The organism is Massilia arenae, from assembly GCF_008014745.1.
Classification (GTDB): domain Bacteria; phylum Pseudomonadota; class Gammaproteobacteria; order Burkholderiales; family Burkholderiaceae_D; genus Telluria; species Telluria arenae.
Window position 1 is genome coordinate 56766 of record NZ_VPFD01000015.1, and the last position, 56156, is coordinate 112921.

The 56156-nt window shown below is 65.7% G+C and carries 55 protein-coding genes (2 of these 55 cut by a window edge); 20 read left to right on the forward strand and 35 right to left on the reverse strand.

All coding sequences use genetic code 11. The features are described 5' to 3' along the window. Together FVD38_RS14160 and FVD38_RS14165 are read left to right on the forward strand one after the other, a co-directional pair. Positions 1 to 108 carry the end of an NAD-dependent protein deacetylase gene (locus FVD38_RS14160; protein ID WP_147935402.1) on the forward strand. 762 nt of this gene lie to the left of the window's left edge, so the window shows 108 of its 870 coding nt (coding positions 763–870); the start codon falls outside the window, past its left edge; its stop codon occupies positions 106 to 108. Beyond that, positions 105 to 1145, forward strand: coding sequence for an alpha/beta fold hydrolase (locus tag FVD38_RS14165; protein ID WP_229493664.1), 1041 nt, complete (start codon positions 105 to 107; stop codon positions 1143 to 1145). Before FVD38_RS14160 ends, FVD38_RS14165 begins: the two co-directional genes overlap by 4 nt. Positions 1146 to 1151: 6 nt before the next feature. Here the strand turns inward: FVD38_RS14165 and FVD38_RS14170 are convergent, their stop codons facing one another. The 9 genes from FVD38_RS14170 to queE all read right to left on the reverse strand — a co-directional run bounded on the left by FVD38_RS14170 (position 1152) and on the right by queE (position 8884). Beyond that, the gene (locus FVD38_RS14170; protein ID WP_147935403.1) at positions 1152 to 1472 is read right to left on the reverse strand and encodes a hypothetical protein; all 321 of its coding nucleotides are present in this window, start codon (positions 1470 to 1472) and stop codon (positions 1152 to 1154) included. A 23-nt stretch (positions 1473 to 1495) separates the two neighbouring features. Next, positions 1496 to 2371, reverse strand: coding sequence for a carboxylating nicotinate-nucleotide diphosphorylase (nadC, locus tag FVD38_RS14175; protein WP_370660640.1), 876 nt, complete (start codon positions 2369 to 2371; stop codon positions 1496 to 1498). Next, a complete protein-coding gene (nadA, locus tag FVD38_RS14180) occupies positions 2368 to 3507 on the reverse strand; it encodes a quinolinate synthase NadA (protein ID WP_147935404.1) in 1140 nt (379 codons plus the stop codon). Before nadA ends, nadC begins: the two co-directional genes overlap by 4 nt. 69 nt (positions 3508 to 3576) lie before the next feature. Then, positions 3577 to 5175, reverse strand: coding sequence for an ABC-F family ATPase (locus tag FVD38_RS14185; RefSeq protein ID WP_147935405.1), 1599 nt, complete (start codon positions 5173 to 5175; stop codon positions 3577 to 3579). Positions 5176 to 5272: 97 nt separating this feature from the next. Then, on the reverse strand, positions 5273 to 6190 hold the full coding sequence (gene ldcA, locus FVD38_RS14190; protein WP_147935406.1) for a muramoyltetrapeptide carboxypeptidase: 918 nt from the start codon (positions 6188 to 6190) through the stop codon (positions 5273 to 5275). Further along, positions 6187 to 7116: an alpha/beta hydrolase gene (locus FVD38_RS14195; RefSeq protein WP_147935407.1), complete on the reverse strand. Its 930-nt coding sequence runs from the start codon at positions 7114 to 7116 to the stop codon at positions 6187 to 6189. Before FVD38_RS14195 ends, ldcA begins: the two co-directional genes overlap by 4 nt. Positions 7117 to 7265: 149 nt before the next feature. After that, positions 7266 to 7790, reverse strand: a complete 525-nt coding sequence (tadA, locus tag FVD38_RS14200; RefSeq protein WP_229493694.1) for a tRNA adenosine(34) deaminase TadA — start codon at positions 7788 to 7790, stop codon at positions 7266 to 7268. Beyond that, positions 7790 to 8233 carry a 6-carboxytetrahydropterin synthase QueD gene (gene queD, locus FVD38_RS14205; protein WP_147935409.1) on the reverse strand — a complete coding sequence of 148 codons (444 nt, stop codon included), beginning with the start codon at positions 8231 to 8233 and terminating at the stop codon, positions 7790 to 7792. Before queD ends, tadA begins: the two co-directional genes overlap by 1 nt. A 15-nt stretch (positions 8234 to 8248) precedes the next feature. Continuing rightward, positions 8249 to 8884, reverse strand: coding sequence for a 7-carboxy-7-deazaguanine synthase (gene queE, locus FVD38_RS14210; RefSeq protein ID WP_147935410.1), 636 nt, complete (start codon positions 8882 to 8884; stop codon positions 8249 to 8251). 171 nt (positions 8885 to 9055) lie between these two features. On the opposite strand from queE, the gene FVD38_RS14215 reads away from it, so the two are divergent. The 3 genes from FVD38_RS14215 (at position 9056) to FVD38_RS14225 (ending at position 14100) form a co-directional block, all read left to right on the forward strand. Next, the gene (locus FVD38_RS14215; protein WP_147935411.1) at positions 9056 to 10048 is read left to right on the forward strand and encodes a sensor histidine kinase; all 993 of its coding nucleotides are present in this window, start codon (positions 9056 to 9058) and stop codon (positions 10046 to 10048) included. 141 nt (positions 10049 to 10189) lie between these two features. After that, positions 10190 to 11164 (forward strand): sensor domain-containing diguanylate cyclase, encoded by a 975-nt coding sequence (locus FVD38_RS14220; protein WP_147935412.1) that lies wholly within the window; start codon positions 10190 to 10192, stop codon positions 11162 to 11164. Positions 11165 to 11241: 77 nt separating this feature from the next. Beyond that, the gene (locus tag FVD38_RS14225; protein WP_147935413.1) at positions 11242 to 14100 is read left to right on the forward strand and encodes a M16 family metallopeptidase; all 2859 of its coding nucleotides are present in this window, start codon (positions 11242 to 11244) and stop codon (positions 14098 to 14100) included. A gap of 201 nt (positions 14101 to 14301) precedes the next feature. Here FVD38_RS14225 and FVD38_RS14230 read toward each other — a convergent pair whose 3' ends face one another. The 3 genes from FVD38_RS14230 to FVD38_RS14240 form a co-directional block, all read right to left on the reverse strand. Beyond that, positions 14302 to 16395 carry a general stress protein gene (locus FVD38_RS14230; protein WP_147935414.1) on the reverse strand — a complete coding sequence of 698 codons (2094 nt, stop codon included), beginning with the start codon at positions 16393 to 16395 and terminating at the stop codon, positions 14302 to 14304. A gap of 252 nt (positions 16396 to 16647) precedes the next feature. Continuing rightward, complete coding sequence (locus tag FVD38_RS14235) at positions 16648 to 16911, reverse strand: hypothetical protein (protein WP_123069348.1); 264 nt, start codon at positions 16909 to 16911, stop codon at positions 16648 to 16650. 9 nt (positions 16912 to 16920) lie between these two features. Next, positions 16921 to 17709 carry a DNA/RNA non-specific endonuclease gene (locus FVD38_RS14240; RefSeq protein WP_147935415.1) on the reverse strand — a complete coding sequence of 263 codons (789 nt, stop codon included), beginning with the start codon at positions 17707 to 17709 and terminating at the stop codon, positions 16921 to 16923. 230 nt (positions 17710 to 17939) lie between these two features. Between FVD38_RS14240 and FVD38_RS14245 the strand changes: the two genes are divergently transcribed. The 5 genes from FVD38_RS14245 to FVD38_RS14265 all read left to right on the forward strand — a co-directional run bounded on the left by FVD38_RS14245 (position 17940) and on the right by FVD38_RS14265 (position 21721). Further along, positions 17940 to 18272, forward strand: a complete 333-nt coding sequence (locus tag FVD38_RS14245; RefSeq protein WP_229493666.1) for a hypothetical protein — start codon at positions 17940 to 17942, stop codon at positions 18270 to 18272. Positions 18273 to 18387: 115 nt separating this feature from the next. Then, complete coding sequence (locus tag FVD38_RS14250; protein WP_123069345.1) at positions 18388 to 18648, forward strand: DUF5985 family protein; 261 nt, start codon at positions 18388 to 18390, stop codon at positions 18646 to 18648. Positions 18649 to 18652: 4 nt separating this feature from the next. Next, complete coding sequence (locus FVD38_RS14255) at positions 18653 to 18922, forward strand: DUF5985 family protein (RefSeq protein ID WP_147935417.1); 270 nt, start codon at positions 18653 to 18655, stop codon at positions 18920 to 18922. 103 nt (positions 18923 to 19025) lie between these two features. Continuing rightward, on the forward strand, positions 19026 to 19286 hold the full coding sequence (locus FVD38_RS14260; RefSeq protein ID WP_147935418.1) for a hypothetical protein: 261 nt from the start codon (positions 19026 to 19028) through the stop codon (positions 19284 to 19286). A gap of 92 nt (positions 19287 to 19378) precedes the next feature. Then, positions 19379 to 21721, forward strand: a complete 2343-nt coding sequence (locus tag FVD38_RS14265; RefSeq protein WP_229493668.1) for an ATP-binding protein — start codon at positions 19379 to 19381, stop codon at positions 21719 to 21721. 189 nt (positions 21722 to 21910) lie between these two features. On the opposite strand, the gene FVD38_RS14270 is transcribed toward FVD38_RS14265, so the two are convergent. Together FVD38_RS14270 and FVD38_RS14275 are read right to left on the reverse strand one after the other, a co-directional pair. After that, positions 21911 to 23089, reverse strand: coding sequence for a glycosyltransferase (locus FVD38_RS14270; RefSeq protein WP_147935420.1), 1179 nt, complete (start codon positions 23087 to 23089; stop codon positions 21911 to 21913). Positions 23090 to 23483: 394 nt separating this feature from the next. Beyond that, positions 23484 to 24686, reverse strand: a complete 1203-nt coding sequence (locus tag FVD38_RS14275) for a hypothetical protein (protein WP_147935421.1) — start codon at positions 24684 to 24686, stop codon at positions 23484 to 23486. A gap of 130 nt (positions 24687 to 24816) precedes the next feature. On the opposite strand from FVD38_RS14275, the gene FVD38_RS14280 reads away from it, so the two are divergent. After that, a complete protein-coding gene (locus FVD38_RS14280; RefSeq protein WP_147935422.1) occupies positions 24817 to 26109 on the forward strand; it encodes an NCS2 family permease in 1293 nt (430 codons plus the stop codon). 212 nt (positions 26110 to 26321) lie between these two features. Continuing rightward, positions 26322 to 27119 (forward strand): DUF481 domain-containing protein, encoded by a 798-nt coding sequence (locus FVD38_RS14285; RefSeq protein ID WP_147935423.1) that lies wholly within the window; start codon positions 26322 to 26324, stop codon positions 27117 to 27119. Here the strand turns inward: FVD38_RS14285 and FVD38_RS14290 are convergent. From FVD38_RS14290 to FVD38_RS14305, 4 genes are all read right to left on the reverse strand, one after another. Next, positions 27107 to 28396: an MFS transporter gene (locus FVD38_RS14290; protein ID WP_147935424.1), complete on the reverse strand. Its 1290-nt coding sequence runs from the start codon at positions 28394 to 28396 to the stop codon at positions 27107 to 27109. The genes FVD38_RS14285 and FVD38_RS14290 overlap by 13 nt on opposite strands. Before the next feature lie 40 nt (positions 28397 to 28436). Beyond that, entirely contained in the window at positions 28437 to 28769 is a 333-nt protein-coding gene (locus FVD38_RS27315) for a GNAT family N-acetyltransferase (RefSeq protein ID WP_147935425.1), read from the reverse strand. 152 nt (positions 28770 to 28921) lie between these two features. After that, positions 28922 to 30211: an MFS transporter gene (locus FVD38_RS14300; protein WP_147935426.1), complete on the reverse strand. Its 1290-nt coding sequence runs from the start codon at positions 30209 to 30211 to the stop codon at positions 28922 to 28924. Further along, positions 30208 to 30528, reverse strand: a complete 321-nt coding sequence (locus FVD38_RS14305; RefSeq protein WP_147935427.1) for a thioredoxin family protein — start codon at positions 30526 to 30528, stop codon at positions 30208 to 30210. The genes FVD38_RS14300 and FVD38_RS14305 overlap by 4 nt, the downstream gene beginning before the upstream one ends. A gap of 195 nt (positions 30529 to 30723) precedes the next feature. On the opposite strand from FVD38_RS14305, the gene FVD38_RS14310 reads away from it, so the two are divergent. From FVD38_RS14310 to FVD38_RS14320, 3 genes are read left to right on the forward strand one after another with little or no spacing between them, the layout of a single operon-like run. Next, positions 30724 to 30900, forward strand: a complete 177-nt coding sequence (locus FVD38_RS14310; RefSeq protein ID WP_147935428.1) for a DUF3606 domain-containing protein — start codon at positions 30724 to 30726, stop codon at positions 30898 to 30900. A 49-nt stretch (positions 30901 to 30949) separates the two neighbouring features. Continuing rightward, entirely contained in the window at positions 30950 to 31789 is an 840-nt protein-coding gene (locus FVD38_RS14315) for a glucose 1-dehydrogenase (protein WP_147935429.1), read from the forward strand. Positions 31790 to 31800: 11 nt separating this feature from the next. Next, positions 31801 to 32406, forward strand: a complete 606-nt coding sequence (locus FVD38_RS14320; RefSeq protein ID WP_147935430.1) for a M23 family metallopeptidase — start codon at positions 31801 to 31803, stop codon at positions 32404 to 32406. Here FVD38_RS14320 and FVD38_RS14325 read toward each other — a convergent pair. Continuing rightward, positions 32363 to 34834, reverse strand: a complete 2472-nt coding sequence (locus FVD38_RS14325) for a penicillin-binding protein 1A (protein ID WP_147935431.1) — start codon at positions 34832 to 34834, stop codon at positions 32363 to 32365. The genes FVD38_RS14320 and FVD38_RS14325 overlap by 44 nt on opposite strands. A 91-nt stretch (positions 34835 to 34925) precedes the next feature. Next, complete coding sequence (locus FVD38_RS14330) at positions 34926 to 37739, reverse strand: bifunctional diguanylate cyclase/phosphodiesterase (protein WP_147935432.1); 2814 nt, start codon at positions 37737 to 37739, stop codon at positions 34926 to 34928. 105 nt (positions 37740 to 37844) lie between these two features. Between FVD38_RS14330 and FVD38_RS14335 the strand changes: the two genes are divergently transcribed. Continuing rightward, a complete protein-coding gene (locus FVD38_RS14335) occupies positions 37845 to 38345 on the forward strand; it encodes a MarR family winged helix-turn-helix transcriptional regulator (RefSeq protein ID WP_147935433.1) in 501 nt (166 codons plus the stop codon). Between the two features lie 3 nt (positions 38346 to 38348). Here FVD38_RS14335 and FVD38_RS14340 read toward each other — a convergent pair whose 3' ends face one another. Beyond that, positions 38349 to 39470, reverse strand: coding sequence for a YbdK family carboxylate-amine ligase (locus FVD38_RS14340; protein WP_147935434.1), 1122 nt, complete (start codon positions 39468 to 39470; stop codon positions 38349 to 38351). Further along, entirely contained in the window at positions 39457 to 40686 is a 1230-nt protein-coding gene (locus FVD38_RS14345) for a cation:proton antiporter (RefSeq protein ID WP_147935435.1), read from the reverse strand. Before FVD38_RS14345 ends, FVD38_RS14340 begins: the two co-directional genes overlap by 14 nt. A 391-nt stretch (positions 40687 to 41077) precedes the next feature. Here FVD38_RS14345 and FVD38_RS14350 point away from each other — a divergent pair, with 391 nt between their 5' ends. Then, a complete protein-coding gene (locus tag FVD38_RS14350) occupies positions 41078 to 41839 on the forward strand; it encodes a ZIP family metal transporter (protein WP_147935436.1) in 762 nt (253 codons plus the stop codon). Positions 41840 to 42008: 169 nt separating this feature from the next. Further along, positions 42009 to 42521, forward strand: a complete 513-nt coding sequence (locus tag FVD38_RS14355; RefSeq protein ID WP_187271596.1) for a PEP-CTERM sorting domain-containing protein — start codon at positions 42009 to 42011, stop codon at positions 42519 to 42521. Between the two features lie 20 nt (positions 42522 to 42541). Here the strand turns inward: FVD38_RS14355 and FVD38_RS14360 are convergent, their stop codons facing one another. From FVD38_RS14360 to cyoA, 8 genes are read right to left on the reverse strand one after another with little or no spacing between them, the layout of a single operon-like run. Further along, positions 42542 to 42988, reverse strand: a complete 447-nt coding sequence (locus FVD38_RS14360) for a c-type cytochrome (RefSeq protein WP_147935438.1) — start codon at positions 42986 to 42988, stop codon at positions 42542 to 42544. Further along, the gene (locus FVD38_RS14365; RefSeq protein ID WP_123071367.1) at positions 42989 to 43528 is read right to left on the reverse strand and encodes a response regulator transcription factor; all 540 of its coding nucleotides are present in this window, start codon (positions 43526 to 43528) and stop codon (positions 42989 to 42991) included. Next, on the reverse strand, positions 43515 to 44873 hold the full coding sequence (locus tag FVD38_RS14370; RefSeq protein WP_147935439.1) for an ATP-binding protein: 1359 nt from the start codon (positions 44871 to 44873) through the stop codon (positions 43515 to 43517). The genes FVD38_RS14365 and FVD38_RS14370 overlap by 14 nt, the downstream gene beginning before the upstream one ends. Positions 44874 to 44925: 52 nt before the next feature. Next, entirely contained in the window at positions 44926 to 45747 is an 822-nt protein-coding gene (locus FVD38_RS14375) for an SURF1 family protein (RefSeq protein WP_147935440.1), read from the reverse strand. Beyond that, positions 45748 to 46125: a cytochrome o ubiquinol oxidase subunit IV gene (cyoD, locus tag FVD38_RS14380; protein WP_147935441.1), complete on the reverse strand. Its 378-nt coding sequence runs from the start codon at positions 46123 to 46125 to the stop codon at positions 45748 to 45750. Further along, positions 46122 to 46760 (reverse strand): cytochrome o ubiquinol oxidase subunit III, encoded by a 639-nt coding sequence (gene cyoC, locus FVD38_RS14385; RefSeq protein ID WP_147935442.1) that lies wholly within the window; start codon positions 46758 to 46760, stop codon positions 46122 to 46124. The genes cyoD and cyoC overlap by 4 nt, the downstream gene beginning before the upstream one ends. Continuing rightward, complete coding sequence (cyoB, locus tag FVD38_RS14390; protein WP_147935443.1) at positions 46753 to 48762, reverse strand: cytochrome o ubiquinol oxidase subunit I; 2010 nt, start codon at positions 48760 to 48762, stop codon at positions 46753 to 46755. Before cyoB ends, cyoC begins: the two co-directional genes overlap by 8 nt. Positions 48763 to 48764: 2 nt before the next feature. Next, on the reverse strand, positions 48765 to 49772 hold the full coding sequence (cyoA, locus tag FVD38_RS14395; RefSeq protein WP_147935444.1) for a ubiquinol oxidase subunit II: 1008 nt from the start codon (positions 49770 to 49772) through the stop codon (positions 48765 to 48767). Between the two features lie 144 nt (positions 49773 to 49916). Between cyoA and FVD38_RS14400 the strand changes: the two genes are divergently transcribed. Continuing rightward, positions 49917 to 51260: an MFS transporter gene (locus FVD38_RS14400; RefSeq protein WP_147935445.1), complete on the forward strand. Its 1344-nt coding sequence runs from the start codon at positions 49917 to 49919 to the stop codon at positions 51258 to 51260. 55 nt (positions 51261 to 51315) lie between these two features. On the opposite strand, the gene FVD38_RS14405 is transcribed toward FVD38_RS14400, so the two are convergent. The 5 genes from FVD38_RS14405 to FVD38_RS14425 form a co-directional block, all read right to left on the reverse strand. Continuing rightward, entirely contained in the window at positions 51316 to 51996 is a 681-nt protein-coding gene (locus tag FVD38_RS14405) for a hypothetical protein (protein WP_147935446.1), read from the reverse strand. A 78-nt stretch (positions 51997 to 52074) separates the two neighbouring features. Beyond that, positions 52075 to 52788, reverse strand: a complete 714-nt coding sequence (locus FVD38_RS14410; protein ID WP_147935447.1) for an SDR family oxidoreductase — start codon at positions 52786 to 52788, stop codon at positions 52075 to 52077. Positions 52789 to 52878: 90 nt separating this feature from the next. Then, positions 52879 to 53478 carry a TetR/AcrR family transcriptional regulator gene (locus FVD38_RS14415; protein ID WP_147935448.1) on the reverse strand — a complete coding sequence of 200 codons (600 nt, stop codon included), beginning with the start codon at positions 53476 to 53478 and terminating at the stop codon, positions 52879 to 52881. Positions 53479 to 53550: 72 nt separating this feature from the next. Then, on the reverse strand, positions 53551 to 54459 hold the full coding sequence (locus tag FVD38_RS14420; protein ID WP_147935449.1) for a ZIP family metal transporter: 909 nt from the start codon (positions 54457 to 54459) through the stop codon (positions 53551 to 53553). 60 nt (positions 54460 to 54519) lie between these two features. Continuing rightward, entirely contained in the window at positions 54520 to 55521 is a 1002-nt protein-coding gene (locus tag FVD38_RS14425; protein WP_147935450.1) for a manganese catalase family protein, read from the reverse strand. Positions 55522 to 55870: 349 nt separating this feature from the next. Here FVD38_RS14425 and FVD38_RS14430 point away from each other — a divergent pair, with 349 nt between their 5' ends. Then, on the forward strand, positions 55871 to 56156 hold the 5' end (the start) of the coding sequence (locus tag FVD38_RS14430; protein WP_147935451.1) for a hemerythrin domain-containing protein. 317 nt of this gene lie beyond the right edge of the window; only the first 286 of its 603 coding nucleotides appear in the window; its start codon is at positions 55871 to 55873; its stop codon lies off the right edge, out of view.

Sequence of the window (56156 nt, forward strand, 5' to 3'; positions counted from 1 at the left end):
AAGCTCGAAGCGACGGCCGAACAGATCTTGCCGCAGGTGGCGCAACTGCTGGGGGCGAACCGGCCCGCGCCGCCATCCGACCTTATCGACCATAGGGGGACCATGTGATCAGCACCTATCGAAGCACAAACGCAAGCAGCACGCGGCGCCTGTCGGCCGGCGTCGCCATCGCCGGCCTCGGCCTGCTGGCGTCCTGGCTATTGGTGCGCGCCAAATCCCGGCGCGCCGAACGTGAACACCCGCCGACGGGCAGCTTCATCACGGTCGACGGCGTCAAGCTCCATTACCTGGAGCGCGGCCAGGGCCCGGTGCTGGTGCTCTTGCATGGCAACGGCGTCGATGCCACCGACTGGGAACATAGCGGCCTGCTGGACGCCGCTGCCGAGCATTACCGCGTGATCGCCTTTGACCGCCCCGGCTTCGGCTACAGCGAGCGCCCGCGCACCACGGTCTGGACCCCGGATCGGCAGGCGCGCCTGCTACATCACGCGCTGCAGGAACTGAACGTGGACAGCGCCATCGTCGCCGGCCATTCCTTGGGCACGCTGGTGGCGCTGAGCATGGGACTGCAGGTGCCGGACTTCGTGCGGGGGCTGGTGCTGGTCTCGGGCTACTACTATCCGAGCGTGCGGATGGACGTGATGGTCGGCGCGCCGCCAGCCATTCCGCTGGTAGGCGACGCGCTGCGCTACACCGTGGCCCCGCTCGCCGGACGCCTGATCTGGCCGGCCGCGGTTGGGCGCGCGTTTGCGCCCTTGCCTGTGTCCGAGCGCTTCCGCGCGTTGTCTCCGTGGATGTCCCTGCGTCCCAGCCAATTGCGGGCGAATGCCGCCGATAGCAGCCTGATGGTGCCGGCCGCGATGTCGCTGGCGCGGCGGTTTGGAAAGTTGAAGGTGCCCGTGCAGATCCTGTCCGGCACCCAGGATGGAGTCTGCGACTGCGCCCACAATGCCGAACGCTTGCATGCGGCGCTACGCCACAGCGAGCTGTCGGTCACGCCTGGTGTAGGTCATATGCTGCATTACGCGGAACCGGGCAAGGTGCTGGGGGCGATCGATGCGATCGCGTCCCAGGTCGGGGTGCCCGCCCACTTACCGAGTGCGCGCGAGAATGCGGTCGCGGCGGCCGGCGAAAGTGGCGTTTAGTGGCGTTTAGCTGCTACCGAGCTTGATGGCCAGGCCGGTGAACAGGCTGGCCGCCATCGCCAGCGACAGCACGCCATGCATGGCGGTCGAGCCGATCGACGACGCCTCGGCCGAGTCGTCGCGCTTGAGCGCCATTGCGCGGCCCAGCACCACCGGGCGCAGGAAGCCGCGGATGCCGACCAGCAGCATGCCGATGCCGAAGAACAGCTCGGCCTTCATGCCAGACATGATGCCATCGAGGAGTTGGGGCACGCCCAATAGAAGGCCGAAGCCGAGCCAGAACAGGCGAAAGCCGAGCGAACGTTTCAACTTGTCGGAAGTCGTCATGAAGATCCTGTGAGAATGAATGGTCAGATGATGCGCAGCGAGTAATCTGTCGCGCGTACATCCTTGGTCAGGCTGCCGATCGAGATGCGGTCGACGCCCGTTTCGGCGATCGCGCGCACGGTCTCCAGATTGATGCCGCCCGATGCCTCGAGCAGCGCGCGGCCGGCATTGAGCTGCACCGCCTCGCGCATGCGCGCCAGGTCGAAGTTGTCTAGCAAGACCGACTTGACGCCGGCATCGAGCGCTTCCTGGAGCTGGGCGATGGTCTCGACCTCGATCTGCACCGGCGCGCCCGAGTTCGATGCGGTCGCCGCCTGCAGCGCAGCGGTGACGCCGCCCGCCGCCGCGATATGGTTTTCCTTGATCAGGATGCCGTCGTACAGCGCCATGCGCTGGTTCTTGCCGCCGCCGACACGCACCGCATATTTCTGCGCCAGGCGCAGGCCGGGCAAGGTCTTGCGGGTGTCGAGGATCGCGGCATTGGTACCGGCAATGACGTCGACGTAGCGCCGGGTGGCGGTCGCCACACCAGACAGCAGCTGCATGAAATTCAGCGCACCGCGCTCGGCGGTGAGCAGCGAGCGCGGATTGGCGCGGATCGTGCACACGGCCGAATCGGCCGCCATCAGCTCGCCCTCGGCATAGTGCCAGTCGATCTCGATGTCCTGGTCGACCGCCAGCATCAGGCCTTCGAACCACGGCGCGCCGCACAGGACGGCCGACTCGCGGACGATCACGCGTGCCGTCACCACGGTATCGCTGGGGACCAGCTTGCCGGTCAGGTCGCCGGTGCCGACGTCTTCCAGCAGCGCGGCCAGGATGTTCTGCTCGAAAGCGGCCTGCAGCCTGTCGTCGAACTGGGCGTGTGGGTTGTCAAATGTGGTCACTGAGGTGGTCATGCCGGTCCTACCCCCGAGAACATCGGGGCATTGTTTTCCAGTTTGCCGGTCGGCAGCGCCTTGGCGCGCTTGGCGGCCGCGAAATCGAGCATGCGGTCGATGGCGCGTTTGGCCTGGAGGCCGACCGCCGGGTCGACGTGGACCTGGTTCGCGCCCGATTCGAGCACTTCGGCCAGGTTACGCAGGCCGTTCATGGCCATCCACGGGCAGTGCGCGCAGCTCTTGCAGGTCGCGCTATTGCCCGCAGTCGGCGCCTCGATGAAGGTTTTACCGGGCGCCGCCATCCGCATCTTGTGCAGGATGCCGTTGTCGGTAGCGACGATGAAATGGGTCGCGTCCATGGTCTGGGCCGCGTTGATCAGCTGGGTGGTCGAGCCGACCGCGTCGGCCTGGGCGACGACGTTGGCCGGCGATTCCGGGTGCACCAGCACCTTCGCATTCGGGTATTCGGCCTTGAGCAGGTCGAGTTCGATGCCCTTGAATTCGTCGTGCACCAGGCAGGAACCCTGCCACAGCAGCATGTCGGCGCCGGTCTTGGCCTGGATGTAGGAACCCAGGTGGCGGTCGGGCGCCCACAGGATCTTCTTGCCCTGGGCGTGCAGCTCCGCCACGATGTCCAGGCCAATCGACGAAGTCACCATCCAGTCCGCGCGCGCCTTCACGGCTGCGCTGGTATTGGCATACACGACCACGGTGCGGTCCGGATGCTGGTCGCAGAAAGCTGCGAATTCATCGGCCGGGCAGCCCAGGTCGAGCGAACAGGTCGCATCGAGATCGGGCATCAGGATGGTTTTCTCGGGGCTGAGGATCTTGGCGGTTTCGCCCATGAAGCGCACGCCGGCCACCACCAGGGTCTGGGCCGGGTGGTCACGGCCGAAGCGCGCCATCTCGAGTGAATCCGAGACGCAGCCGCCAGTTTCCTCGGCCAGGTCTTGCAGGTCGGCGTCCACATAGTAGTGGGCCACCAGCACGGCGCCCTTCTCTTTCAGCAGGCGCCGGATGCGGTCCTTCAGTTCGGCGCGCTCGGCATTCTGAAGCGCGCTCGGGATTTTCGCCCAGGCCTCGGCGGTGCAGGCCATGCCGGCCTGGGGCCGGTCGTATTCGTAGGTCTTGATTGGTACTGTTACGGCATTCATGCTCGCGCGTCTCCTCGCGTTGGCGGGGCCGAGACCCCGCCCTCCTTCAAACCGATGTCTGGCTGTCGATCAGTCGATGCCCTGGCTGCGCAGGTATTCCTCGTAGTTGCCCTGGAAGTCGACCACGTCGTTTTCGCGGATCTCGATGACGCGGGTGGCCAGCGAGGACACGAACTCGCGGTCGTGCGACACGAAGATCAGGGTGCCGGCGTACTTGTCGAGCGCGATGTTCAGCGATTCGATCGATTCCATGTCCATGTGGTTGGTCGGCTCGTCGAGCAGCATCACATTGTGACGGCCCAGCATCAGCTTACCGTACATCATGCGGCCCTTCTCGCCACCCGACAGCACCTTGACCGACTTCTTGACTTCGTCGCCGCCGAACAGCAGGCGGCCCAGGATCGAACGCACGGCCTGGTCGTCGTCGCCCTCTTGCGTCCAGCGGCCCATCCAGTCGGTGAGGGTTTCGCCGCTGGCGAATTCCTCGGTCGGATCCTGCGGCATATAGCCCGGGTTCGCGTTCTCGGCCCACTTCACGCGGCCGCTGTCCGGCTGCAGGTTGCACAGCTCGCCGCCGATCGTGCGCAGCAGCGTGGTTTTACCCGCGCCGTTGGCGCCGATGATCGCGATGCGTTCGCCCGCCTCGACCATGATCGAGAAGTTCTTGAACAACTGGCGATCGTAGGCTTTCGAGATGTTCTCGGCTTCCACCGCCAGGCGGTGCAGCTTCTTCTCGCCTTCGAAGCGCACGAAGGGATAGGCGCGCGACGATGGCTTGAATTCCTCGATCTTGATCTTGTCGATCTGCTTGGCGCGCGACGTTGCCTGGCGCGCCTTCGATTTGTTGGCCGAGAAGCGGCGCACGAAGTCCTGCAGTTCGGCGACCTTCTCCTTGGCCTTGGCATTGTTCGCCAGTTGCTGGTTGCGGGCCTGGGTCGAGGCCAGCATGTAGTCGTCGTAGTTGCCCGGGTAGACCTTCAGCGTGCCGTAGTCCATGTCGGCCACGTGGGTGCAGACCTGGTTCAGGAAGTGACGATCGTGGGAAATGATGATCATGGTGGAGTTACGCTCGTTGAGCATGTTTTCCAGCCAGCGGATCGTGTTGATGTCCAGGTTATTGGTCGGTTCGTCGAGCAGCAGGATGTCCGGATTCGAGAACAGGGCCTGGGCCAGCAGCACGCGCAGCTTCCAGCCCGGCGCCACGGCGCTCATCGGACCCTGGTGCAGGTCGGTGCCGATTTCCAGGCCCAGCAGCAGTTCGCCGGCCCGCGCCTCGGCCGAGTAACCATCGTATTCGGCGACTTTGCCTTCGAGCTCGGCGGCCTTCATGTAGTCGTCGTCGGTCGCTTCCGGATTGGCGTAGATCGCATCGCGCTCGGCGATCGCGTTCCACAGCTCGGTGTGGCCCATCATGACGACGTCCAGCACGCGCACGTCTTCGTAGGCGAACTGGTCCTGGCGCAGCTTACCGAGGCGCTCGCCCGGATCGAGGCTGACGTTGCCGGCCGACGGCTCGAGGTCGCCGCCCAGGATCTTCATAAAGGTCGACTTGCCGCAGCCGTTGGCGCCGATCAGGCCGTAACGGTTGCCTTCGCCAAATTTGACGGAAATGTTCTCGAACAGCGGCTTGGCGCCGAATTGCATCGTGATATTGGCTGTGGATAGCACTGTATTACCCCAAAAAGCATATTTGATTAACCGGCTATTTTACCATTCTGCGCCTTGCCAGGCGAATAAGGGTCGATTCCGGACAGTGGAGAGCGCGTCAGGCGCGAACCAGGGTCGGATAGTCGGACAAGGTCAGGCGGAAGCCAATGGCATCGGACACCAGGTGGCCCTGGGCGCCGAACGGGATGGTGACGCGGCGCTCGATGTGGCCGAAGGACAGGCCCGTCAATACCGGCAGCGGCAGCGTCTGGCGCAGGTAGGCCAGCATAGCGTCGAAATCGTAGCCATTGTCGAGCGGCCCCAGGCGATAACCCGAAAAGTCGCCCAGCACCACGGCCTGCTGGCGTTCGAGCACGCCGGCCTGCATCAGTTGCAGCAGCAGGCGCTCGACCCGGTACGGATGTTCGGCAATGTCTTCGAACCACAGGATGCCGTCGTCGATGCGCGGAAAGTAAGGCGTACCGACCATGGCGCCGATCATTGCCAGATTGCCGCCCCAGACGGTGCCGCGCACGTCGAGCGCCGGATTGCCGGCCACGCACTCGGTGATGGTATGGGTGGGGCCGGCAAGGCAAGACCAGAAATCGTCGAGCGTGAACGCGACCGGTTCGAGCGCGCCGAAGTCGCCCGCGATCATCGGCCCGGCATAGCTGAGGCCGCCAGCCTTGGCCATCAGGCCCATGTGCAGGGCCGTCAGGTCGGAAAAGCCGACCACGATCTTGCCGCTGGCGGCGATCGCCTCGAAGTCGATGCGCGGCAGCAAACGGCTGATGCCGTAGCCGCCGCGTAGGGCGATGATGAGGTGTACGTCCGGATCGGCCACGGCCGCATGCAGTTGTTCCAGGCGCGCGTCATCGGTGCCGCCGAAGCGCAGGTAGGAGCAGCTGTGGTCGTAGTAATTACGTACCAGGAAGCCCTGCTCCTCGAGGCGCGCGATGGCGCGTTCGAGCGCCGATGGTTCGGGAATGCAGCCGGCTGGCGCCACGATGGCGATGCCGGGACGGGAAATGATCACTGTTTGACGAAGAGCCGGGGTGTTGAGTTTGGCAACATCTTACCCCGCGCATGGGAGTCGATCAAGGCAAGGATGCGCTCGACCAGCTGGGGCGGCAAATCGTGGCCCATGCCTTCGATGATCTCGAGCCGCGCGCCGTCGATATGGCGCGCGACGTCCTGGCCGCAGGCCGCGGGCAGCAGCGGATCTGCGGCGCCGTGGATGACGAGGGTCGGCGCCGCGATCGCCGGCAGCAGCGCGCTGCGGTCGCCGGCGGCCAGCAGCGCCAGCATCTGGCGCGCACTGCCGCCTGGGCAATAGCAGCGCCGCATCGAACGCGTGACGCGCTTGCGCAACTGCCGGTCCGGGGTTGGGTAGGACGGGCTGCCCAGTGCCCGCAGCAACCCGACCGCGTGGTCGATGACGCTGTCGAGATTGGCCGGGTCCGCCGGACGGCTGGCCAGCGCCTTGCGCACAGTCGCTCCCGGCCCGGGCAAGCCGCGCCGGCCGCTGGTAGACATGATGGAGGTCAGGCTCAGTACCCGCTGCGGATGGCGCGCCGCCAGTTGCTGGGCGATCAGGCCGCCCAGCGCCGAGACGCCGACCAGGTGGGCCCGGGCCACGCCCAGCGCCGACAGCACGCCGAGGGCGTCCGCCGCCATATCGTCGATGCCATACGGCGAGCGCAGCGGCCAGCCGAGGGCCGCCTTGATGCGCGCCAGCGTGAGATTCGGGGTGCCTGCCTGCTCGAACTTGGTCGACAGGCCGCTATCGCGGTGGTCGAATCGGATCACGTAAAAGCCGAGCTCGACCAGGCCCTCGACGAACTCGTCGGGCCAGTTGGTCAGCTGCATGCCGAGGCCGTGGATCAGGAGGAGCGGCGCGGCTTTCGGATCGCCCGCGGTGTCGAAGGCGAGGCGCAGTCCGTTGGCGTGGAGGGTGGGCATGGCGGCGTTGGGGAGCGCGTAATGTTTGGCGCCAGCATGGCGCCGTGCTGTTCGTGGTTCACATCCCGATGACGTGAAAACAGCATAACAGCTTATTGGCGCGCATGGCGCTCCGCCTGATGGACTGCGCCCGGGGACACCGTCCCTGCTTACTCCCGGACCGCGGCCGGCTTGCGCGCCGCGTTGCGGCGCTCCACGAAGAAGGCCTTGAGCATGGCGCTCGCCTCTTCCGCCATGACGCCACCGGCCACCTCGGTGTGGTGGTTCAGCCTGTCTTCGTCGAACAGGTTGACGACCGAGCCGCAGGCGCCGGTCTTGGGGTCGGTCGCTGCGTAGACGACCCGGGCCAGCCGCGCATGCATCATCGCCCCCGAGCACATGATGCAGGGCTCCAGGGTCACGTACAGCTCGCAACCCGGCAGCCGGTAATTGCCCAGCTTTTCGGCGGCCGCGCGCAGGGCGACGATCTCGGCGTGGGCGGTCGGGTCGTGGCCGCTGATCGGCTGGTTGAAGCCGGTCGCGATGACTTCGCCATCCTTGACCACGACGGCGCCGACCGGCACCTCGCCCCGGTCCCAAGCCAGTTGCGCCTGGGCCAGGGCCAGGGCCATATAGCGCCCTTCCGCAGTGTCGGTCGGCGCTTCCTGGGCGGCCTGGACGGTCTGGTCCGGCATCATTCCGTGATCTCGGCCCAGCAGTTCGGGGTTTCGTGCAGCACCAGCTTGTGCAGGCGCAGGCCGGTGCCGTAGCGGTCGATGAACACGGCCTTGAGGATGTTAAACGCTACCTGGGCCAGGTTCTCGACGGTCGGGATGCGGTCGATCACGATCGTCTTGTGGTCCGGCAGCGACGCCAGGAACTCACGCACCTTGTCATCCTTTTCGTACACGATGAAGGCATGGTCCCACACGTCGACCAGGTGCTGTTTTGCCAGGGCCTTCACGTCGGAGAAATCCATGATCATTCCATTGTCGGAATTGCCATCGGAATCGATAACCTGGCCTGTCAGAGTAATCTCAAGGGTATAGCGGTGGCCGTGCAGGTTGCGGCACTGGCTCTTGTGGTCGGGAATCCGGTGTCCGGCATCGAATTCAAGCTTGCGGGTAATGGTCAACATGCTGCGTGTGGATCTTTAAGGAATCTGAAGAAGTTTATGGGTCTGGAGGCTGAGCTTCCATTTCGGGTTGGCGCGGCAGGTCTCGATCGCCAGCTGGACGTTGCGGGCGGCCAGCGGGCCGTCCATCGCCTGCAGGTAGAAGTGCTCGAAGTCGAGCCCTTCATAAGAGGCCAGGTCCTGGCCGAGCTGCGGAATGACGACCTTTATCTCGCTGCCCTTGTGCACCACCAGCGTCGAGCCCATCTTGGGGCTGACACAGATCCAGTCGACGCCTTCCGGCACCGGCAGGGTGCCGTTGGTCTCGATGGCGATGGTAAAGCCGCGCGCATGCATGGCGTCGATCAGGGGGCGGTCGAGTTGCAGCAGCGGTTCGCCGCCGGTGAACACCACGTATTTGCTGGCCGGATAAGTGGCCGGCCACAGGCTGTCGATCTCGGCTGCCAGCAAGTCCGCTTCCTTGAACTTGCCGCCGCGCTCGCCATCGGTGCCGACGAAATCGGTGTCGCAGAACTGGCAAACGGAGGTCAAACGGTCGGCTTCGCGCCCGGTCCAGAGGTTGCAGCCGGAAAACCGGCAGAACACGGCCGGCCGCCCCGCATGGGCGCCCTCGCCCTGCAAGGTGTAGAAGATCTCTTTGATGCTGTAAGTCACGTTAAGCCTCTCGTCAACCTTCCATTATAGCGCGCCGCACGGCCTGGCGCTGCGCTTGCTTCCTTTCCACAAAACATGTCACGCGACTGCCGCTTGAGAAGAAACAATATTCCTACAGCGACCTGGCGGTATCGTCCTACGGAATGTTCCGAATCAGGTAAGAGGGCTACCATGACAAAGTCTTCAGTTTTCCTAATTTCGCTATCCTTTATTGCCCACGGCGCCGAGGCCGGCGAAGCGCATGCGCTGCTGCCGCTGCCGTGGCGCAGCGCGGCGCCGGAACTGCTGGCCTGCGTGATGGTCACGCTGGCCGCCCTGGTGCTGGCCTACATCGGCCTGCGCCGTAGCGTCACCACCGACGAACGGGCGCGCGCCCTCCAGCACCAGCTCGCGGCCGAGCGCGAGGCGCGCTGCCAGTCCGACCAGGCGCTGGCCGATAACCACGACGTCCTGTGCCGCCTGGTGCGCCAGCACGAAGGCGTGCGCGAAGGCGAGCGGACCCGGATCGGCTGCGAGTTGCAGGCCGAGCTGGGCCGCCGCCTGTCGAGCTTGCGCAATGAGATGGCGAGCCTGCAGGAGTTCGCGCAGGCTTCCCCCGCCCTCACCGGCCGGCTGGACCGCGCGCTGGCCGGCATCGACGGCGCCATCCACGCGGTGCGCGCCGTCGCCGTAGGCCTGCGCGGCGCCAATCCGGGTGACAGCCTGCGCCAGGCGCTGGAGCGCTGCCTGGCCGAGCATGCCCATCGCCACGGCCTGCGCTATCGCTTCGAGGCCGGCGTCGATCCCAGTTCGCGCGCCAGCCAGGACCGGGCGGCGCGGCTAGCCGTGTTCCGCGTCCTGGAAGACGTGTTGTCCGGGGCCGCCGGCAGGGGCGGCGCGGCCCAGGGCCGCGAGCTGCACGTGCGGCTGCTCGAAGGCGCCAGCACGCTCGGCCTTGAAATCGACGGCTGCGCCGGCTCGATCGACGATGTGTCCGCCCTGCCCGTCGAGCTGGTCGAGCACATCCGCGCCATGGGCGGCGTGCTGCGGATGGTCGCCACCGCCGAGCGGCGCCCCCGCTGGTCGCTCTCGGTGCCGGTATGCGCCGCCCTGCCCGATCCGGTGCGCGATCCGGTGCAGGCTGCGCCCCCCGGCCTGCCCGGCGTCACCGCAAAGGTGGCCTGAACCGTTCAGCGTTGCAAAATGCCACCTCGCCATTGTCCTTGCTCGAAATCAATGGCCTGAGCCTGCTCATGTTGCAGTATCGGTCCCTAGCGGCAACTCACCGGTTGTCGCTTCCGATATCGCAACCACAGAGGACGGCTCATGAGCGCACCCAGCACCGGTACAGGCCCGACAGCCCTGGTCCAGGACGTGGCTTTCGTGGGGCAGTTGATGGAAAGCCTGTCGGTACCGGTCTTCGTGCTGGACACCGATGCCCGCGTCATGGTCTGGAACCGCGCCTGCGAGCAACTGACGGGCGTGGCGGCGCCGGAAGTGCTCGGCACCGGCGACCACTGGCGCAGTTTTTATGAGATCCAGCGCCCCACGCTGGCCGACATGGTGCTCAAGGGGCGGCGCGACGAGGCCCGGCTGCCGCCTGGGGCGGATGGCCGCTCGCCCCTTCCGCTGTCGATCGAAAGCTGGTGCGACATGCCGCGCGCCGGCCGGCGCCGCTACCTGGCGGCCGATGCCAGCCCGATCTTCGATGCCAACGGCCAGCTGTCGGCGGTGGTCGAGACCCTGCGCGACCTCACCGACGCCAAGATGGCCCAGATCGCGCTCGAGCAGCTGGCCACGCGCGACGGCTTGACGGGCCTGGCCAACCGGCGCTGTTTCGACGACACCCTGCATGCCGAGTGGACGCGCGCGCTGCGCCAGATGCAGCCCTTGTCGCTGCTGATGGTCGACGTCGACAACTTCAAGTCCTATAACGACGCCCATGGTCACCTGGGCGGCGACGAATGCCTGAAGCGGGTGGCGCGCGCCGTGGCCAGCGAGATGCGGGCCAACGACCTGGTGGCGCGTTACGGCGGCGAGGAATTCGCCGTGATCCTGCCCAACCAGTCGCTCAAAGGCGCCGCGATCGTGGCCGAGCGCATCCGCTGCCGGGTCGAGCAGCTGCAACTGCCGTGCCGCTTCGCCGCCGGCCACGTGACGGTGTCGATCGGCGCGGCCACCGCCATTGCCGGATCCGACAACCACGCCAGCCAGCTGGTCGCGATCGCCGACGCCGCCCTGTACCGCGCCAAGCACCTGGGGCGCAACCGCATCAGCCTGCCGATGTCCGAAGCCGCGTAAAGACGGTAGTCCTGCGGCTGTTCATTCCTTGGCGGATAGACTATCCTTCGCGATTGTCTATTTCCCAAGGAGACATCGTGTTTCAATCGACCCTGTCGCGCACCACGCTCGCGACCTTGATTTCAGGCGTGGTGCTGGCTGGCGCCGCCCATGCCGCGCCAGCCGCCAAGCCGGCCACCGGTGGCGACGTGCTGCCGTTCAAGGCCACCGAAAAACTGCTTCCCAACGGCCTGAAGGTCATCGTGGTGCCGACCGGCTTCCCGAACCTGGTCTCGGTGCACATCCCGGTGCAGACCGGTTCGCGCAACGAAGTCGAGCCGGGCAAGTCGGGCTTCGCCCACTTCTTCGAGCACATGATGTTCCGCGGGACGCCAACCTACCCGCCCGAAAAATACCAGGAAGTGATCACGAAGGCCGGCGCGCGCCAGAACGCCTATACCAGCGATGACCTGACCAATTACTACACCACCTTCGCCAAGCAGGACCTGGAGACGGTGCTGAAGGTCGAGGCCGACCGCTTCCAGCACCTGTCGTATCCGGTCGAGGCTTTCAAGACCGAATCGCGCGCCGTGCTGGGCGAGTACAACAAGAACAGCGCCAACCCGATGTCGAAGCTGTTCGAGGTGCAGCGCGACGCCGCCTACACCACCCACACCTACAAGCACACCACGATGGGCTTCCTCAAGGACATCGAGGACATGCCCAACCAGTACGACTACTCGAAGGTGTTCTTCGACCGCTGGTATCGTCCCGAAAAGACCACCATCATCATCGCCGGCGACGTCGAGCCGGCCAAAGCGATCGCGATGGTCGAGAAGTACTGGGCCGGTTGGAAGCGTGGCACCTTCAAATCGAACGTGCCGGTCGAGCCCGCGCCGCGCGGCGCCCAGTACCGCCACGTGGCCTGGCAAACGCCGACCCTGCCGCTGGTGACGGTCGCCTACCGCGCCCCGAGCTTCGTCGCCCAGCAGAAGGAGCAGGCGGCGCTGTCGATGGCGCTGTCGCTGTCGTTCGGCCGCACCTCGCCGCTGTACAAGCGCCTGGTGCAGGACGAGCAAAAAGTCGACCAGCTGTTCGACTTCACCCCGAACCGGGTCGATCCGACCCTGGCCACCATCGGCGCACGCGTGAAAAATCCGCTTGACACCGTGATGGTGCGCGACGCCATCCTGCAAACGGTGGCGAAACTGCGCGACGAACCGGTGAGCGCCCAGGAACTCGAAGCCGCCAAGTCGGCCCAGAAGTATGGCCTGATCCGCTCGCTCGACAATACCGAGGCGATCGCCTCGACCTTGGCTTCCTACGTGCACTTCGAGCGCTCGTACGGCACCCTCAACGGCTACTACCGCGCGATCGACAGCCTGACGCCGGCCGACCTGCAGGCCGCCGCACGCAAATACCTGGTCGACGACAGCATGGTGGTCACCACCCTGTCGCATGACACGCTGCCGAAGGGCATCGAGCAGCTGCCGAAGCTGGCGTCGTTCGCCCCGCAGGCAGCCAGCGCGAAATTCGACGTGCTGGTGCAGAAATCGGCCCTGCCTCAGATCCGCTTCAAGCTGCTGTTCGACGCCGGCTCGGCCCACGACCCGAAGGGCAAGGAAGGCCTGGCCGCCCTCACCGCCGCGATGGTTGCCTCGAGCGGTTCGCGCGAGCGCAAGATCGACGAGGTGACCAAGGCGCTGTTCCCGATGGCCGGCAGCCTTGCCGAGCAGACCGACAAGGAGATGACGACCTTCACCGGCACCATCCACAAGGACAACTGGGATCAGTTCCTCGGTATCGCCATGCCGCTGCTGACCGACCCGGGCTTTCGCGAGGAGGATTTCCGCCGCCTGAAGGACGCCCAGCGTAATGCCCTGGTGCTGGACCTGAAGGACAATAACGAGGAAGAATTCGGCAAAGAGCGGCTGCAGGCGAATGTGTTCGCCGGCACCGGTTATGGTCACCCTGTGCTGGGCACCGTCGCCGGCATCGACGCCATCACCCTGGACGACGTGAAAGCCTTCTACGCCAAGGCCTATACCCGCGGCGCGGTGAAGGTCGGCATCTCGGGCGACGTGTCGGATGCGATAACTGCCGGGCTCAAGGCGCAGCTGGCGCGCTTGCCGGAAGGCGCGGGCTTGAGCGCCACCAGCGTGCCGAAAGGCCGCATGCCGAATGGCCTGGAAGTGGAAATCGTCGAGAAGAACACCCGCGCCACCGCGATCTCGCTCGGCCTGCCGCTCGAAGTGACCCGCACCCACCCGGACTTTGCCGCCCTATGGCTGGCCAAGACCTGGCTCGGCGAACACCGCTCCTCGAGCGCCCATCTGTACCAGCGCATCCGCGAAGAGCGCGGTATGAACTATGGCGACTACGCGTATATCGAAGCCTTCCCGCGCGGGATGTTCCAGTTCTTCCCGAACCCCAACCTGGGCCGCAAGGCGCAGCTGTTCGAAGTCTGGATCCGTCCGGTGGCGCCGCAGAACGGCCACTTCGCGCTGCGCGTGGCGCTGCATGAATTGGGCAAGATGGTCGACGCGGGCATCAGCCAGGCCGACTTCGAGACCACCCGCGATTACCTCATGAAGAATGTGTTCGTGATGACCGCGACCCAGGACCAGCGGCTGGGTTACGCGCTCGATTCAGAGTGGTATGGCACGCCGGAGTTCACGACCATGATGCGCGACGCCCTGTCGAAGCTGAGCGCGGCCGACGTCAATGCCGCCATCAAGAAACACCTGTCGGCCAAGAACCTGTCGGTGGTGATCATCACCAAGGATGCGGCCGGCCTGAAACAGGCGCTGGTGAGCGACGCCTTCTCGCCGATCAAGTATGACGCCAACAAGCCGCAGGCCTTGCTGGACGAGGACAAGCAGATCGGTGAGATGAAGTTGAACATCAAGCCGGAGGCGGTGACGATCACGCCGGCGGCGCAGGTGTTCGCCAAGTAAGTTAGCCTCAAAACGACGTTTCTGCCACACGCAGAAACGTCGTCCCCGCGAAGGCGGGGACCCAAGTCCTTCGCTGGCCCACTGCATTTAACGTAGGCACTGCGCTGATAAACTTGGGTCCCCGCCTTCGCGGGGACGACTTGCTTGATGCAACACAGGAGTTCGAGCTTATCGCAACTCCTGGAGTTCGCCTTTAGGCGCTCAACGCATCATGCGATCCCAGCCGTGACGCACGGCCGATTTCATCTTTTCCCACGTCGACTGTTCGCCCGGATAACGGGTATCCCAGTCGCTGCGCAGGTCGGTCTCGACGTCGTTCCACGGACGGCCGCGGTACTTGTCGTTGAGCGCCATCTCGGAACCGTAGCTGTAGGCCGGACGGTATTCGTCATACGCCTCGCTGCCGGCGCCGTAGACCGAGTTCCAGTGGTTGCGGTAATACGCGTCGTTATCGTCGTCGGTCATACGGTCCCAGCCGCGACGCACGGCGGATTTCATCTTGTCCCAAGTCGACGGTCCGCCATCGCCCGGATAGCGGCGATCCCAGTCGCTGCGCAGGTCGGTCTCGACCGCGTCCCAGCTGCGGCCGCGGTACTGGTCGTTGCGCGCCATTTCCGAACCGTAGCTGTAGGCCGGGCGGTATTCGTCGTAGGCGCCGCCGGCGGCACCATAAGTGCTGTTCCAGTGATTGCGGTAGTAGACGTCGTCGTCGTTGTCGTCACTCATGCGGTCCCAGCCGTGGCGGACGGCGTTCTTGACGCGGTCCCAGGCCGACGGTTCGCTGGCATCGCTGCCGGTGGTGCTGAAGTCGCGGGTGCCGTCGATGCGGTTGTCCCAGCCGGTGCGCAGGGTGCCTTCGACGTCGTCCCATGGCTGGTTGCGGTACAGTTCGCTGCGGCGCGCTTCGCTGCCGTAGGCATAGGCCGGTTTCAGCTCCTCGAACTTGGTGCCGCTGGACGCATAGGTGCTGTCGTAGTGGCTGCGGTACAGGTCGTCGTCATCGTCGCGGGTCATGCGTTCCCAGCCGTGGCGCACCGCGGCCTTCATTTTTTCCCAGGTCGACGGTTCGCCGCCCGTGGCGTAGCGGCTGTCCCAGTCGCTGTGCAGGTCGGTTTCGATGTCATCCCAGGCGCGGTTGGTGTAGCGGCCGCTGCGCGCGGCTTCGCTGCCATAGCTGTAGGCCGGCAGGTAGTCGTCGTAGGCCGCGCCGGTGGCGCCGTAGGTGGTGTTGAAATGGTTGCGGTAATAGCTGTCGTCGTCGTACCCAGCCATGGTGCTCGACGCCGAACCGGCACTGCCGCCCAGGCCCAGCGCGGCGTCGGACGCGCCGCGCGAGAAGATGCGCACGCCGCTGCGCTGCTTGTCCAGGCTCGACGTACCGCCCGTCAGCGAGCCGGTTTGCGTGTCGCGCTGCAGCGAGTCGCTGCGGATAGAGCCGTCCAGGGCCGAACCCTGGAGCGACGAGCCGGCCGCGGCCGCACCCAGCGAGCTGCCGGCCAGGGGGCTGGCGCCGGCCGCCGACGTGGTCTTGCCCTGGGCCGCGATGCGGTCGTTATCCAGCTGCGCGCTGCCGGCCGAGAGGCCGCCCTGCTGGCTGCTGTCGAACGGCGCATTCTGCACCGGGTCGTCGCGCAGGGTCGAGCTTTGCAGCGAGGTGCCGCCGGTGGCGGTCAGGCCGCTGGTGCCCAGCGATTCCTGGTGGGTGCCGCCCACGGTCTGGCCCTGGTTCAGGGAACCTTGCTGGAACAGTTCGCGGTCGCCCGGATTGTCGAGTTTTGGCGTCGGTGCGGCCTGGGCGTTGCCCAGCGAGCCCGATTGGGCCGACATCGACGACGATTGCTGCATGCCGGCGCTGCTGCCCATGCGCATGGCGCCGGCGCTGATGCCGCTCGATCCGATGTCCGGGGTGCCGGTCGCGTTCTCGTCGATGTCGGTCGGGCCGTAGCGCTCGACGATGTCAGCGCCGCGCTCGACTTCCGGCAGCGAATTCGCGACCAGGGTCAGCACATGGTGGCCGCGAGTGACGGCGCCCTCGTAGCGGCTCACGTGTTCGGCGTTATCCGAACCAAACAGGTCGCTGAAGAAATTCTTGATGCTGGCGGTGATGCCGGTATCGCCGTCGTGGCTGCGTTCGATGTTGAGGTCGGAACGGCCGGTCAGGCTGTCGGTCTGGCCGGTTGGGTCGGCGTTGGACAGGCGGACGTCGGTACGGGTAAAGCCAGACGACAGCAGTTCGTTCATCGCGTTCTGCGCGTCGGTGCGGTTGTCGAACACCGCGACAAGTGTATGTTGCATGGTCGTTCCTCCGAAAAAATAGTGGTACTAACGCCGGCGGCGAAGTTGCCGCTGCTTGTGCGCTTTGTTGTCAAGATTACTCCAATACTGATGGGGCTCGCGCACCATTGACCATTAGAAAATTTATGTCAGGACAAAGAGAAATGCGGCGTCGGACCACCTTCCCGCGGGTACGTAGGAGCAGGACGACAAGGGGAGAAATGCCGGGCGTTCACCCGGCATGGACAGCGCACCGGAGCCGGTGCGCCGGGGTTAGGCGAAGGGATTATCGATGGTCTTGACCTCGGGCGGCGGGAGCGCGTCGGGCAGCTCGCGCGCCTCGAGCGCGGCGACGATCTCGCCCAGCAGTGCGTGCAGGCGGCGCGCCTTGTCCAGTCCAGGAACGTCGGCGGTCAGGTCGACGTCGCCCGAGATCGTGATGCGGTCGACCCGGTTTTCCAGCATCAGGTCGCCAATGCCGGCGACGTCGGCTTCGTTGGCGAACGGGGTGAAGGCGGCGGGTTTCTTCTTGCTCATGGCTTTCCTTTACGATCGGTTCTTGCGCTGCTTGATCTTGGGCAGGCGCAGCATGCGTTCCTTTTCCCTCGTCGACAGCGAAGGCAGCAGTTCAATGCCGACGATGCGCTCCAGTTCAGCCACCGGCACCACATTGATCGGCGCGTCGGCGCGGTTCTCGGTGAACCAGGCGGCGGCCAGTTTCTGGCGCGGACTGTACACCACCTTGTACATATGGCTCGGCACGATCACGTTGCCCACCTTCTTGAGACTGGACCCGAGGAAGGCCGGGCCGGTGATCACGTACAACTCCCCTTCCTTCTTCGCCATGGTCCGCACCGCGCCCTCGATCGGAGCCCAGATGTGGCGGTTGTGGTCGCGGTCCTGCGGGACCATATTGGCCAGCGAAAAGCTCTCGCGCTGGGTGCGGCGGTCGGGCATGTTCGCGTTCGGCGCCAAGTGGCCGCGGTCGAAGCCGCTGCGCGCATAGTCCGACAGCTCGGCGCGCTGGCCGCGCGGCAGGCGCTGCTCGGCGTGGAACTTGTCGTCGCGGTCCAGGCCCTGGGCCCGCTTGAGGTTAGCGGCGCTCACGTGCTCGGCCGACCACAGCGGCGTGCGGGTCACGCCCGAATGCACGACCCCGAACACGCCGTAGCATAGTTCGCGGGTGGAGGTGGCCAATTTCTGGTTGCGGATCTCGGGCGCGCGGCCGTCGAGGTAGTGGACCGGGCAACTGGCGGCCTGGGCCGCACCGGCGGCGATCAGGGCGCCGGCGACGGCAAGGCGGGCGAAGAGTCGGCCCAAGGTGGAGCGAAGCATGATGAGACGGCGTTGGTGAAGAAAGCGGGCATTTTAGCTGAGCATATGCCCATGGGTATCAATTTCGGGTGCATACGCGCGCACGATTGCCAAAGCAATTCCACGTGGAATGTTTTAAAATTAACGCTTTCTCAATAAGATTTTCCATTTGGGAAACATATTCACCAAGAATGATGCACCCGCCGATCCCGGAGGATCTACGCCGTTTCGTCCTGACGAGCATTCCCTCCGTGCCCTTCCTGGAAGCCCTGCTGCTGCTGCGCGCCGACCCCACCCAGCAGTGGGAAAGCGCGATGCTGGCCAGCCGGCTCTACATCCGCGAGCGTGTGGCGAGCCAGCTGCTGGCCGATCTGTGTACGGCGGGCATTGCGCAATCCTGCGGTCCTCCCGTCGCCCACTGCTACCGCTACGAGCCCGTCAGCGAGACCCTGCGCGAACGCATCGACCGTCTGGCTGACCTATACGCGCGGCAACTGGTGGATGTCACCCACCTGATCCACTCCAGCCTCGAGCGCCAGGCCTGGCAGTTCGCCGATGCCTTCCGCCTGCGCAAGGACGAGTGAATGCGGCAGGTGGCAAGCTGGGTTGTATGCAATAAACTGAAGCACTAATCAGTCGCAATGAGCGGGCGCCAGGCGCCGACAACAATAATGAGCATTACCTTCGGGACGATGTGATATGGGCGAAGTGATCTATACCCTCTGCATGCTGACCTCGCTGAGCTGCGCCGTGCTGCTGTTCGCCGGCTACCGGCGCACGCGCCTGCGGCTCCTGTTCTGGAGCGGCGCCTGTTTTGCGGGCATGACCTTGAATAATTTTTTGCTGTTATTGGACAAGGTCGTGTTCCCGACCCAGGTCGATTTGCTGCCATGGCGCCAGGCCAGCGCGCTGGTGGCCTGCCTGCTCCTGCTGTACGGCCTGATCTACGAGAAGGAGTGAAGCGATGACCCATATGCTGGCCGGCGCCATCGCCATGGCGTCCCTGATCATCGCCCTTTTCTTCTTGCGCTTCTGGCGCGCCAGCGGCGACCGTTTCTTCCTGTATTTCGCCCTGTCGTTCGGGATCGAGGGCTTGCACCGCGTGTACGCGGTAATGCGCGACAGCGGCGGCGAGGATTCGCCACTGCACTATCTGATCAGGCTGCTGGCCTATGGCTTGATCTTGTGGGCCATCCTTGAAAAAAACCTGCCGCGCAAGAAGCGCCGCCCATGAACCCGGCAAGCCGCCGCGGGCCGGAATCCGACCGCTGGCGTGCGCCTGACGTGGGGGCGCTGCGCCATAATCGGAGCATGTCAAACACACCATGGAGGTCGGCGTGAGCACTCCCGATAACTCAGACCGCAAGCAGGAAGCCCCGGTTCCCGCAGGTGGCCAGGACAACCGTTCCGACAACCTGCTACCAGGCGAAGAAGGCGCCGAGGACGGCCGCTTCGACGTGGCCGAAGAAGTCAACCTCGACCAGCAGTCGGACGAGGCGCGCAGGATAGGTCAGGCCCCGTCGCAGGGCATCGCCGACGCCATTCCCGAGGCGCTGCGCACGCCGGTACCGTCGCAGCAGGTGCCCGACAAGTCCTGAGGCTGGTGCACCGGAATGGCGCAAAATCGTTGACACGGCCCGGTTCCGCACTTAGATTGCCGAAATAACTATATTATCGGGCTAGCATCATCTTGAACGACACCATACCGCACGGCAGCCACAGGAGTGTTCTCTTCATCTGCAAGCGCGCGATCGACGATCCGATCGTCAACCAGGTCTCGCGCGAACTGGAGCAGGACATCGTGCGCGCCACTACCCCGGCCGACGGCCTGGACCAGGCGCGCACGGGCGACTTCGCCCTGATCCTGGTCGGCTATTCGGGCGATGCCGAGGGCATGCTCGAGACGGTGCGCGCGGTGCGCGCCAACCCGCGCTCGAATCGCACGCCGATCGTGGCGCTCGGCCTGCCGCAACCCCTGCCCTTCCCCCAGGAACTGCTGTACGATGCCGGCGCCATCGCCGTGCTGACCGAACCGCTGTCGCCCACGATCCTGCGCGCCAAGGCGCGCTTCTACATCGAGGCCTTCAACAGCCAGTTCGAGCGGCACCGCGCCGAAACCGAACTCGAGCAGACCCGCTCGCGCCTGCAGCGCATCATCGAAGCCGCCGAGCTGGGCATCTGGTCGTGGGACATCGGCGCCGACCGGGTCGAGGCTAACGCCCGCATGGCGGCGCTGTTCGGCGTGCCGCAGGAGCGCCGCCTCGACGCGCCGCTGGCCACCTACCTCGCGGCCTTCCATCCGGACGACGTCGCGCCGACTGTCGCCCTGATCAATGCGGCCATCGACGGCGAAGGCGCCTACGCCGCCACCTACCGCATCCGCGCCGCCGGCGGCGGCTGGCGCTGGATGATCGCGCGCGGCCACGTCGAGTACGACGACCATGGAGCGCCGCTCAAAGTTCACGGGGTAGTGATGGACGCCACCCGCCAGCGCGAGGCCGAGCAGCAGCTGCATGCCACCGAGGAACGCTACCGCACCGTGTTCGACTCGATCGACGAGGGACTGTGCGTGATCGACATGATCTACGATGCCGATGGCACGCCCTGCGACTACCTGTTCATCGAGGCCAATCCGGCCTTCGTCAAGCACACCGGCCTGGTCGACGCGGTCGGCAAGACGATCCGCCAGATCGTGCCCGCCCACGAGCAGCACTGGTTTGACATCTATGGCCGGGTGGCGCAAACGGGCGAAGCGGTACGCTTCGAGAACGAGGCCCAGGGCCTGAACCGCTGGTACGACGTGCACGCGACGCGGCTTGGGCCGGCCGAGCGGCAGCGGGTCGCGGTGCTGTTTACGGATATTACGGAGCGGCGCCTGTCCGAGGCCGCGCTGCGCCGCATGGCGGCCGACCTGTCCGAGGCCAACCGCCTCAAAACCGAGTTCCTCGCCACCCTGGCGCATGAACTGAGGAATCCCCTGGCGCCGATCCGCAGCGGGCTGCAGTTCATCCGCCGCTCGCCGGCCGACCGCGACGCGGTCAGCCGCGTGCACGACATCATGGAGCGCCAGCTCGACCACCTGGTGAACCTGGTCGACGACCTGCTGGACGTGGCGCGCATCACGCGCGGCCAGGTCGAGCTGCGGTGCGAGCGGGTCGACCTGGCGACGATCCTGTCGGCCGCGGTCGAGACCAGCATGCCGCTGATCGAGGCGGCGCGCCACGCTTTCGACCTGCGCCTGCCGCCAGAAGCGCTCGTACTCGAGGCCGACCCGACCCGCCTGACCCAGGTGGTGAGCAATCTGTTGAACAATGCGGCGCGCTATACGCCCAAGGGCGGCCGCATTGCGCTCGAGGCCAGGCGCGACGGCGGGCAGGCGGTGGTGACGGTGTCCGACAACGGCATCGGCATCGCGCCCGAGGCGCTGGAAGAGGTGTTCCGCATGTTCACCCAGGTCGGCCAGGCGCAGCAGCCAGGATCCGGCGGGCTGGGCATCGGCCTGTCGCTGGTGCGCAGCCTGGTCGAGCTGCATGGGGGCAGCGTGAGCGCCGCCAGCGCCGGCACCAATGCCGGCAGCACCTTCACGGTACGCCTGCCGCTGGTGGCCGATGCCCCTGCAGCGCTTCCGGCAGACGAGGCCGGGATGATCGGGACGGTGACCGACGCCGCGCCGCCAGGCCGCAGTGTGCTGGTGGTCGACGACAACCGCGATGCGGCCGAAACCCTGGCTGCCCTGCTCAATATGCTGGGCCACCGCGCCCCGGTGGCCAACGACGGCCGCCAGGCGCTGCGCATGCTGCCCAGCCTGATGCCGGACGTGGTGTTCCTGGACCTGGGCATGCCGGGCATGTCGGGCTACGAGGTAGCGGCGGCAATCAGGGAAGACGCGCGCCTGGACGGCATCCGGCTGGTGGCGTTGACGGGATGGGGTGGCGAAGCCGACCGCGCCCGGACCAAGGCGGCGGGGTTTGACGAACACCTGACCAAGCCGGCGACGGTGGAGGCGATCGAGGAAGTGCTCAGGAGGGTGTGAGCCGTCGATAGCCGGTCACATGTGAATTTTTTGTTGGCCTAGAAACGTCGTCCCCGCGAAGGCGGGGACCCAATTCCTTCGCGCAGCGGCTACGCTCGACGTAGTGGCTTAGCTAAGTACCTTGGGTCCCCGCCTGCGCGGGGACGACGTGCTAAGTGTGCAGGCCGGGTTTGACCGGCCAAACTTTAATTACCCCACCTGCGCCACCGGCAACTGCTCCGCCGGCACACGCACCGCTTCCTGGCTGTTGGCAAAGAAGCGCTCGACCTTGTTGCCCGCGACGGCGCTGCCGATCAGCTCGTGCATGCGGCTGGCGGTCAGGTCCCACGAGGTGCCGGCCACCACTTCGCGCATGCGGCTGGCCTGCGCCTGGCGCTCGTCGTCGCCCAGCGCCAGCTGGCGTTCGCAGGCGGCGATGAAGTCGGCGTGCGATTCGGCGATTTCCACCACGTCGCCGTATGGCACCTTGACGTCGGTGATCGGGGTCGACACGCATGGCAGCTCGGCCGCCATGTATTCGAGCACCTTGGTCGGGCTGATGAACTTGGTCGAATCGTTCATCGCGAACGGCAGCAGGCAGACGTCCCAGCCGGCCAGGAACTGCGGCAGCTGGTCGTAGGTGCGCTGGCCCATGTAATGGACGTTCGGCTGCTTCGGCAGGGTCGCCGGGTCGATCTTGACGACCGGGCCGACCAGCACGATCTGCCATTCAGGGTGGGCATCGGCCATGCTCGAGACCAGGTCGACGTCGAAGCGCTCGTCGATCACGCCATAGAAGCCCAGGCGCGGATGCGCGATGTGGGCCTGGTCCGGGTGCGAGATGGCGCGATCCTGGGCCTGGCGGAAGTGCTTGGCGTCGACGCTGCTCGAGAAGCAGTGGGCGTTGGCGTGGCGGTCGCGTTTCGACTGGTACAGGCTCGGGCCGCCGGTGAAGACGACGTCGGCGATGTTCAGCAGTGCGCTTTCGCGCTGCAGCAGCTGCTTCGGCGCATTCTTGAACATGGCCAGTTCGTCCATGCAGTCGTAGATGACCTTGGACGGCTTGAAGACCTGCAGCAGCGGCAGCGCCATCGGGGTATAGAACCAGACGATCGGCGCCTCGTCCTCGGGCACCAGGTTGGCCAGCAGCGCCTGCAGGGTCGGCAGCTGGTCGTCATGGAAGCCGAATTGATGGATCGGCGTGTGCGGACGGCAGACGGTGATGTTCGGCGCGACCACGGTCTTTTCCAGGCGCGCCTCGCCCTCGGTATGCATCGGTTCTTCGACGAAGAGGACGTTGTAGTGTTCGGCCAGGCGGGTCATCAGGTGCTGTGGGCGTTGGAACACGAAATCCCAGCGGAGGTGGCAAAACACGATCAGGGTCGGCATGTCGATTTCCTTTCGCCTTGGCGGCGCTCTAGTTGTTGGTAAGGTCAAACCGGACCGCTTCTTCTCTCTCTCACAAGGGCGTGGCGCAGCTTGGGAAGCCGGTCGGACCAAGGAATCGTATCATGCAATTTTCCCAATATTTTCAGTTGTGCAAAGCAACATTTCACCGGCTGTAACAAAATATTGCGAAGCACTGTTGGGCTTCATAGGGAGAGTCCGTCTATCGAGCAATTTTCTGTAAGGGGCGTCCTACACCAACACAGGATAATCCACTACGAAAATCCGGCAAAAACTTTACTGTTTGCACTGAAATCGGGGGCCGAAAGCGCCCCGTTACCGCCCTCGCGGCCAGGATCCGCGAAGATCTGGCCGGCGGGCGATGGGGGATGGAGTATCAGGCGGAATGGTAAGGCTCGGCGCCTTCGGCGTGGCCGTCGGCGCTGAAACCGGCCGCGATCGATACACCTTCAAGGCCGAGCGACAATAGTGCATCGCACAATTCATCGACCTCGGCGGACAGGTCGGCGGCCAGGTCGACCGGCTTTTCGACGCTGCCCCACGGCTGCCCGCCGTCGAGCGCATACAGGTTGGCGCGCAGGACCACGTGCTCGCCCATGTCGAGCGGCGCCACCGCGGCGTGCACCGCGTCCGGCGCCAGGTCCTTGGCCGCCAGCAGGCGCTTGGCCTCGGCCAGCACGCCGAGCGTCGCCAGTTCGGCCACGCCCTGCTCCTTGGCGCCATAGAACAGGTCCTGGTAAAGGAAGCTCAGTTCCAGGCGGTCCGGCGCGCGCGCAAGAACCCGCGCCACCAGCGGGGCGACGGCTTCGGTCCAGGCGCGGTAGCGTTCCATGCGCGCCGCGAAATAGGCGTCGCTGCCCGCTTCTTCGCGCGGCACGCGGTAGAACGGATCGTCGGCGCGCTTGAGCGAGAAGCCGAGCAGGAAGCGCAGTTCGAGCGCGGTCTCGTCAGGCGCCACCGGTTCGCCGGTCCAGCCGCGCATGCTCGCCTCGATGGTCGGCGCCGGCTGCAGCTTCTTGTCCATCAGCGAAGCGGCGGCTTCGCGCAGCATCAGGTGCAGCGTGCCGTAGGCGATATGGTCGATCTCGGCCAGGTCGTAGGCATGCTGCAGCAGCACGACCTTGGCGCCCTTGCTGTCCAGGCCATGGTCCTGGAAGCTGGAGGCCAGCGCCCCGAAGGCCGCCTCGTCCTGGAAAGTCTCGCGCGCATCCAGGCCACCCTGGCTGCGCACGAACAGCGGCACCAGGAAGGCGTCGATCTCGACTTCGGGGCCGTCTTCGCGCCGGATGCGCAACGTGGCGGCTTCTTCTTCCACGCGCGCGCGCAGCAGGCGGCAGGCCAGCGGGTCGGTATAGCGCGCCAGTTCAATGGCTTCGTACAGGACCTCGTCGTGCTTCTTGCGGATCGCCTTGCGCACCAGGGTGGCGAGCGCCTCCGCCTGCTCTCCACCTTGCGCCGCCGCGTCCTCGCGTTCGGCGATCTCGAGGGCCATGTCGGCCATCAGCCGGGCTTGCGCATCGGTGTCGGGTTCGCGCGTGTTGTTCGAGGTGCGGGGTGCGGGACGCTTGTTCTTCGGCATAGTGGGCAAAGTAGATGGAGGTTCGAGCCGGCATGGTAACACCGCCACGCGCCCCGGCGTAGCGCCGCGGGCTGCAGGCGCCGGGCCCCGGTGTTATGCTTCGGGCAAAAACACGTCCCGAAAGTCCCCCATGCTCGAACGATTCTTCAAACTCAGCGAAAACAAGACCAACATCCGCACCGAGCTGATGGCCGGACTGACCACCTTCCTGACGATGGTTTACATCATCTTCGTCAATCCCTCGATCCTGGGCGACGCCGGCATGCCGAAGGAATCGGTATTCGTCGCCACGTGCCTGGTGGCCGCCGGCGGCACCGCCATCATGGGCCTGTACGCCAACTACCCGATCGCGATGGCGCCCGGCATGGGCCTGAACGCGTATTTCGCCTATGCCGTGGTGCTGGGCATGGGCATCCCGTGGCAGGCGGCGCTGGGCGCCGTGTTCATCTCGGGCTGCCTGTTCATCCTGGTCACCATGGTGGGCTTGCGCGCCATGATCGTCGACGGCATCCCGCGCTCGATGCGGGTCGCGATCACGGTGGGCCTGGGGATGTTCCTGGCCCTGATCGCCCTCAAGAACGCCGGCATCGTGGTGGCCAACGAAGCCACGCTGGTCAAGGCCGGCGACCTGCACCAGCCTGCCGCGATCATGGCGGTAGTGGGCTTCTTCGCCATCGTGGCGCTGGACCGCCTGCGGGTGCGCGGCGCGATCCTGATCGGCATCGTGCTGGTGACGGTGCTCAGCTTCTTCTTCGGCGGGAACACCTACCAGGGCCTGTTTTCGCTGCCGCCGTCGATCGAACCGACCCTGTTCCAGCTCGACATCCCGGGCGCCCTCGCCGCCGGCATCCTCAATGTGGTGCTGGTGTTCTTCCTGGTCGAGCTGTTCGACGCCACCGGCACCCTGATGGGTGTGGCGCGCCGCGCCGGCCTGCTGGTCGAGGGCAAGATGGATCGCCTGAATAAAGCCTTGCTGGCCGACAGCGGCGCCATCGTCGCCGGCAGTGTGCTGGGCACGTCCAGCACCACCGCCTACCTGGAAAGCGCCTCCGGCGTGCAGGCCGGCGGCCGTACCGGCCTCACCGCCCTGACCGTGGCCGCGCTGTTCCTGGCCTGCCTGTTCATCGCCCCGCTGGCGGCCGTGGTGCCGGCCTACGCCACCGCGCCGGCGCTGCTGTTCGTGGCCTGCCTGATGCTGTCCGACCTGGGCGACGTCGAGTGGAGCGACAGCACCGAGAGCATCCCGGCCGCCGTCACGGCGCTGGGCATGCCGTTCACGTATTCGATCGCCGAGGGCATCGCCTTCGGCTTCATCAGCTATGCGGTGCTCAAGCTGCTGACCGGACGGGCGCGCGAGGTCAAGCCGGTGGTGTGGGTGATCGCGGGGCTGTTCGCGTTCAAGATCGTTTATGTGGGTACCTGAGCGGCGCCTGAAAAAGTGACCGGTCGTTCGCGCCGTCCTTTACTAAACAGCGCCCGGCTCGTGCCTGATTGCATCGCTTCGCGCTGTCTTTGCGTTACAATGTCCGCCAACTCGCGGCTATCACCACGGTCGCGCACGATCCACGAACGATGGGCCGGTCGCCCTGGGCATGCCACGCGGTACGGCGCGGCCTGTGCGTCCGCTAGAAGCTGATGAAACCACTCTCGATCCTGGCGCTGGCCTTGGCTGGCATCCCGGGTGCGGCGCTTGCCGCTCCCGATCTTCCTCAAATCGGCGACGTCCATGCGCCGCTCGCGGTCTCGATGCCGGCGATTCCGGATGGCGGCTGGTTCACGTCCGCCGAACTGGGCGCGATCACGACCTCGGGCAATACCAACGGCACTTCCGTCACGGGCAAGATCGACGCCCGTCACGAGACGGCGCGCTGGAGCCATGAGTTCATCGCCAGCGGCTACTTCAAGGAAGACGAGTACGAGGACGAGTTCGGCGAGCCCGTGAAAAGCCGCTCGGCGCAGCGCTGGGCCACCTCGGCCAAGGCCTCGCTCAAGCTGCTGGGTGACGGCCGCCGCGCTTTCGTGCTGGCTACCCACACCGACGACCGGTTCGGCGCCTATCGCAAGTACTCGACGGTCGGCATCGGTTATGGCTCGCGCTGGTACACGGCGCCCGACAAGACGCTCGACGTCGAGATCGGTCCTGGCTACTCGGTCGGCAAGCGCGACAACGAGGAAGAAGAGCGCGGCATGACGGTGCGCAGCGCGGCCCAGTTCCGCTGGCAGGTCAGCCCATCGGCCTTCTTCGCCCAGACCGTCAGCGTCGAGAAAGGCACCGGCAACACCCACTCGGTGGCCGAAACCTCGCTGAGCACCAAGATCAACGGCAGCATGCAGATGAAGGCGGGCTTCAGCGTCCGCAACGACAGCGACGTCCCGGACGACAAGAAGAACACCGATACCCAGACCTCGCTGACGATGGTCTACTCGTTCTGAGAACGGCGCTGGCGGCCGAGCAGCACCAGCGCCGCCAGGCTCACCAGCGATGCCGCGCTGAGGTAGTATCCCACCTGGGCCAGGCCATACCTGGTGCCCAGCCACAGCGCGATATAGGGCGCCACCGAGGCCCCCAGGATGCTCGCGAGATTGAAGGTCAGTGAAGCACCGGTATAGCGCACCTCGGCCGGGAACAGCTCGGCCAGCAAGGTGCCGAGCGGACCATAGACGAAGCCCACCAGCGACATCCCGAGCACCATGAAGATCCCCACCGGCAGCCAGGCGCCGGCGCCGAACAGCGGTCCGTACAGCAGGCCGAAGCTGCCGATCGCCAGGCTCACCAGCATCAGCGCGGCGCGCCGCCCGACGCGGTCGGCCAGCAGCGCCGACAGGGGGATGGTCAGGGCGAAGAACACGATCGCGAACAACTGCAGCAGCAGGAATTGCTGGCGCGTGAAACCCATCCGGGTCGTGCCCCAGGTGAGCGCGAACACCGTCATCAGGTAGAAGAAGGCGAATCCGCCCATCGCCGCCAGTGCGCCCAGCAGCATCGTGCGGCCATGCTCGCGCAGCACCGTCACCATCGGCATTTTCACCTGGGCGCCGCACGCCTGCACCCGCTGGAAGTCGGGCGTCTCGGTGATCTTCAGGCGGATATACAGGCCGATCGCGACCAGCAAGGCGCTGGCCAGGAACGGCACGCGCCAGCCCCAGCTGAAGAAGGCTTCGTCGCTCATCACCTCTCCCAACAACAGGAAGGTGGCGCCGGACAGGAAGAAGCCGATCGGCGCTCCCAACTGCGGAAACATGCCGTACCAGGCGCGCTTGCCGGGCGGCGCGTTCTCGGTGGCGAGCAGCACCGCCCCGCCCCACTCCCCGCCCAGGCCGAGCCCCTGGCCGAAGCGGCACAGCGCCAGCAGCAGCGGCGCCGCCACCCCGATCTGGGCATAGGTAGGCAAGAGGCCGATGACGATGGTCGAAATGCCCATCGTGAGCAGGGCCGCGACCAGGGTCGACTTGCGGCCGATGCGGTCGCCGAAGTGGCCGAACAGGGCCGAGCCGACCGGACGCGCCAGGAAGGCGATGGCGAAGGTGGCCAGCGACTGCAGGGTCGCCGCGCCGGGATCGCTGGCGGGGAAGAAGAGCTGCGGAAACACCAGCACCGCGGCGGTGGCATAGATGTAGAAGTCGTAGAACTCGATCGTGGTGCCGATCAGGCTGGCGAAGAGGACGGTGCCGGGTTTGCTGGGGGTGTCGTTTGGTGCGGATGCGGCCATGCGGGATCTCCTGGTAGATCCCGCACATACGTTGTGGATTTCATTCCGGATGCTCTCTCTTTTGGCGCCATTCGAGCTCCATGGTGGCGTCGTCGCTCCGCAGCAGCGTGAAGCCCAGTTCGTCGTACAGCCGGCGTGCGGCCAGGTTCCCGGTACGGACACGCAGGTTGAGGCGCTCGCATTCTTCCTGCAGCGCGCGCAGGACGCGGCTGGCAATGCCCTTGCGCCGCGCGGCCAGCGCCACCGACAGGTCCACCACACGCAGCGCGCCGGCCTCCCCGGCCAGCACGACGCGCGCTATCGGGGTCCCTCCCTCGATCACCAGCCAGGTCTCGAGCCCGGAACAACGACGCGCATAATCCTCGACCTGCATGGCGCGCTGATGGCGCGCGATCCCTTCGATGACGCCGCGAGGGACCGGCAGCGCGCCGAGGTCCGGGCGGGAGTCGAGGTAGAGCGCGTCGAGGAAGGCCTCGTCGGCGGACGTCGGAGCCCGCGCCCCGAGGCGTCCGAAGCGGCGCTCCTTCACCGCACGGGCGACGGCACCAGGCCCTTGGCCAGCGCCAGCGCAGCCAGGCTGACGAGCGCCGCGCCGCTCAGGTAGTAACCGACGTATTCCAGCCCGTGATTCGTGGCCAGCCACAGCGCGATATAGGGCGCCACCGACGCGCCCAGGATGCCGGCCAGGTTGAAGGTGAGCGAGGCGCCGGTATAGCGCACCTCGGGCGGGAACATCTCGGCCAGCAAGGTGCCGAGCGGGCCGTAGGTGAAGCCGACCAGGCACATGCCGAGCACCATGAACAGGGTGACCGCGACCCAGCCGCCAGCGCCGAACAGCGGTGCGTACAGCAGGCCGAACACGGCGATCGCACCGCTCACCAGCATCATGGCGGTGCGCCGCCCGCGGCTGTCGGCCAGCAGCGCCGATGGCGGAATCGTGAGCGCGAAGAACACCACCGCGAACAGCTGCAGCACCAGGAATTCCTGGCGCGTATAGCCCAGCTGCGCGGTGCCCCAGCTCAGGGCGAACACCGTCATCAGGTAGAAGATGACGAAGGTCGACAAGGCGGTCAGGGTCCCGAGCACCAGCGCGCGGCGGTGGTCGCGCAGCACGGCCACCATCGGCACCTTGACGCGCGCTTTTTGATCCAGCACCTTCTGGAAGTCGGGCGTTTCGGTGATCTTCAGGCGGATGTACAGGCCCACCGCCACCAGCAAGGCGCTGGCCAGGAAGGGAATCCGCCAGCCCCAGGCGAAGAAGGCGTCATCGCTCATCAGTTCGCCCAGCAGCAGGAACACGCCGCCCGACAGGAAGAAGCCGATCGGTGCCCCCAGTTGCGGAAACATGCCGTACCAGGCGCGCTTGCCCGGCGGCGCGTTCTCGGTGGCGAGCAGCACCGCCCCGCCCCACTCTCCGCCCAGGCCCAGGCCCTGGCCGAAACGGCACAGCGCCAGCAGCAGCGGCGCCGCCACGCCGATCTGGGCATAGGTGGGCAGCATGCCGATCAGGATAGTCGAGATGCCCATCGTGAGCAGGGCCGCGACCAGGGTCGCCTTGCGGCCGATACGGTCGCCGAAGTGGCCGAACACGGCCGATCCGATCGGGCGCGCGAAGAAGGCGATGGCGAAGGTCGCCAGCGACTGCAGCACCGCCGCGCCTGGATCGGCGGCCGGAAAGAACAGGCGCGGAAACACCAGCACCGCGGCGGTGGCATAGATGTAGAAATCGTAGAACTCGATCGTGGTGCCGATCAGGCTTGCAAACAGGACGGTGCGGGGCTTGTTGGCCGCGGGTTGTTCAGCCGCCTCGCTCATGCACCCGCCTGGGCCAGGACCTGGCGCACCGCGTCGGCGTCGACCGGACGCACCACGCGTGCGACTTCCTGGCCGTCCTTGAGCACCACGACCGTCGGCCACAGCTTGATGCGGAACGAGCGCCCCAGCGGGCGGCCGGGGCCGTCCTCGACCTTGATGTGGCGCGCGGCCGGATGGTCGGCCAGGGCCTGCTCGATCAGCGGCTCGGCGGCGCGGCAATAGCCGCACCAGTTTGCGCCGAAGTCGAGGGCGACCAGGCCCGGGGTGGCGTCGATCGTGCTGCGTTCGGGTTGGTTGCTGGCGTAGGGGGCGGTCATGGAGTCTCCTGATGAACGGTATTTATTGCTATTCGAATACCGCAAGCCTACCTCAAAACGCGCCGTCTGGCATGCCGGCGCACCTGGCTGGCGCCGATCTGGCTCCAGCGTGTGGCAGCTAACGGAGTCTCACGCCCGAGGCTGTCACCCTGTGATTCATCGTCTTATAACCCATCTTCTTATCAGGAGCAGATCATGTCGGATGACTTGAACAAACGCGGCCAGCAGGACCGTTCCCGCATCAATATGCACGAAGAGCACGAGGTGCGGTACTGGACCGAGGCGCTGGGCGTGACCCGCGAAGAGTTACAGCGCGCCATCGACCAGGTCGGCGTGAGCGCCAGCGCGGTGCGCGAACACCTCGGCCGCTGAGCGGCTCCCGCCGCATCCCCACTCTTTTGACCCAGACATGGAGCACACGATGGATATACCGAAGCAACAGCAAGAATGGCCTGGCCGCGAATCCGAACTGACCCCGCAAGCCGACCATGGCGAGACCAGCTACCGCGGATCGGGCCGCCTGCAGGACAAGGCCACCGTCATCACTGGCGGCGACAGCGGCATCGGCCGCGCCGTGGCGCTGGCCTTCGCGCGCGAAGGCGCCGACGTCCTGATTTCCTACCTCGACGAGCACGACGATGCGAAAGAAACGGCGCGCCTGGTCGAGGAAGCCGGCCGCCGCGCCATCCTGGTGCCGGGCGACATCGCCGAGCGCGCCCATTGCCGCGCCATCATCGACAAGGCGGTGGCCGAGTTCGGCCGCATCGACGTGCTGGTCAATAACGCCGCGTTCCAGATGTCGCACGACTCGCTCGACGAGATCCCGGACGACGAATGGGACTACACTTTCAAGGTGAACATCACCGCCATGTTCCACTTGTGTAAGGCAGCTGTGAAGCACATGGCGCCCGGCTCCTCGATCATCAACACCACCTCGATCAACTCGGACAATCCCAAGCCCACCCTGCTGGCCTATGCCACCACCAAGGGCGCGATCGCCAACTTCAGCGCCGGCCTGGCCCAGCTGCTGGCCGAAAAAGGCATCCGCGTGAACTCGGTGGCGCCGGGCCCGATCTGGACGCCGCTGATTCCGTCGACGATGCCGCCGGAAGAAGTCGAGAACTTCGGCAGCCAGGTGCCGATGAAGCGCGCCGGCCAGCCGAAAGAGGTGGCGCCGGCCTTCGTGATGCTGGCGTCCGATGAGGCGAGCTATATCTCGGGTGCGCGCATCGCCGTCACGGGCGGCACGCCGATCCTGTAGAAGGCAGCTCAATGGCCGCACTCCTGCGTACCCTCGTCGTCGCCGTCTTCCTGGTGCTGGCATATGGCCTGCTCGAGCCCTATATCGAGCGCGCTCTCTACACCATGCGCCTGGCCGCCATGCCCAAGCCGCTGGCGCTGCCGGTGCCGGTCGAGGGCGTGCGCCAGCGCGCGCTGCGCGACACCTGGGGCGGCGCGCGCAGCGAAGGCCGCAAGCACGAGGGGATCGACATCTTTGCCAAACGCGGCACGCCAGTGGTGTCCAGCACCGAGGGCATCGTGAGCCAGGTGGGCACCAACCGCCTCGGCGGCCTGGTGGTCTGGGTGCTGGGGCCCGGTGGGCAGCGCCACTACTACGCCCACCTGGACAGCTATTCGGACGTTGAACCAGGCATGCGCATCGAGGCCGGCCGGGTGCTGGGCTATGTGGGCGACACGGGCAATGCCAAGGGCACGCCGCCGCACCTGCACTATGGGATCTACGACACCGGCGGCGCGATCAATCCCTATCCGCTGCTGAAGGCCGATCCGGCCCTGATCGAGGCCCCAGCGGCGGCGCCGGCAACGGCCTCGGCTACAACTCCGACGGTGTCGGGAAGCCAGTCGGCGGCGCGCTAGGGGCAGGCGCCGCCTCCAGCGGTTCGATCACCGGTTCGACCGGTTCGACCGGTTCGGGCGGCGGCGCCACCGGCATCACCTCGGGGCCACCTTCCGGCACGATTTCCTGCGCTTCGTCCATGAAGATCTCTTCCGGCTCCTCTTCCACCACGTAGCGGCGCGGCTCCGGCGCGCGCCAGCCGGGCAAGGTGGCCTTGGCGTCCAGACTGCCGCCATCGAAGGCGCCGCGGAAGAAGTCGCCCACCACCAGCGCGGCATTGTGTCCGCCCTGCCCCCAATAGCTGCTGCGGATGGTGACCCGGTTGTCGTTGAAGCCGACCCAGGCCCCAGCGACCAGGTTCGGGTGCATCATGATGAACCAGCCATCCTGGTTGTTCTGGCTGGTGCCGGTCTTGGCCGCCAGGTCGCCGCGGATGCCGAAGCGGTTGCGCACGCCATTGCCGGTGCCGCGGGTGACGACGCCGCGCAGCATGTCGATCAGGGCCTCGGCCGACTCGCGCGACATCGCGCGCTCGGGCTGGCCGACGCCGAAATCGGCGATCACATTACCCTCGCGGTCCTCGATGGTGCGGACAAAAATCGGCTTGTGGTATTCGCCCAGAGCCGCGATGGTGGCATAGCTGCTCACCATCTCTAGCAGGGTGACCGGGCTGGTGCCCAGGGCCAGCGAAGGCACGGCTTCCAGCCGGCTCTGGCGAATACCCAGGCCCTGCGCCAGGCGCACGATGGGCTCGATGCCGACTTCCTGGCTCACCTGGGCGGTGATCGTGTTCTTCGAGAACACCAGGCCGTCGCGCATCGGCATCGAGCGGCCGCTATTGCCGTCCATGTCGGTCGGTTTCCACACCTCGCCGTGGTCGCCCTTGAATTCGAGGACCACGTCGCGGTAGGCCTGGTCGGGCGGAATGCCGCGCTCGAGCGCCGCGCCATAGACGAAGGGCTTGAAGGTCGATCCCGGCTGGCGCGCGGCCTGGGCCACGTGGTCGTACTGGTCGCGCTCGAAATCGCGGCTGCCGACCCAGGCCTTGACCTCGCCGCTGGCCGGGTCGACCGCGACGAAGCCCGCCTCCAGGCGCGACTTGGCGGCCTTGAGCTCATTCATGAAGCCGCGGTCGGCCTTCAGGCGCTTGAGCGCGGCCGCCGGCTCTTCGCCCTCCTCGACCGCGTTGCGGTAGGCGCCGCTCTCGCGCACGAAGGCGTCCAGCGCGCGCGCATTGGTGATCCAGTAGTAGGAGAATGGATCGATGTTGGGGCGGATCGAGGTATAGGTGGCGGTGGCGGTCGAACGGGGGACGTTGGGATTGGCCCATTCGACGTCGGCGATCGCCTGCAGGATGTCGGCCTGGCGCCGCACCGCGCGTTCGGCCGCCGCCTGCAGTTCCGGGTCGAGCGTGGTGCGCACCACCAGGCCGTCGAGCTGCAGGTTGTAGTCGTTCTCGTCGGCCCAGTCGAGCAGCCACTTGCGCACGTGGTGGGTGAAATGGTCGTCCTTGCCGCTGCGGTCCGGCAGCCGCGCGAAGCGCAGGCGCACCGGACGCTTGACCAGCTGCGCATACCGCTTGTCATCGAAGGCGCCGTGCTTGCGCATCTGGCCCAGCACCACGTTGCGGCGCGACAGCGAGCGCTCGGGATTGGCGACGGGGTTGTAATAGTGGGTACCCTTGAGCATGCCGACCAGGGTCGCCGACTCCAGTACGTCGAGCTTCTGCGCCGGCTTGCCGAAGTAGGTGCGCGCCGCCATCTCGATGCCGTAGGCGTTGTACAGGAAAGGCACCGTGTTCAGGTAGGCTTCCAGGATCTGCGTCTTGCTGTAGGTGTTCTCGATCTTGATCGCGGTGATCAGTTCCTTCATCTTGCGGTTGATGCTGCGCGCACGGCCGATCTCTTGCGGAAACATATTGCGCGCCAGCTGCTGGGTGATGGTCGAGCCGCCCTGCGGGTCGCCCTTGATGCTGGCCCAGAGCGCGCCGGCCACGCGCTTGAAGTCGACGCCGTGGTGCTGGTAGAAGCGGTGATCCTCGGTCGAGATCAGCGCCTCGACCACGTGCGGCGACACCTGCGACAGCTTGACGCGTTCCTGCAGGCCCTTTTCGAAGGTGCCTAGCGGGCGGCCGCCGGCGTCCAGGATCACGGTCGGGCGCGAGCGGCTGACCTGTTCCAGGTCGTCGATGCCGGGGGTGAACGGGATCAGGATCAGCAGCCAGGCCAGGATTGCCATCAGGCCGGCCGCCATGCTCCACAGTGCGATCAGGGCCAGCTTGACCGGCAGCGGCCGGCCGTGCAGGCGCGACTGAGCGCCGGATTTGAGCGCGCCAGCCCGGGTCGAGGCGCCGGCGAGCAGGCGCCGGGAGACCTGCTTGATGCGTTGCTGCACGGTTGGCGCGGTGTCCGCGGTGTCCGTGTTCTCGTTGTCCTGTTGTTGGTCCACTCGCTCTACCTGCCCTGATCAAAGTAACAATGTGGCGCAAGTATAGCCGACCGTGACGGCCGCCACGGCACGGGATGGGATGTGCAGCATGTCAGGCGGTGCTAGCCGCCGGCTCCACCCGCCCGGCGCGCAGCAGCGCCTCGACCCGTGTGGCCGTCTGCGGACGGCTGTAGACGTGGCCCTGCACTTCGTCGCAGCCGCAGCCGCGCAGGTAGTCGAGCTGCTCGATCGTCTCGACCCCTTCGGCGATCACCTGCATGCGCAGGCCGTGGGCCAGCGAGATGATGGCGTCGACCAGTGCCGCGCCGTCCGGGTTGCCCACGATGTCCTGCACGAAGGAGCGGTCGATCTTGAGCACGTCGACGGGCAGGCGCTTGAGGTATTGCAGGCTTGAGTATCCAGTACCGAAGTCGTCGATGGACAGCTTGACACCCATGCGCTTCAGGCATTCCATGGTGCGGATGGCGGCGTCCGCGTCGGCCATCATCATGCTCTCGGTGAGCTCGATCTCGAGCGAGCCCGGCGCCAGGCCGGTCTCGCGCAGCACCTGGGCTACGGTGTCGACCAGGTCGGGCTCGGCGAACTGGCGCGCCGACAGGTTGACCGCGATGCGCAGCGGCCCCAGGCCGGCGCGCTGCCAGCGCCGATTCTGGCGGCAGGCGGTGCGCAGCACCCAGGCGCCGATCGGGACGATCAGGCCGGTCTCTTCGGCCAGCGCGATGAAGCGGTCGGGCCGCACCGTACCCAGCAAGGGATGGCGCCAGCGGATCAACGCCTCGTTGCCGACCACGCAGCCGGTGGCCAGGTCGACCTGCGGCTGGAAATGCAGCTCGAACTGGTCGTCCTGCAGCGCATGGCGCAGCGCGCTCTCCAGGGCCAGGCGGTCGAAGGCCTGGGCATTCATGTGCGGCGCATAGAACTGCACGCCGTTGCGGCCGATGGACTTGGCGCGGTACATCGCGATCTCGGCGTGCTTGACCAGGTTGTCGGCGTCCAGCCCGTCGGCCGGGAATGCGGCCACGCCGGCGCTGCAGCTGAGCACCAGGCGCTGGCCGGCCAGGTGGATCGGTTCGGCGACCGCCTCGCGCACCTGCTGGATGCGGGCCGCGGCCTGGCGTTCGTCGGCCACGCCGACCAGTACCAGTACGAAGTCGTCGCCGCCGACCCGGGCCGCGGTGTCCACCGGCCGCAGTGCACCGTTGATACGTGCGGCCAGCATGCGCAGCGCCTCGTCGCCGGCGCGCCGGCCGAGTGTGTCGTTGATCAGCTTGAAGTGGTCGAAATCGAGCAGCACGGTCCATACCGGCATGCCGCCGGCATTGGCGATGGCGCGCTCGATACGGTCGGACAGCAAGGACCGGTTGGCCAGCCCCGTGAGCGTGTCGTAGTGGGCATGGCGTTCGAGTTCGGCCTCGTAGCGCTTGGCGGTGGTGACGTCGTAGACGGTGACCACGAAATGCCCGGCCTTGCCGTCGGCGCGGCGCACCGGCGCCACGTAGACGTCGCTGATCAGCTCCACTCCGTCGCGGGTGTGGGCCGTGACCAGGGCGTGCTCCTCGCGCTGCCCGTGCAGGGCGCGGCGCAGCTCTTCCACTGCCGGCTGGTCGGCATCCAGGCCGGCGAGCAGCTTGAGGGGCTGGCCGGCCAGCTCGCGCGCCGGATAGCCGAAGGTGCGTTCGCAGGCCGGGTTGGCGTATTCGATCGGGTAGCCCGGCTGCTCGGCGTCGACCAGCAGGATTGGATTGGCGCTCGCTTCCATCGCGCGTTCGTACAGCCGCAGCGAGCCGGTAGCGCGCTCAAGGGCCGCGGTGCGCTGCTCGACCAGGGCCTCGATGCGGCGCGTGCGCGCCACCCGCTGCTGCACCAGGCCGGCGGCGGCGAAACTCAGGATCAGCCCCAGCACCATCGCCACAAGCTCGGCCATGTGGGCGCCCAGGGCCGGCGGCTGTTCCTCGACCACTACCTGCCACGGACTGCCGGCAATCTCGAACTCTTCCACGTGGCGCAGGTTCATGCCGTCCAGCAGGCGCTCCCACCAGCCCTCGGGTTTGGCCAGGCTGCCGTGCTGGTAGGCGGTGACCACGTTGCCGAGGGCGTCGGGGCCGCGCAGCGACAGCGCGAAAGTGTCGTCGTCGAGCAGGCGCACCGCCTCCAGGGTGCCGCCCACCAGCTGGGCGACGTCGATCACCACCTCGGTGGCGCCGACCACGGCCGCGCGCCGCTCCGGGGTCGCCAAAGGCTGGGTGCCGGGCCGGTAGACCGGCAGGATGATCAGGATCCCGTGGCGGGCGCCACCACCCTGCAGCAGGGTGATAATGGGACTGGCGGCCGGCTCGCCGGTGTCGATCGCCCGCTGGGTATCGACCCGCTGCGGCGGGTTGGACCAGGCATCGTAGCCGAAAGCCACCTCATTGCCGACGATCGGCGCCACGTAGTCGTTGACCAGGTAGCGCCAGCGCACGCCGGCCCGGGTGAGGGCCGGCTCGCCGGTCTTGATGCGTTCACGGATCTCGAAGCCCGGCCAGAACGCGCGCCGCCGGGCCTCGAAGGCGGCGCGTTCGGCGTCGCCCACGAAGCGCTGGAAGATCATCGCCTGCATATAGCCGTGGCGCGCCACCAGCGGCTGGGCGAAGGCGTCGAACTCTGCGCGCGTGATGTCGCTCGAGGCGCGGAAGAACAGGTTGACGGCGCGCGCGGCGTCGGTGGCCTCGGCGAAGGCGCGGGTCACGGCCGCGACCCGCACCACGGCGCGCTGGTCGAACTCGGCCTGGGCGCGGTCGTATTCCATCTTGCGCACCGCGCCGCACAGCAGCGAGGTGAGCACGAGGCCGAGCAGACAGGTGCCCACCGCGGCCCGGGACAGGCCGCGCTCCGGGACACCAGGGCTGGCGGATGCGCTTCGCATGAATCGATGCTAGCGCAGAACGGAGCGTTCGGGGGACTTTCGCATGCCAAGAAAAAGCGCGCTGCCCGGCCCCGCTTTGCGAGCTGTTGCATTATCATCTCGCCCATGTCCTCCGAAGCCCCACCCGCACCGTTGATCCTGCCAGCAGACGCCCCGCCCCAGCGCGTGCTGCGCCAGTTTCGTATCGTCTTCAATGCCGTCAAGACACATTTTCGCCAGCTCGAGCGCGACTCGGGCCTGGGCGGGGCCCAGGTCTGGGCGCTGTCGGTGATCGAGAGCCAGCCCGGCATCGGCGCCACCAGCCTGGGGCGCGCCATGGACATCCACCAGTCGACCGCCAGCAACCTGGTGCGTGGCCTGGTCGAGCGTGGCTACGTGGCGGCGGCGCGCGAAGGCGCGGACCGGCGCAACGTCGCACTGCGTGTCTTGCCAGCCGGCCAGGAAGTGCTGCGCCGGGTTCCCGGGCCGGCGGCCGGTGTCTTGCCCAGCGCACTGGGCACGCTGGATGAAGCCACCCTGCTACGCCTGGAACAGGACTTGGCAACGCTGATCGCCCGCCTGGATGCGGATGAGTCGGCAGGCAAGATCCCTCTGAGCCACTCCTGAGGTTTACACCTCGCCGCGGAATTTCCCCAGGGCGAGATTTACCATCGCCTCCACACTGCCCTCGTGTTCGTGCACGATGCGCAGCTGTTCGGCATCGCCGACTGCCTTCGTCACATGGGACAGATGGGTCAGCGCGGCGCCCGAGCCGAGCCGCTCGGCATGCGGCGCGATACGCGCCAGGGTGGCCAGGATATCGTCGCGCAGGCTGACTTGCTGGTGTTCCTGCGGCAGCACGATATTGCCATCGAGACCGAAGCGGCAGGCCTGGAAACGGTTGTAGTTGTAGACCAGGTAATCGTCTTCCCGCGGCGGCGCTTCGTTGCCCGCCAGCAGATAGCTACACAGAGCCTGCAGGTAGGCCGCCAGCGCTGCGGCGTGCTCGACCGTGAGCGGGGTGTCGCAGACGCGCAGCTCGATGGTGCCGTATTCGGGCTTGGGGCGCAAATCCCAATAAAAGTCCTTCATGCTGCGCACGATGCCGGTGTCTTCCATGCGCTTGAAGTAATCGCGCTCGAAGTCTTCCCATTTCAGCAGGAACGGCGCGCGGCCCGACAGCGGGAAGGCGAACACCGAATTTAGGCGCGAGGAATGGAACTGGGTGTCGCTGCCCTGCAGGAAGGGCGACGAAGCCGACAGCGCAATGAAGTGCGGGATGTAGCGGTTCAGTGCATGCAGCAGGTACAGGGCATTGTCGCCGCTGCCGCAGCCGATGTGCACGTGCTGGCCGAATACGGTGAACTGCTTGGCCAGATAGCCGTACAGCGCCGACACCTCGCGAAAACGCGGCTTTTCATAGATGCGGCGCTCGGTCCACTGCTGGAACGGATGGGTGCCGCCGCCGCACACGCCCACGTTCAGGCGGTCGCCGGCGCGCAGCAGGGTGTCGCGGATCAGGCGTAGCTCGTCCACCAGCGGCGCGTAGCCGGTATGGATGCTGCTGTTAATCTCGATCATGCTCTCGGTGATCTCGGGCGTGACGGCGCCGGGGAAAGGCGCGCGCGCCAGCAGATCGAGCATGTCCGGCGAGGCCGGGGCCAAGTCGAAATCCGACAGGCCGACGAGCTGCAACTCCAGCTCGACGCCCATGGTCAGCGGTTCCGAGCGCGAAAACTCAGGCAGCGGCATCCTTGTCCTCCTTGACGACATTCTTGTATTTGGCTAAACCCGACTCGCGCGCGCCGGTCAGCGCGATCTGGGTCAGGATCGGCGCCAGCACTTCCAGGATCATGGCCATCGCGGCCAATGGCGCCAGGGGTGTGAGGGTGTCGAACAGGTCGACGCCCGAGCGCCGGGTCTGCTCGATCAGGATGATGGCAAACACCGTCAGCGGCATGATCGCAACACCAGTCAGGGCGCCCTTGCGCGCCGAGATGCCCGACACCCGCGCGGTGGCGGTGCACACCGCTACTTTCACCAAGGCGCGCACCAGCAGCAGCAACAGGCCGAGCATCAGGCCTTCGGCGGTCGGCTGCCAGGCGATGGTGGTGGCCACGAAGAAGAACAGCAGCACGGTGAGCAGGTCGCCCAGGGCGCCGAAGTTGCGTTGAGCCGGGCTCAGGGTGACGCGGCGGTGGCGCGCCACCAGGCCGAAGGTCAGCGCTGCCAGCACCGGCGACAGTTTCAGGACGTGGGTGATCGCCACCAGCAGGAACACGAAGACCGCGAACGTCAGGGTGGAATTGGAGCGCACATGGCTGGCCACGCGCTGCCACAGCGGCAGCAGCCAGCCCAGCGCAGCGCCCAGGCCGCTCGATGCCGCCAGCACCACCAGGCCGGTCCAGCTGGCGTGGACCACGTCGCCCGAGGTCTGGAATACGCCGAAACCCACCGTCACGTTGAACACGAACACGGCCAGCACGCAGTTCAGGGCAGTCAGGTGCATGGCGCGTTCGGTCACCTGGCCGCCGCCGCCCTGCTCGTTGACGATGCGCAGCAGGCCGGCCGGCGAGCTGGCCATGGCCAGGGCCGCCAGCAGGCAGGCCGGCAGGACGTCGAGGCCGCAGATGCGCGAGACGTAATACACCGCGGCCCAGGTCAGGCCGGCTTCGAGCACGGAGGTGAGCAGAAGCCAGGGATTGGTGCGCAGCCAGCGCAGGTTGATGCGGTAGCCGAGCTCGAACAGCATCAGGCCGAATCCAAGGTTAGCCAGCATCATGAAGTTGTCGGCCTGGGCCGGCGGCAGATAGCCGCTCGACAGGTTGCCGAACACGAAGCCGCACAAGCCATAGATGGAGATGCGCGGCACGTTGGCCCAGCGGTACAGTAGCTCGCCGGTCATCCAGGCCAGCGTCAGCGCCAGCGGCCAGGCCAGCGCATGCGTGAGTGAAAGCAGCTCGCTCATCCAATTCTCCGGTGGGACGCGCCGATCGGCGGCAGGGAGCCGCGCAGGCACGATGGTCCGATTCGGCGCGGGGAGCACCAGACGCGGCAGATGGGGGAAACGCTACGCCGCGTGTCGAAAAATGCCCCCCGACGGATGCGGGGGGCGAAAAGAAACGGGGTGAGCCGCCTCATCGCTGATCGGGGCAACCGGACGCTGCCGGTTGCCACCCAGCTATACTGCACGAAAAATATAATCGTGGCAACCCTATTTGTGCGAATGTACAGACAGGCAATAGCTCACCCTACCCGTCCGTCATGAGGGAAATTCGTGTTCCCGACCGTCTATTGGTCAGCAGTGCGCACTATACGTGCTCGAAAATATTAGCATGTATGAAACACATGGAGGCGCTTTGGACTCGATACCGGGATGGCTGCAGGCAGGTGGCTGGGGATTGATGGCGGGCGCCGCCCTGCTCCTGGGCGCCTTCATCGGCGTGCGTTTCAAGGTTCCGCAGCGCTTGGTGGCGGCCATCATGGCCTTCGGCAGCGGGGTCCTGATCTCGGCGCTGTCGTTCGAACTCATGGACGAGGCGATCGACACCGGCGGCTTCGCCTCGACCGCGACCGGCTTCCTGCTCGGGGCCCTGTTCTACACGGTTGCCAACTGGTGGCTGGGGCACAAGGGAGCGCGCCACCGCAAGCGTGCCGGGCCACGCCCAGCGGCAGCGGCAAAGGACGCCAGCGGCGCGGCGCTGGCGGTCGGCGCCCTGCTCGACGGGATCCCGGAATCGATCGTGATCGGCCTGTCGCTATTGAAAGGCGAAGGGGTCAGCGTGGCGGTGGTGGCGGCGGTGTTCCTGTCCAACCTGCCCGAGGGCCTGTCCAGTGCGGCCGGGATGCGGCATGCCGGCCGCTCGCCGGCCCACATCTACGGTGTCTGGAGCGGCATCGCCGTGGCATCCGGGCTCGCTGCCCTGCTCGGCTATACGGTATTCCACCGCTTTCCTCCCGAGATGCTGGCGGCGACCACGGCGGTAGCCGCGGGCGGCGTGCTGGCGATGGTGGTCGACACCATGATCCCGGAGGCCTTCGACGAAACCCACGACTTCGCCGGGCTGATCGTGGCCGCCGGATTCCTGGCCGCTTTCGCGCTCAGCAAGCTCGGCAGCTAACACGGCTGCTGTCGGGAAATTTTACATTCTTCCGCGTATTTACTCGAAGTATTATATGCAAGTCATTGATTAATATAAAAATATCAATCAGGCACGCTTCCTGCTTAGTGTTGTATCGGTGACATCATTGTGATGTTTGCGAAAATCAACCAGAGAGATGGAGCAACACGTGAAATTGGTAAAAAACCTGATGAAAGCGGCCCTGGCCACCGCCCTGCTGTCGGCCGGCGTTGCCAACGCAGCCCTGTACGAATTCAAGCTCAGCGGAGACTACACCGCAAGCTGGCAGCTGGACACCGATCGCGATCCGGACAGCTCCGACAACAACGGGGGCCTGACTTTCGCCGAGGTGGCGGGCAATTTCGCGGGCTATGATGCCCTGGACATCACGTTCTTCAATTCGGCGATCAGCGGCGGCCTGCAGCTGTACGACTTCTACACCGACCGTTATGTGCTGACCGCGAATGGCCCGCAGCTGTACACCGGCAAGGAATCGCGCCATGAGTTCACCCTCGGCACCTTCTCGCTCACCGAATACGCTGGCTTTGGCAACTACGTCCTGACCATCAGCGACCTCGATGCCCTGCCGGATCCGGTCGAAGTGCCGGAGCCGGCCAGCGCCGCGCTGCTGGCCGCCGGCCTGGGCCTGCTGGCTGCCCGTCGCCGCAAGAACGTCAAATAAGCGACGTCAAATAGACGCTATCAGGGACGTGGCTGGCCTTGCCCAGCCTGCGTCCCGCCCTGCGTGGCCAGGTAGGCCACGATGTCCCCCGCCTGACGATCGCTCAGGAAGCTCATGAAGCGCATCTTGTTTCCCGGGATGACCCTTTCCGAATCGCGGATAAAGGCCGTCAGATTCGCTTCGTCCCACACCAGCGTCGACGCCTTGAGCGCCGGAGAATATGCGTAGCCGGGCACGCTGCCCGCTTCACGTCCCAGCACGCCGTTCAGATGCGGCCCGAAGATATGGCCGGCCTTCGGCCCAAGCTCATGACAGCCGGCGCAGCGCGCGAACAGCTTGCGTCCAGCCTCGATCCGGGCCGGCGACGCTGCCTCGGACACTTGCCCCACGGCCGCCGTGTCGGTGCGACCGCAGCCGGCCAGGGCGAGCAACAGCAGGAATGCCTGTAGCGTTGGCGCCGTCCGCATCTATTTCACCCGCTGCTTTTCGAGCTTGCGCGCCAGCGTGCGGCGGTGCATGCCCAGCCGCCGCGCCGCCTCCGAAATATTGAAATCGGTCTCGGCCAGCACGGCGTGGATGCGCTCCCATTCCAGGGTCTTGATCGAGGTCGAGCGGTTGGTCACCTCGACGTCGGTGCTGCCGGCGATGTGGCCGAAGGCGGCCTCGATATCGTCGGCGTCCGATGGCTTGGCCAGGTATTGCACGGCGCCCAGCTTGATCGCCTCGACCGCGGTGGCGATGCTGGCAAAGCCAGTCAGCACCACGATCAGCATATCCGGGTCGTGCTCGTGCAGCAGCTGCACGCAAGCCAGCCCCGAGGTATTGCCCTTGAGTTTCAGGTCGACCACGGCATAGCCGGGATTGTGCTGGGCCAGCAGGGCTTGCGCCTCGTCGTGGCCGGTGGCCCCCAGTACGCGGTAGCCGCGCCGCTCGAAAGAGCGGGAGAGGGTGCGGGCGAAGGCTTCGTCGTCTTCGATAATGAGCAGCAGCGGCTCAGGATTCTGCATTGTCTATTTCCTCTTCCAGTTCGATGGCGGCCAGCGGCAGGCGCACGGACACCTCGGCCCCGCCGTCCTCGTCCTGGCGGCGGTTGCGCGCCGTGACGGTGCCGCCGAGCTTGCGCACGACGTTCACCGCCAGGAACAGCCCCAGCCCGCCGCCGGGCTTGCCCTTGGTCGAGTGATAGGGCTTGCCAAAATGGGCCAGCATGCTGGGCGCGAAGCCGGGGCCGCGGTCGAACACGGTCAGCACCAGGGTGCGCTCGTCGATGTGGGCGTCCATATAGACCCAGTCGGGCGAGGCCTCGAGCGCGTTGTCGAGCAGGTTGTCGATCGTCTGGCGCAGCGCCGAGTCGCTCGCCACCGGCAGGTCCTCGGCGATGCGGTTATTGTAGATGAAGGTGCGCACCGGACGGCTGGCTTCCCAGCCTTCGGCGAGCTCATTGAGGAAGCGGCTGACGGTGGTGCGCTCGGCCGACTCGCCGCGCGCTTCGCCGGCCGACAGCAGGATGCCGCTGACGATGGCCTTGCAGCGCTTGAGCTGGGTCTGCATCTCGGTCAGTTCGCCCAGCATCTCGGGATTGTTGCGAAACTCGGGCATGCGCTTCCAGTCGCCCAGGATCACCGAGACCGTCGACAGCGGCGTGCCCAGCTCGTGGGCGGCGCCGCTGGCAAGAAGGCCCATGCGCACGATGTGCTCTTCTTCGGCCGCGCGCTGGCGCAGCGCGGCCAGCTGGGTCGCCTTGTCGCGCACGTTGTCCGAAATGCGCGAGATGAACATCACCAACAGCGCCGCATTGAGCGCGAAGCAGACCAGCAGGCCCTGCACGTACAGGCTGCCGATGCCGCGCGCATGGTCGAACGGCAGCGCGAGGGGCTGGGCGTAGATGGCCAGGCCGGCCATGCAGGCGATCGTGACCAGCACGATGCTCCAGGTCCACAGCACGTCGAGCAGCACGGCCGAGACGATCACCTGCAGCAGGTACAGGAAGGCGAAGGGATTGGTGGTGCCGCCCGACAGGTAGAGCAGCACGGTGAGGCTGGAGACGTCGACCAGGATCGCCAGGAACATCTCGCCATTGGAGACCGGGCGCCGTTCGTGCCAGCGCAGGTGGCTGGCGACGTTGAAGGCGATCAGGCAGGCCAGCACCTGCAGCATGTGCACCAGCGGCAGCTCGATCCGGAAGATCATGATGGCCGAGGCGATGGTGGTGATCTGGCCGATGACGGCGATCCAGCGCAGCTCGATCAGCTGCAGCATATTCTTGTGGCCGGCCGCGAACTCGACGTTGGCGGCGGCGGCCGACGGCGACGAGCGCGCCGCCCTGGCAAAGAAATCCAGCGGAGATTGCATCGGAATCCGTGTTGTCTGTCCTGCGGCCAGCGCGCATGGCGCGCCAGGCGTCTTAATCGTCGGCGTCGCCGCTGCGCCGGGCCCTTGCCTCATAGCGCACGATCCACCACGTGGCGGCGGCTACCATGAGGGCCAGAGCATACCAAGTGAGCGCGTAGACGAGGTGATTATTCGGGAACGAGATGACGGTCAGGCCGCCGACCGCCGTTTCCGGCGCGTCCTTCGGATCCTGGCCCTTGCTGGCGTCGACGAAGAACGGCGCGACGTTCGCGGGGTCGAGGCCGCGCGCGGCGGCGATGGCGCCCACTTCGCGCGCATACCAGCGGTTGTTGACGGGATCGTTATCGCGCAGGAAACCGCTTTTCGGTTCGGCGATGCGCAGCAGGCCGGTGAGCGCGACCGGCGCGCTAGCAGCGGCCGCGCACGGGTCGCCGGCGGCCTTGTTGGCCGGGTACTGCTGCGCGATATTGCCGCTCGACAGAATGAAACCGCGGTTGACGAGGATGATGTGGCCCGAGTCAAGGCATAACGGCGTGAGCAGCCAGAAACCGGCGCCGAGATCGGACAGCGCTTGCACCGGTGTGGTCAATTCGTAGAGATAGTGGCCCGACAGGCGCACGCGCCGGTATTCGTCGGACTCTTTTGAAATCTGCGGCCATTGCGTCGCCGATGGCGGCGCAACGGGATCCGCATGAACGCGTGCGTCGACGCGTTCGATCAGGTCCAGTTTCCATTGCAGGCGAAACACCTGCCAGGTGCCAAGACCGGCAAACAGCACGAACAGCAGCAGGGCCGCCACTGCCAGGGCGCGCCGCACGAAGGCGGAGCGGTGAGGGTGTGCCGGCACTACCGGCTGTTCGTGCACTACTGCCATTTAGGTCATGTCGTGGGTGCTGTTCGGACCCATGCCCGGCATCATATTGGTGTTCATATGATGCATGACCCAGATCGAACCGGCCAGGACGATGACCAGGATGACGACCGTCAGGATGGCGGCCATCATGTTCCAGCCGCCTTCCGACTTCGAGCTAAGGTGCAGGAAGTACACCATCTGCACGATCAGCTGCACGCCGGCGAACAGCAGGATGACCCACTTGGTGGTCTCTGGCGCCAGCACGTTGCCCATCACCAGCCAGAACGGGATGATCGTCAGGATCGCTGCCAGCGCGAAGCCGATCAGGTAATCCTTCTGGCTGTAGTGCGTCACGTAGACGTCGTGGCCATGATGGCCGTGGTCGTGGTGGTCGCTCATGGCAGGACTCCCATCAGGTAGACAAAGGTGAAGACGAAGATCCAGATCAGGTCCAGGAAGTGCCAGAACAGCGACAGGCACGACAGGCGACGGAAGTTCTCCGGGGTCAGGCCGTGTTTACCCAGCTGGAAGAACAGGGTCACCAGCCAGATGATGCCGAACGTCACGTGCAGGCCGTGGGTACCGACCAGCGCGAAGAACGCGGTCAGGAAGCCCGAACGCTGCGGACCGGCGCCCATGTGGATCAGGTGCTGGAACTCATAGATTTCCACGCACAGGAAGGCCAGGCCCAGGATGCCGGTCGCGACCAGCCACATGCGGGTCTTGGCCAGGTTCTTCGCTTGCGCGGCGATCATGGCGAAGCCGAAGGTCAGCGACGACACCAGCAGGAACGCGGTGTTGAGCGCGATCAGCGGCAGCTCGAACAGCTCGGCGCCGGTCGGACCGCCGGCGTACGAGCGGCCTTGCACCGCGTAGGTCGCGAACAGGGACGCGAAGATGAGGCAGTCGCTCATCAGGTAGAGCCAGAAGCCCAGCAGCGTGCCCTGCTCCGGGTGGTGTTCGCGGGCGATGTAGCGCCCGCTCACGTCGTCGGCGACGCTGCCGCCGGTTACAGTTGCTTTAAGTTCAGACATGGCTTTCCAGCATACGGGTGCGCTCTGCTTCAGTACGGGCCACTTCTTCGGCCGGAATGTAGTAGTCGCGCTTGTAGTTGAAGGTATGGATGATGATCGCGACCATCATCGCGATGAACGACGCCACGGTCAGCGCCCACATATGCCAGATGATGCCGAAACCCACCACGCACGAGATCGCGGAGATGATGATGCCGGCGCCGGTGTTCTTCGGCATATGGATCGCCACGAAGTCCTTCAGCGGACGACGGTAGCCGTTCTTCTTCATGTCGGCGAAGGTGTCGTTGTCGTACACCACCGGGGTGAAGGCGAAGTTGTAGTCTGGCGGTGGCGACGAGGTCGCCCACTCCAGGGTACGGCCTTCCCACGGGTCGCCGGTGAAGTCGCGCAGACGAGCGGTGTTGCGGTCACGGAAGCTGACATAGAACTGCATCAGCAGCGCGCCGATACCACCGGCAATCATCAGGGTGCCCACGAACGAGATCTGGAACAGCCACTGCACCGAAGGATCGTCGAAGTGACTCACGCGACGGGTGTAGCCCATGAAGCCCAGGATGTACGGTGGGGTGAACGCGACCCAGAAACCGATCGACCACAACCAGAACGAGACCAGGCCCCAGAAACGGTCCAGCTTGTAGCCGAAGGCTTTCGGGAACCAGTAGTTGATACCGGCGAAGATACCGAACACGACACCGCCGATGATGACGTTGTGGAAGTGAGCGATCAGGAACAGCGAGTTGTGCAGCACGAAGTCGGCCGCCGGGATGGCCAGCATCACGCCGGTCATGCCGCCGATGACGAAGGTCAGCATGAACGAGATCGTCCACATCATCGGCAGTTCGAAGCGGATGCGGCCGCGGTACATGGTGAACAGCCAGTTGAAGATCTTGGCGCCGGTCGGGATCGAGATGATCATCGTCGTGATGCCGAAGAACGCGTTGACGCTGGCGCCCGAACCCATGGTGAAGAAGTGGTGCAGCCACACCAGGTACGAGAGGACCATGATGACGCAGGTCGCGTACACCATCGAGGTGTAGCCGAACAGGCGCTTGCCGCAGAAGGTCGAGACGACTTCGGAGAAGATACCGAAGGCCGGCAGGATCAGGATGTAGACCTCAGGGTGGCCCCAGATCCAGATCAGGTTGACGTACATCATCGGGTTGCCGCCACGGTCGCTCGTGAAGAACGCGGTGTCGAGCAGGCGGTCCATGCCCAGCATGGCCAGCACGGCGGTCAGGATCGGGAAGGTGACGACGATCAGGATGTTGGTGCACAGCGAGGTCCAGACGAAGACTGGCATCTTCATCAGGTCCATGCCCGGCGCACGCATCTTGATGATGGTGACGATCAGGTTGACGCCCGACAGGGTGGTACCGACACCCGCGATCTGCAGCGCCCAGATGTAGTAGTCGACGCCGACACCCGGACTTGCCAGGATGCCCGACAGCGGCGGATACGCCAGCCAGCCGGTGCGTGCGAACTCACCCACGAACAGCGATGCCATGATCAGCACGGCGCCCATGGTGGTCATCCAGAACGAGAAGTTGTTCAGGAACGGGAAGGCCACGTCGCGCGCACCGATCTGCAGCGGCACCACGTAGTTCATCAGGCCCGTCACGAACGGCATCGCCACGAAGAAGATCATGATCACGCCGTGGGCGGTGAAGATCTGGTCGTAGTGGTGCGGCGGCAGGAAGCCGGCGTTGTCGCCGAAGGCGATCGCCTGCTGGGCGCGCATCATCAGGGCGTCGGCAAAGCCGCGCAGCAGCATGATCAGGCCCAGGATCATGTACATGATCCCGATTTTCTTGTGGTCGATACTGGTGATCCAGTCCTTCCACAGGGTGCCCCACAGGCGGAAGTACGACAGGATGGCCACGAGGGCCAGGCCGCCGACGATCACGCCTGCGAAGGTAGCGAGCAGAATCGGCTCATGGAGCGGGATCGCGTCCCAGCCCAGCCGACCGAAGATAAACTTCGTCAAGTCGAATGATTCTTGCATGATTACTTCATCAAGGTATTAATAGGAGCGACGCACATTTCCAGTGCTTCCGCCAGCTGCGACTTGCCACCCTTTGATTGCTGGCGGATAGCGGCGGCCATCTGGTTGCGCTTGTCGTCTTCGTGCATCTGCTGGTTCATGCACATGGTGCCTTCCGCCACGCAGCGGTTGACGACACGGTTGAACAGCGCAGGCTCGACCTGGCCGTAGTGGCGCACGGCCTCCTTGGCGGTCGGCTTTTCCAGCACCAGGTAGTCGGCGCGATCCAGGACGGCTGGATTGGCCTTCATTTCCTGCACCCAGGTGTTGAACTCTTCGTTGGTGACGCCTTTATAGGCGAACTTCATGTGCGAGAAACCGTCGCCGCTGAAGTTGGCCGACAGGCCGTGGTAGTCACCGGTCTTGTTGAGCACAGCGTTCAATTCGGTCTGCATGCCGGGCATCGTGTAGATCATGCCGGCCAGCGTCGGAATATAAAAGGTGTTCATCACGGTCGATGCCGTCATCTTGAAGCGGATCGGGGTATCGATCGGGGTCACCAGCTGGTTGACCGAGGCGATGCCCTGCTCTGGATAGATGAACAGCCATTTCCAGTCCAGCGCCACGACCTGCACTTCGAGTGGCTTGGTCGATGCCGGGATCGGACGGTGTTCGTCCAGGCGTTCGAGCGGACGGTAAGGATCGAGCTTGTGGGTGCTGACCCAGGTGATCAGGCCAAGGACGATGATGATCAGGAGCGGTGCGCCCCAGATGATGAGCTCGAGCTTGGTCGAGTGGTCCCAATCGGGTTCGTACTTCGCGTTGGCGTTCTTGCGATAGCGCCAGGCGAACAGGACAGTCAAGATCATCACAGGGACGATAATCAACAACATCAGCACAACCGATATGGTGATCAGATCGGCCTGCTGCTTCGCAATATCACCGGTGGGATTCATTACGACCGTATTGCAGCCGGCCAGCGCTGCAAGCGAAAGTAATGGGAGTCCGCGGCGGACAATTTTAGGAATCATGCTAGGTATCTAACGTTACATGGAAGGAGAACATGCTACTGTAATGCCAACGGTCGCCAAAGAACATTGGACACATTGTCCCACCTTTGCCGGAGTGCAATTTTAACAACAGTGGCGACCGTCGACTTCTCTGGAGAACACAATATGCAAAGCACGACGACGTACGGCGGCGCAGGGGCCGCTCCAATCACACACCCGCACAGCGGGGCTCGCAACATCAACGCCAGGGATGCGCACGTCGATCCCGGTGACATCGCCGTTGGCGTCGTCATCGGCCGGTCGGCCGAATACTTCGAGTTCTTCACGTACGCAATCGCGTCGGCACTCGTCTTCCCCGCCATTTTCTTCCCATGGGCGGACCGGCTCGACGCCACCCTGTATTCCTTCGCGATCTTCGCGCTCGCCTTCATAGCACGACCGATCGGCACGGTCGCGTTCATGGCGATCCAGAAGCGCTGGAGCCGCGACATGAAGCTCGGCATTTCCCTGCTCATGATGGGTACCAGCACCGTCGTCATCGCCATGCTCCCGAGCTATAGTGAAATCGGCGCCACCGCGATCGTCCTGCTGGCAGCCTTGCGCATCGCCCAGGGTTTCGCCCAGGGTGGTTCGTGGGATGGACTGCCTTCGCTGCTGGCTCTTAGCGCACCCGAGAACAAGCGCGGATGGTACGCCATGCTCGGACAATTGAGCGCACCGCTTGGCTTCGTGATCGCGGCCGGCATTTTCGCCTTCCTGATCACCTATACGGCCGAAGAAGATTTCCTGACCTGGGGCTGGCGCTTCCCGTTCTTCGTCGCCTTCGCCATCAACGTGGTCGGCACCTTCGCCCGCCTGCGCCTGGCCAGCACGCCCGAGTATTCGCGCCTGCTCGACTCGCACCACCTCGATCCGGCCCCGGTCGGCGAACTGGTGAGCAAGCAAGGCAGCAATATCGCCATCGGCGCCATGGCTGCCCTGGCCAGCTACGCCCTGTTCCACCTGGTGACCGTGTTCCCGCTGTCCTGGATCCAGCTGTACGATACCCGTCCGATGGATGAGTTCCTGCACGTCCAGATGTGGGGCGCCGGCCTCGCGGCGATCGCCATGCTGATCTCGGGCGTCGTCGCCGACAAGCTGGGTCGCCGCACCACCCTCGGCACCGCCGCGGCGCTGATCGCCCTGTATTCGGCCTCGATCCCGTTCCTGCTCGATAGCGGTACCGGCGGCCAGAATGCCTTCATCCTGATCGGCTTCACCCTGCTCGGCTTCTCCTACGGCCAGGCAGCGGGCGCCACGACCTCGAACTTCCTGAAGCACTTCCGCTACACCGGCGCGGCGCTGACGTCGGACCTCGCCTGGCTGGTCGGCGCGGCCTTCGCACCGCTGGTCGCCCTCGGCCTGTCGGCGCACTTTGGCCTGGGTTATGTCAGCCTCTACCTGCTGTCGGGCGCCGTGGCCTCGCTGGCGGCACTGAGCCTGAACCGCAAGCTGGAGATTCGCGACTGATGATTGTCGCTTAGCGTGAAACGACGACGGCCCTGCGGGGCCGTCTTTTTTTGGGCTAGTCGCGCGCGGTGCGCCACTCCTGGGGATTGACCGGCTGTTCGTGTTCGTGGCCACAGTTCGTGATCCGCTGCTTGCCGTGTTTTTCGATCATGTCGATGCTCGTGGCGGGCGAGCGCTCGGTGATGCAGTAGATGCCGAGCGGCGTCACGACCCGAAAGCGGCGCGCCCCATCGCCGCCGTCGTTCACAAGCTCGACGATCTTGGGCCCCTCGTACCACTTGTTCGGCGCCAGCGCAGCGGCTTCCCTGAACTTGTTCGCCATGCGGATCTGCGGGCTGTCGCGCGGGGCGACGATGGTCGGCTTGCTGTCCTTGCGCACGGCACGGTCGACGGCGCCGGCGTCGCGCATGGCCTGTTCGATCATCTGGCGTGCAGTGCCGGCGGCCGGCTCCGCCGCCGCCGCCGGGGCGGTCACGACCTCGACCGGAGCGGCGGCTGCAATTGCCTCCGGTGCCGGCGCAGGGGGAGCAGAGGCCGCGCTCGGCCCGGGCGCGGCATGCACGCGCGGCCGGTCAGGAGCCGCCTCGACCGCCGCCGCCTCTGGCAGGCGCGGCTGCACCCTCACCCACTGGACGAACTCCGCCTCGCCCTGCACGGGCAGCCGCAGCTTGCGCGCCTGCTGCCAGGTGGCCACCAGCGCCGCATGGACCAGCAGCGTGACGACCAGGCCCGTCATGCGGCTGTGCGGATATTGGGTCAGTAGGCGGTTTGGGGGCATAGGGCCCGAGTATAGCCGCCGCCGGGCGGCTATTTCTCACGCATTGTTGCGCCTGACCTCGGTATAAATGCCTGGCACGCTCGAGAGTCCGGCCTTCACCGCCTGCGTGAGTTCGTCGATCATGACTTCGTCGGCGCCCGCTTCCAGCGCCGCGTAGCCGCGGTCGACCACGGTGGACGGCGCCAACTTGGGCATGGAGATGTCGCGCGTCAGGTCGGTGTCGATGAAGCCGACGTGCAATGCCAGTACCTGCGTGCCCTGCTCGCGCAGTTCATTGCGCACGGCATTGGTCAGCCCCCAGGCCGCCGACTTCGACACCCCGTAGGCCGCCAGCGCCGGCGAGCTGATCCAGCTCGCCACCGACAGCACGTTGAGGATGGCGCCGCCACCGTTGCGGCCCAGCACCGGCGCGAAGGCCCGGCTCATGCCCAGGATGCCGAACACATTCGTCTCCAGCATCGCCCGCAGCGAGTCCTCCACGCCATCCGCCAGCACCTGCTGGAAATGGGCGATGCCGGCATTGTTGATCACCAGGTCGACGTCGCCCAGCTCGCGCGCCGCCGCGGCCACGCTGCGCGCATCCGTGACGTCAAGCTGCACCGGGGTGACACCGGCCAGGGTAACGCTGGCGGGATCGCGCGCCCCCGCATAGACCTTCCTGGCGCCGCGTGCGAGCGCCTGGCGGGCGAATTCGAGGCCCAGGCCGCGATTGGCGCCGGTGACGAGGACGGTGGCATTGTCGAGTTTCATGGCTATCCCTTTCTGGTTGTGGGCGTCATTAAATATGACGATCATCATATTTTAGTCCAGAAAAACGAACGCGTACTGACAGGCTGGGATTCAGGCAGGCTGGCATGCGTACTGGGTCAGCAAGGCTTGCCGGCTGGCCGCCAGCATCGCACTGCCTTGCGGGTCGGGCCCGAAGGTGCGCGCAATTTGTAGGGCGCCGACCATGGCGCCAGCCAGCGCCAGGGCCTGGCCAGCGGTGTCGCTGCGCCCTTCTTGTTCCAGCGCCGCCTGGACCTGCCCTACCAGCCGTTCGATGCGGCTGCGCGCGACCGCGCGCAGCGGCGCTTCCTGGCGCGCCATCTCCGAGCCGAGGGCACCGACCACACAGCCCAGGCCCGATTCATGGGCCGTTAGGTGTTCTTCGGAAAGGTAAGCAGTGATGAGCGCCGCCAGCGGACTGGCGCCGTCCTCGCGCAAGGCGGCCGCGCGGCGCTCGAGATTGGCAGTGGACGCCGCATCGCCATGCTCGAGCGCCTCGACCAGCAAGGCCTCGCGCGAGTCGAAGTGGGCATAGAAGCCGCCGTGGGTCAGGCCGGCGCCCTTCATGACGTCGGCCACGCCAACGCCCGCGAAACCGCTGCGGCGCAGCGCGCGCGCCGCGACGTCGAGGATGCGCTGATGGGTTTGTTCCCGTTTGGAGGGGATGGTCATGCCGTGAATGGAGGAATGGGATGATCTTTATCCTACGACCATCCCACCATGCTGGTCAACCGTGTCCGGATGTCACGACAGCGCCGTGTCGAGCACCGTCATCAGGATGAAGCCGAAGATCAGCGCGATGCTGGCCTGGGTCCCGTTGCCTGACTGGCGCGACTCGGGGATCACGTCGTTGACGATCACCAGCAGCATGGCGCCGGCGGCGGCAGCCAGCGCATACGGCAGCAGGCCGGCCGAGATGCCGATGAGCGCCACGCCGAACACGGCGGCGATCGGCTCGACCAGGCCCGAGGCCACGCCCATGGCCACCGCGGTCAGGCGGCTGTAGCCGACGGCGTGCAGCGCCAGCGCCACCACCAGGCCTTCGGGCACGTCCTGGATCGACACGCCGGTGGCGAGCGAGGTGGCTTTTTCGACGTCGATGCCGGCGAAGGCCACGCCGATGGCCAGGCCTTCGGGCAGGTTGTGCAGGGCTACGGCCCACACGAACAGCCAGGCGCGGCGCAGCGATACCTTGTCGGGATCGTTGGTCAGGATGCCCTCGGTGCGCACCGCGCGGCCGAGCAGCAGGATGGCGCCGGCGCCGAACATGATGCCGGCGCCGACCATGAGGCTCGATTCCCAGTTGCCGGCGCCGGCCGTCTTGGCGGCGCTCAGGGCGGGGATCACGAGGGAAAAGGCAGTGGCGCCGAGCATGACGCCGGCGCCGAAGCCGAGGAAGCAATCGTAGGTGCGCTTGGTGAAATTCTGTGCGAACAGGACCGGCAAGGTGCCCAGCGCGGTCGCGGCCGCCGCGGTGCTGCCGCCCGCCAGGGCCGCCAGCATCTTGGGATTGGCATTCATGATCTGCTCGATCATGCTGCCGAGCAGGACGAGGAAGCCGATGGCGCAAATGCCGAAACCGATGGCGCGGCGTGGGGTCAGCCAGCGCGGAAGGCTACGTGGGTGTTCAGTTTTCTCGGTCTGGATGTCCATGCATCTTCCTGTAAATACTGCACCGGGGCCGCATATCGCGCGCGACCCCGGCGCCGGGGATTACTTCAGCGGCTTGCCGCTACCCATCGGATTGCCGATGCCGGTATCGTCCAGCGGTCCACCCATCGAAGCGACCGTGGCCTGGCCTTTGGATTCATCGCCCGCGTTGGCAATAGTACCACCGCTTGCCGATTGCATCATGCCCAACTCGGCCCCCGTACGAGGGGTTGCCGCCGGGTTCGAAATCGTGCGCGCAGCCATCTGCTGGAGGATGTCGATGTCTTCGTTCGGCAAGGCCACTTCGGCCTGGCCCGAGCCGCCATCGACCGCCATCTGCTTTTCGCGATCGCTGATGAAGTCCCAGTCGGGACCCTGGTTCCAGGAGCCGCGCATCTCGCCATCGCCCTGCGACATATTGTAGTAGACGCTGGCGAAGGCCGGCACCACCGGCATTTTACCGGGTGGGAAATTCGGCTCCATCGAGTACAGCGCCTTTTCGAACGATTTCAAGTGGGCGACTTCGCGCGTCATCAGGAAGCCCAGAGCGTCCTTCACGCCCGGATCGTCGGTCAGGGAGATCAGGCGCTCGTAGACGATCTTGGCGCGGGCTTCGGCCGCGATATTCGAGCGCAGGTCGGCGGTGGGCTCGGTGATCGAGTCGATATAGGCGGCCGTCCACGGCACGCCGGCGGAGTTGGTCAGCGGCGCGCCGGCGCCATACAGCACCTGCGTGATATGGCTGTCGTTGCCGGCGCCGGTGATCGACTTGTACATCTCGGCTTCTTCCTCGGCGGCCTCGGCCAGGCGGCCCTTGGCGCCCTTGTTGAGCATGGCAACGATGTGGCCGATGACCTCGAGGTGGCTCAGTTCCTCGGTCGCGATATCGAACAGCATGTCCTTGCGGCCTGGGTCGTCTTCGGCCACCGCCTGGGTGAAGTAGCGCATGGCGGCAGCCAGTTCGCCCTGCGGACCGCCAAACTGCTCGAGCATCAGGTTGGCCAGACCGGGGTTCGGTCCGCTGACCCGGACTGTATATTGCAAGCGCTTATTGTGTGCAAACATGACAGGAATCTCCGATTGAAGTGAGAAATCAAAGCGGCAGCGACGCATCCTGCGTAACGCTGCCTGGGACGGGTCGCCGCCGGGATCGGCAACCCAATGCATGCATGTTCTCAGGTCGACCGTGCGATTTCAGTCAGGAGCACTCCCGTGTCCGTGTAGGATAAATGTGACAATCTGTTATTCCAGATAAACAATCCTCCAATCACCTCGCCTGTCATCGCATGCGTCGTACCAAGTGCGCCGCTGTGTGCGCCCCGCACTGACACCCCACCGGCACGCGCGCCTACAGTCATGGCGCGCAGGCCAGGACTACCATATTGTTCAAACAATCACGAACGGGGGTATTACCATGAATCTCAAGCAACTGAGCCCAAGCATTACCGACATGATCCGCTTCGACCACTCGCATGTGATGGTCACCTTCCACCAATACTCGAAAGACAAGAGCCCGACCGTCAAGAAGGCCCTGGCCGACACGATTTGCGATGGCCTGGAGATCCACGCCACGCTCGAGGAAGAGATCTTCTATCCCGTCATGCGCCAGCGCGACGGCAGTGAGCCCTTCATCCACGAAGCCGAGCCCGAGCACGATGAAATGCGCCGCCTGATCGCCGAACTACGCGCCACCTCCGGCG

Excerpts from the sequence above, each read along its gene's own strand:
- FVD38_RS14170 (WP_147935403.1), bottom strand. The coding sequence starts at position 1,472 with ATGACGACTTCCGACAAGTTGAAACGTTCGCTCGGCTTTCGCCTGTTC.
- nadC (WP_370660640.1), bottom strand. The coding sequence starts at position 2,371 with ATGACCACCTCAGTGACCACATTTGACAACCCACACGCCCAGTTCGAC.
- nadA (WP_147935404.1), bottom strand. The coding sequence starts at position 3,507 with ATGAATGCCGTAACAGTACCAATCAAGACCTACGAATACGACCGGCCC.
- FVD38_RS14195 (WP_147935407.1), bottom strand. The coding sequence starts at position 7,116 with ATGCCCACCCTCCACGCCAACGGACTGCGCCTCGCCTTCGACACCGCG.
- tadA (WP_229493694.1), bottom strand. The coding sequence starts at position 7,790 with ATGCCGGACCAGACCGTCCAGGCCGCCCAGGAAGCGCCGACCGACACT.
- queD (WP_147935409.1), bottom strand. The coding sequence starts at position 8,233 with ATGTTGACCATTACCCGCAAGCTTGAATTCGATGCCGGACACCGGATT.
- FVD38_RS14215 (WP_147935411.1), top strand. The coding sequence starts at position 9,056 with ATGACAAAGTCTTCAGTTTTCCTAATTTCGCTATCCTTTATTGCCCAC.
- FVD38_RS14220 (WP_147935412.1), top strand. The coding sequence starts at position 10,190 with ATGAGCGCACCCAGCACCGGTACAGGCCCGACAGCCCTGGTCCAGGAC.
- FVD38_RS14230 (WP_147935414.1), bottom strand. The coding sequence starts at position 16,395 with ATGCAACATACACTTGTCGCGGTGTTCGACAACCGCACCGACGCGCAG.
- FVD38_RS14235 (WP_123069348.1), bottom strand. The coding sequence starts at position 16,911 with ATGAGCAAGAAGAAACCCGCCGCCTTCACCCCGTTCGCCAACGAAGCC.
- FVD38_RS14240 (WP_147935415.1), bottom strand. The coding sequence starts at position 17,709 with ATGCTTCGCTCCACCTTGGGCCGACTCTTCGCCCGCCTTGCCGTCGCC.
- FVD38_RS14250 (WP_123069345.1), top strand. The coding sequence starts at position 18,388 with ATGGGCGAAGTGATCTATACCCTCTGCATGCTGACCTCGCTGAGCTGC.
- FVD38_RS14255 (WP_147935417.1), top strand. The coding sequence starts at position 18,653 with ATGACCCATATGCTGGCCGGCGCCATCGCCATGGCGTCCCTGATCATC.
- FVD38_RS14270 (WP_147935420.1), bottom strand. The coding sequence starts at position 23,089 with ATGCCGACCCTGATCGTGTTTTGCCACCTCCGCTGGGATTTCGTGTTC.
- FVD38_RS14275 (WP_147935421.1), bottom strand. The coding sequence starts at position 24,686 with ATGCCGAAGAACAAGCGTCCCGCACCCCGCACCTCGAACAACACGCGC.
- FVD38_RS14280 (WP_147935422.1), top strand. The coding sequence starts at position 24,817 with ATGCTCGAACGATTCTTCAAACTCAGCGAAAACAAGACCAACATCCGC.
- FVD38_RS14285 (WP_147935423.1), top strand. The coding sequence starts at position 26,322 with ATGAAACCACTCTCGATCCTGGCGCTGGCCTTGGCTGGCATCCCGGGT.
- FVD38_RS14290 (WP_147935424.1), bottom strand. The coding sequence starts at position 28,396 with ATGGCCGCATCCGCACCAAACGACACCCCCAGCAAACCCGGCACCGTC.
- FVD38_RS27315 (WP_147935425.1), bottom strand. The coding sequence starts at position 28,769 with ATGCAGGTCGAGGATTATGCGCGTCGTTGTTCCGGGCTCGAGACCTGG.
- FVD38_RS14300 (WP_147935426.1), bottom strand. The coding sequence starts at position 30,211 with ATGAGCGAGGCGGCTGAACAACCCGCGGCCAACAAGCCCCGCACCGTC.
- FVD38_RS14305 (WP_147935427.1), bottom strand. The coding sequence starts at position 30,528 with ATGACCGCCCCCTACGCCAGCAACCAACCCGAACGCAGCACGATCGAC.
- FVD38_RS14310 (WP_147935428.1), top strand. The coding sequence starts at position 30,724 with ATGTCGGATGACTTGAACAAACGCGGCCAGCAGGACCGTTCCCGCATC.
- FVD38_RS14315 (WP_147935429.1), top strand. The coding sequence starts at position 30,950 with ATGGATATACCGAAGCAACAGCAAGAATGGCCTGGCCGCGAATCCGAA.
- FVD38_RS14320 (WP_147935430.1), top strand. The coding sequence starts at position 31,801 with ATGGCCGCACTCCTGCGTACCCTCGTCGTCGCCGTCTTCCTGGTGCTG.
- FVD38_RS14330 (WP_147935432.1), bottom strand. The coding sequence starts at position 37,739 with ATGCGAAGCGCATCCGCCAGCCCTGGTGTCCCGGAGCGCGGCCTGTCC.
- FVD38_RS14335 (WP_147935433.1), top strand. The coding sequence starts at position 37,845 with ATGTCCTCCGAAGCCCCACCCGCACCGTTGATCCTGCCAGCAGACGCC.
- FVD38_RS14340 (WP_147935434.1), bottom strand. The coding sequence starts at position 39,470 with ATGCCGCTGCCTGAGTTTTCGCGCTCGGAACCGCTGACCATGGGCGTC.
- FVD38_RS14345 (WP_147935435.1), bottom strand. The coding sequence starts at position 40,686 with ATGAGCGAGCTGCTTTCACTCACGCATGCGCTGGCCTGGCCGCTGGCG.
- FVD38_RS14360 (WP_147935438.1), bottom strand. The coding sequence starts at position 42,988 with ATGCGGACGGCGCCAACGCTACAGGCATTCCTGCTGTTGCTCGCCCTG.
- FVD38_RS14365 (WP_123071367.1), bottom strand. The coding sequence starts at position 43,528 with ATGCAGAATCCTGAGCCGCTGCTGCTCATTATCGAAGACGACGAAGCC.
- FVD38_RS14370 (WP_147935439.1), bottom strand. The coding sequence starts at position 44,873 with ATGCAATCTCCGCTGGATTTCTTTGCCAGGGCGGCGCGCTCGTCGCCG.
- FVD38_RS14375 (WP_147935440.1), bottom strand. The coding sequence starts at position 45,747 with ATGGCAGTAGTGCACGAACAGCCGGTAGTGCCGGCACACCCTCACCGC.
- cyoD (WP_147935441.1), bottom strand. The coding sequence starts at position 46,125 with ATGAGCGACCACCACGACCACGGCCATCATGGCCACGACGTCTACGTG.
- cyoC (WP_147935442.1), bottom strand. The coding sequence starts at position 46,760 with ATGTCTGAACTTAAAGCAACTGTAACCGGCGGCAGCGTCGCCGACGAC.
- cyoB (WP_147935443.1), bottom strand. The coding sequence starts at position 48,762 with ATGCAAGAATCATTCGACTTGACGAAGTTTATCTTCGGTCGGCTGGGC.
- cyoA (WP_147935444.1), bottom strand. The coding sequence starts at position 49,772 with ATGATTCCTAAAATTGTCCGCCGCGGACTCCCATTACTTTCGCTTGCA.
- FVD38_RS14400 (WP_147935445.1), top strand. The coding sequence starts at position 49,917 with ATGCAAAGCACGACGACGTACGGCGGCGCAGGGGCCGCTCCAATCACA.
- FVD38_RS14405 (WP_147935446.1), bottom strand. The coding sequence starts at position 51,996 with ATGACGGGCCTGGTCGTCACGCTGCTGGTCCATGCGGCGCTGGTGGCC.
- FVD38_RS14410 (WP_147935447.1), bottom strand. The coding sequence starts at position 52,788 with ATGAAACTCGACAATGCCACCGTCCTCGTCACCGGCGCCAATCGCGGC.
- FVD38_RS14415 (WP_147935448.1), bottom strand. The coding sequence starts at position 53,478 with ATGACCATCCCCTCCAAACGGGAACAAACCCATCAGCGCATCCTCGAC.
- FVD38_RS14420 (WP_147935449.1), bottom strand. The coding sequence starts at position 54,459 with ATGGACATCCAGACCGAGAAAACTGAACACCCACGTAGCCTTCCGCGC.
- FVD38_RS14425 (WP_147935450.1), bottom strand. The coding sequence starts at position 55,521 with ATGTTTGCACACAATAAGCGCTTGCAATATACAGTCCGGGTCAGCGGA.